Origin of the sequence: Psychrobacter sp. S1-30-MNA-CIBAN-0213, from assembly GCF_040309845.1 — a bacterium.
Taxonomy (GTDB): domain Bacteria; phylum Pseudomonadota; class Gammaproteobacteria; order Pseudomonadales; family Moraxellaceae; genus Psychrobacter.
Map to the genome: position 1 here is coordinate 1 of NZ_JBEOPE010000014.1, position 57,671 is coordinate 57,671.

At 41.8% G+C, this 57,671-nt stretch carries 49 protein-coding genes (1 of these 49 running past the window's edge); 26 read left to right on the forward strand and 23 right to left on the reverse strand.

The genetic code is table 11. The features are described from left to right. Positions 1-417 precede the first annotated feature (417 nt). From AAEY87_RS11805 to AAEY87_RS11825, 5 genes are all read left to right on the forward strand, one after another. Positions 418-1,476, forward strand: a complete 1,059-nt coding sequence (locus tag AAEY87_RS11805; protein ID WP_068038177.1) for a TRAP transporter substrate-binding protein — start codon at positions 418-420, stop codon at positions 1,474-1,476. A gap of 21 nt (positions 1,477-1,497) precedes the next feature. Beyond that, positions 1,498-2,025, forward strand: a complete 528-nt coding sequence (locus AAEY87_RS11810) for a TRAP transporter small permease (RefSeq protein ID WP_068038174.1) — start codon at positions 1,498-1,500, stop codon at positions 2,023-2,025. After that, positions 2,022-3,311: a TRAP transporter large permease gene (locus AAEY87_RS11815; RefSeq protein ID WP_350657337.1), complete on the forward strand. Its 1,290-nt coding sequence runs from the start codon at positions 2,022-2,024 to the stop codon at positions 3,309-3,311. Before AAEY87_RS11810 ends, AAEY87_RS11815 begins: the two co-directional genes overlap by 4 nt. A 322-nt stretch (positions 3,312-3,633) precedes the next feature. Continuing rightward, positions 3,634-4,680 carry a 5'-nucleotidase gene (locus AAEY87_RS11820; RefSeq protein ID WP_068038170.1) on the forward strand — a complete coding sequence of 349 codons (1,047 nt, stop codon included), beginning with the start codon at positions 3,634-3,636 and terminating at the stop codon, positions 4,678-4,680. A gap of 51 nt (positions 4,681-4,731) precedes the next feature. Next, a complete protein-coding gene (locus tag AAEY87_RS11825) occupies positions 4,732-5,337 on the forward strand; it encodes a rhomboid family intramembrane serine protease (protein WP_068038167.1) in 606 nt (201 codons plus the stop codon). On the opposite strand, the gene AAEY87_RS11830 is transcribed toward AAEY87_RS11825, so the two are convergent. The 3 genes from AAEY87_RS11830 to AAEY87_RS11840 all read right to left on the reverse strand — a co-directional run bounded on the left by AAEY87_RS11830 (position 5,334) and on the right by AAEY87_RS11840 (position 8,188). Continuing rightward, positions 5,334-5,879, reverse strand: a complete 546-nt coding sequence (locus AAEY87_RS11830; RefSeq protein ID WP_350657338.1) for a hypothetical protein — start codon at positions 5,877-5,879, stop codon at positions 5,334-5,336. The two genes, AAEY87_RS11825 and AAEY87_RS11830, sit on opposite strands and share 4 nt — an antisense overlap. A gap of 176 nt (positions 5,880-6,055) precedes the next feature. After that, entirely contained in the window at positions 6,056-7,924 is a 1,869-nt protein-coding gene (locus tag AAEY87_RS11835; protein ID WP_068038161.1) for a sodium:solute symporter family protein, read from the reverse strand. 3 nt (positions 7,925-7,927) lie between these two features. Beyond that, positions 7,928-8,188 (reverse strand): DUF4212 domain-containing protein, encoded by a 261-nt coding sequence (locus tag AAEY87_RS11840; protein ID WP_068038159.1) that lies wholly within the window; start codon positions 8,186-8,188, stop codon positions 7,928-7,930. A 1,263-nt stretch (positions 8,189-9,451) separates the two neighbouring features. Between AAEY87_RS11840 and AAEY87_RS11845 the strand changes: the two genes are divergently transcribed. Then, positions 9,452-10,948 (forward strand): alanine/glycine:cation symporter family protein, encoded by a 1,497-nt coding sequence (locus AAEY87_RS11845; RefSeq protein ID WP_068038156.1) that lies wholly within the window; start codon positions 9,452-9,454, stop codon positions 10,946-10,948. Between the two features lie 101 nt (positions 10,949-11,049). Here AAEY87_RS11845 and AAEY87_RS11850 read toward each other — a convergent pair whose 3' ends face one another. Further along, positions 11,050-12,972 (reverse strand): electron transfer flavoprotein-ubiquinone oxidoreductase, encoded by a 1,923-nt coding sequence (locus AAEY87_RS11850; RefSeq protein ID WP_502945475.1) that lies wholly within the window; start codon positions 12,970-12,972, stop codon positions 11,050-11,052. A gap of 394 nt (positions 12,973-13,366) precedes the next feature. On the opposite strand from AAEY87_RS11850, the gene AAEY87_RS11855 reads away from it, so the two are divergent. The 4 genes from AAEY87_RS11855 (at position 13,367) to AAEY87_RS11870 (ending at position 17,110) form a co-directional block, all read left to right on the forward strand. Further along, complete coding sequence (locus tag AAEY87_RS11855) at positions 13,367-14,068, forward strand: DUF1285 domain-containing protein (protein WP_068329588.1); 702 nt, start codon at positions 13,367-13,369, stop codon at positions 14,066-14,068. Between the two features lie 185 nt (positions 14,069-14,253). Then, positions 14,254-15,222, forward strand: a complete 969-nt coding sequence (murI, locus tag AAEY87_RS11860; protein WP_350657339.1) for a glutamate racemase — start codon at positions 14,254-14,256, stop codon at positions 15,220-15,222. 166 nt (positions 15,223-15,388) lie between these two features. Next, positions 15,389-16,450, forward strand: coding sequence for a DUF4062 domain-containing protein (locus tag AAEY87_RS11865; protein ID WP_350657340.1), 1,062 nt, complete (start codon positions 15,389-15,391; stop codon positions 16,448-16,450). A gap of 360 nt (positions 16,451-16,810) precedes the next feature. Further along, a complete protein-coding gene (locus tag AAEY87_RS11870) occupies positions 16,811-17,110 on the forward strand; it encodes a hypothetical protein (protein WP_068038150.1) in 300 nt (99 codons plus the stop codon). Between the two features lie 153 nt (positions 17,111-17,263). Here the strand turns inward: AAEY87_RS11870 and AAEY87_RS11875 are convergent, their stop codons facing one another. The 4 genes from AAEY87_RS11875 to msrA form a co-directional block, all read right to left on the reverse strand. After that, a complete protein-coding gene (locus tag AAEY87_RS11875) occupies positions 17,264-18,706 on the reverse strand; it encodes a lytic murein transglycosylase (protein ID WP_350657341.1) in 1,443 nt (480 codons plus the stop codon). 255 nt (positions 18,707-18,961) lie between these two features. Further along, positions 18,962-19,675, reverse strand: coding sequence for a DUF1499 domain-containing protein (locus AAEY87_RS11880; RefSeq protein WP_350657342.1), 714 nt, complete (start codon positions 19,673-19,675; stop codon positions 18,962-18,964). Positions 19,676-19,743: 68 nt separating this feature from the next. Continuing rightward, positions 19,744-20,409 (reverse strand): thiopurine S-methyltransferase, encoded by a 666-nt coding sequence (gene tmpT / locus AAEY87_RS11885; protein WP_350657343.1) that lies wholly within the window; start codon positions 20,407-20,409, stop codon positions 19,744-19,746. A gap of 175 nt (positions 20,410-20,584) precedes the next feature. Further along, positions 20,585-21,106 (reverse strand): peptide-methionine (S)-S-oxide reductase MsrA, encoded by a 522-nt coding sequence (msrA, locus tag AAEY87_RS11890; RefSeq protein WP_350657344.1) that lies wholly within the window; start codon positions 21,104-21,106, stop codon positions 20,585-20,587. A gap of 431 nt (positions 21,107-21,537) precedes the next feature. Between msrA and cmoA the strand changes: the two genes are divergently transcribed. The 3 genes from cmoA to benE all read left to right on the forward strand — a co-directional run bounded on the left by cmoA (position 21,538) and on the right by benE (position 24,720). Continuing rightward, positions 21,538-22,311: a carboxy-S-adenosyl-L-methionine synthase CmoA gene (cmoA, locus tag AAEY87_RS11895; RefSeq protein ID WP_068329580.1), complete on the forward strand. Its 774-nt coding sequence runs from the start codon at positions 21,538-21,540 to the stop codon at positions 22,309-22,311. 62 nt (positions 22,312-22,373) lie between these two features. After that, positions 22,374-23,420 (forward strand): tRNA 5-methoxyuridine(34)/uridine 5-oxyacetic acid(34) synthase CmoB, encoded by a 1,047-nt coding sequence (gene cmoB, locus AAEY87_RS11900; RefSeq protein WP_350657346.1) that lies wholly within the window; start codon positions 22,374-22,376, stop codon positions 23,418-23,420. Between the two features lie 100 nt (positions 23,421-23,520). Beyond that, positions 23,521-24,720 carry a benzoate/H(+) symporter BenE gene (benE, locus tag AAEY87_RS11905; protein WP_350657347.1) on the forward strand — a complete coding sequence of 400 codons (1,200 nt, stop codon included), beginning with the start codon at positions 23,521-23,523 and terminating at the stop codon, positions 24,718-24,720. Here benE and AAEY87_RS11910 read toward each other — a convergent pair. Next, entirely contained in the window at positions 24,717-24,935 is a 219-nt protein-coding gene (locus AAEY87_RS11910; RefSeq protein WP_068038123.1) for a DUF2788 domain-containing protein, read from the reverse strand. The two genes, benE and AAEY87_RS11910, sit on opposite strands and share 4 nt — an antisense overlap. A gap of 664 nt (positions 24,936-25,599) precedes the next feature. Between AAEY87_RS11910 and argS the strand changes: the two genes are divergently transcribed. The 3 genes from argS (at position 25,600) to AAEY87_RS11925 (ending at position 29,544) form a co-directional block, all read left to right on the forward strand. Further along, entirely contained in the window at positions 25,600-27,429 is a 1,830-nt protein-coding gene (gene argS, locus AAEY87_RS11915; RefSeq protein WP_350657348.1) for an arginine--tRNA ligase, read from the forward strand. Positions 27,430-27,498: 69 nt separating this feature from the next. Beyond that, positions 27,499-28,314, forward strand: a complete 816-nt coding sequence (locus tag AAEY87_RS11920) for an SPOR domain-containing protein (RefSeq protein ID WP_350657349.1) — start codon at positions 27,499-27,501, stop codon at positions 28,312-28,314. Between the two features lie 135 nt (positions 28,315-28,449). Next, the gene (locus tag AAEY87_RS11925) at positions 28,450-29,544 is read left to right on the forward strand and encodes a PTS sugar transporter subunit IIC (protein ID WP_350657350.1); all 1,095 of its coding nucleotides are present in this window, start codon (positions 28,450-28,452) and stop codon (positions 29,542-29,544) included. Between the two features lie 109 nt (positions 29,545-29,653). Here AAEY87_RS11925 and AAEY87_RS11930 read toward each other — a convergent pair whose 3' ends face one another. From AAEY87_RS11930 to rdgB, 6 genes are all read right to left on the reverse strand, one after another. Continuing rightward, on the reverse strand, positions 29,654-30,616 hold the full coding sequence (locus AAEY87_RS11930; RefSeq protein ID WP_068329567.1) for a c-type cytochrome: 963 nt from the start codon (positions 30,614-30,616) through the stop codon (positions 29,654-29,656). 317 nt (positions 30,617-30,933) lie between these two features. Beyond that, positions 30,934-31,947 (reverse strand): SDR family NAD(P)-dependent oxidoreductase, encoded by a 1,014-nt coding sequence (locus tag AAEY87_RS11935; protein WP_350657351.1) that lies wholly within the window; start codon positions 31,945-31,947, stop codon positions 30,934-30,936. Between the two features lie 434 nt (positions 31,948-32,381). Further along, positions 32,382-33,656: an ATP-dependent protease ATP-binding subunit ClpX gene (clpX, locus tag AAEY87_RS11940; protein ID WP_068038108.1), complete on the reverse strand. Its 1,275-nt coding sequence runs from the start codon at positions 33,654-33,656 to the stop codon at positions 32,382-32,384. A gap of 190 nt (positions 33,657-33,846) precedes the next feature. Next, entirely contained in the window at positions 33,847-34,530 is a 684-nt protein-coding gene (clpP, locus tag AAEY87_RS11945; RefSeq protein WP_082785723.1) for an ATP-dependent Clp endopeptidase proteolytic subunit ClpP, read from the reverse strand. 454 nt (positions 34,531-34,984) lie between these two features. Then, positions 34,985-36,328 carry a trigger factor gene (gene tig, locus AAEY87_RS11950; RefSeq protein WP_068038105.1) on the reverse strand — a complete coding sequence of 448 codons (1,344 nt, stop codon included), beginning with the start codon at positions 36,326-36,328 and terminating at the stop codon, positions 34,985-34,987. A gap of 411 nt (positions 36,329-36,739) precedes the next feature. Further along, a complete protein-coding gene (gene rdgB, locus AAEY87_RS11955) occupies positions 36,740-37,345 on the reverse strand; it encodes an RdgB/HAM1 family non-canonical purine NTP pyrophosphatase (protein ID WP_350657373.1) in 606 nt (201 codons plus the stop codon). Positions 37,346-37,901: 556 nt separating this feature from the next. On the opposite strand from rdgB, the gene sodB reads away from it, so the two are divergent. Then, positions 37,902-38,531 (forward strand): superoxide dismutase SodB, encoded by a 630-nt coding sequence (gene sodB, locus AAEY87_RS11960; protein ID WP_068038098.1) that lies wholly within the window; start codon positions 37,902-37,904, stop codon positions 38,529-38,531. Positions 38,532-38,602: 71 nt separating this feature from the next. Here the strand turns inward: sodB and AAEY87_RS11965 are convergent, their stop codons facing one another. From AAEY87_RS11965 to AAEY87_RS11980, 4 genes are all read right to left on the reverse strand, one after another. Beyond that, entirely contained in the window at positions 38,603-40,195 is a 1,593-nt protein-coding gene (locus AAEY87_RS11965; protein ID WP_350657352.1) for an ORC-CDC6 family AAA ATPase, read from the reverse strand. A 13-nt stretch (positions 40,196-40,208) separates the two neighbouring features. Continuing rightward, positions 40,209-40,916 (reverse strand): hypothetical protein, encoded by a 708-nt coding sequence (locus tag AAEY87_RS11970; RefSeq protein WP_350657353.1) that lies wholly within the window; start codon positions 40,914-40,916, stop codon positions 40,209-40,211. A 60-nt stretch (positions 40,917-40,976) separates the two neighbouring features. After that, the gene (locus AAEY87_RS11975; protein ID WP_350657354.1) at positions 40,977-41,795 is read right to left on the reverse strand and encodes a DUF72 domain-containing protein; all 819 of its coding nucleotides are present in this window, start codon (positions 41,793-41,795) and stop codon (positions 40,977-40,979) included. A 200-nt stretch (positions 41,796-41,995) separates the two neighbouring features. Then, the gene (locus tag AAEY87_RS11980) at positions 41,996-43,060 is read right to left on the reverse strand and encodes a polyprenyl synthetase family protein (RefSeq protein WP_350657355.1); all 1,065 of its coding nucleotides are present in this window, start codon (positions 43,058-43,060) and stop codon (positions 41,996-41,998) included. 698 nt (positions 43,061-43,758) lie between these two features. Here AAEY87_RS11980 and fadB point away from each other — a divergent pair. From fadB to AAEY87_RS12000, 4 genes are all read left to right on the forward strand, one after another. After that, positions 43,759-45,918, forward strand: coding sequence for a fatty acid oxidation complex subunit alpha FadB (gene fadB / locus AAEY87_RS11985; RefSeq protein ID WP_350657356.1), 2,160 nt, complete (start codon positions 43,759-43,761; stop codon positions 45,916-45,918). Between the two features lie 227 nt (positions 45,919-46,145). Further along, positions 46,146-47,318: an acetyl-CoA C-acyltransferase FadA gene (gene fadA, locus AAEY87_RS11990; RefSeq protein ID WP_350657357.1), complete on the forward strand. Its 1,173-nt coding sequence runs from the start codon at positions 46,146-46,148 to the stop codon at positions 47,316-47,318. Between the two features lie 251 nt (positions 47,319-47,569). Then, positions 47,570-48,145 (forward strand): isochorismatase family protein, encoded by a 576-nt coding sequence (locus AAEY87_RS11995; protein WP_350657358.1) that lies wholly within the window; start codon positions 47,570-47,572, stop codon positions 48,143-48,145. Positions 48,146-48,244: 99 nt separating this feature from the next. Beyond that, entirely contained in the window at positions 48,245-48,847 is a 603-nt protein-coding gene (locus tag AAEY87_RS12000) for a DUF1287 domain-containing protein (protein WP_228138867.1), read from the forward strand. A gap of 115 nt (positions 48,848-48,962) precedes the next feature. On the opposite strand, the gene asd is transcribed toward AAEY87_RS12000, so the two are convergent. Next, positions 48,963-49,802 (reverse strand): archaetidylserine decarboxylase, encoded by an 840-nt coding sequence (gene asd / locus AAEY87_RS12005; RefSeq protein ID WP_350657359.1) that lies wholly within the window; start codon positions 49,800-49,802, stop codon positions 48,963-48,965. A 121-nt stretch (positions 49,803-49,923) separates the two neighbouring features. Here asd and dtd point away from each other — a divergent pair, with 121 nt between their 5' ends. From dtd to phoR, 3 genes are all read left to right on the forward strand, one after another. Continuing rightward, positions 49,924-50,379: a D-aminoacyl-tRNA deacylase gene (gene dtd, locus AAEY87_RS12010; RefSeq protein ID WP_350657360.1), complete on the forward strand. Its 456-nt coding sequence runs from the start codon at positions 49,924-49,926 to the stop codon at positions 50,377-50,379. A 199-nt stretch (positions 50,380-50,578) separates the two neighbouring features. Continuing rightward, positions 50,579-51,283: a phosphate regulon transcriptional regulator PhoB gene (gene phoB, locus AAEY87_RS12015; protein WP_068329539.1), complete on the forward strand. Its 705-nt coding sequence runs from the start codon at positions 50,579-50,581 to the stop codon at positions 51,281-51,283. Positions 51,284-51,345: 62 nt separating this feature from the next. Next, positions 51,346-52,446 (forward strand): phosphate regulon sensor histidine kinase PhoR, encoded by a 1,101-nt coding sequence (phoR, locus tag AAEY87_RS12020; RefSeq protein WP_068329537.1) that lies wholly within the window; start codon positions 51,346-51,348, stop codon positions 52,444-52,446. Positions 52,447-52,514: 68 nt separating this feature from the next. On the opposite strand, the gene AAEY87_RS12025 is transcribed toward phoR, so the two are convergent. Next, complete coding sequence (locus AAEY87_RS12025) at positions 52,515-53,105, reverse strand: M23 family metallopeptidase (RefSeq protein ID WP_350657361.1); 591 nt, start codon at positions 53,103-53,105, stop codon at positions 52,515-52,517. 216 nt (positions 53,106-53,321) lie between these two features. Between AAEY87_RS12025 and AAEY87_RS12030 the strand changes: the two genes are divergently transcribed. After that, positions 53,322-54,008 (forward strand): putative quorum-sensing-regulated virulence factor, encoded by a 687-nt coding sequence (locus AAEY87_RS12030; RefSeq protein ID WP_350657362.1) that lies wholly within the window; start codon positions 53,322-53,324, stop codon positions 54,006-54,008. A 2-nt stretch (positions 54,009-54,010) separates the two neighbouring features. Here the strand turns inward: AAEY87_RS12030 and AAEY87_RS12035 are convergent, their stop codons facing one another. Next, positions 54,011-54,856, reverse strand: a complete 846-nt coding sequence (locus AAEY87_RS12035) for an alpha/beta hydrolase family protein (RefSeq protein WP_350657374.1) — start codon at positions 54,854-54,856, stop codon at positions 54,011-54,013. A gap of 568 nt (positions 54,857-55,424) precedes the next feature. On the opposite strand from AAEY87_RS12035, the gene AAEY87_RS12040 reads away from it, so the two are divergent. After that, complete coding sequence (locus AAEY87_RS12040) at positions 55,425-56,117, forward strand: LOG family protein (RefSeq protein ID WP_068038053.1); 693 nt, start codon at positions 55,425-55,427, stop codon at positions 56,115-56,117. Positions 56,118-56,259: 142 nt separating this feature from the next. Here the strand turns inward: AAEY87_RS12040 and AAEY87_RS12045 are convergent, their stop codons facing one another. Then, positions 56,260-57,671, reverse strand: partial view of an FAD-dependent oxidoreductase gene (locus tag AAEY87_RS12045; protein ID WP_068329532.1) — the 3' portion only. 184 nt of this gene lie beyond the right edge of the window; only the last 1,412 of its 1,596 coding nucleotides appear in the window; its start codon lies off the right edge, out of view — the gene reads right to left on this strand; it ends in the stop codon at positions 56,260-56,262.

Here is a 57,671-nt window from a genome sequence, read left to right on the forward strand (position 1 = left end):
CCATGTGAGAGTAGGTCATCGTCAGCTCTCTATACCCTGAAAACCCCCCAACGTTAATTCGTTGGGGGGTTTTCTTTGTCTGGCTTATTAATAGCTTCTATTATTTAAAAACCTCATTATATCCAATGATTACATATCGAGTTTAAAAAAATAAACTGATTATGTCTATTTAATTTTATGGGATACTTCGATTATTCAGCTAAAATGATTTGACTTATATCATTATAACTGATAATTTTAAAGAGTATTTTTATTTATAAGCTATAACAAGTATCTCGTAACGTTATAGGAAAGTATTGTTTATGTAATGGATTTCGAATAAACTCTTAATAGTGTTACAAACAGAGTTTTATAATTAATTGGTTATTAAATATAAAGTCTTACTCCCTTTCACGTGATTATCAAAAGGAATTGATAATGAAGTTAGCTCCTCTTTTTTCAATAGGTGCATTGGCAGCCATGAGTCTTATTGGTTGTTCTAATCAAACGTCTGATAATGCTGATACTTCATCAGCTGCTTCTGAAGAAACTACTGTTCTGCGTTTTTCACATTTTTGGCCAGCTACATCTTCTATTAGTACAGAAGTATTTGAGCCTTGGGCCAAACAAATAGAAACAGATTCTAATGGCCGTCTAAAAGTTGAGTTGTATCCATCAGCTGGTCTTGCTAAAGCCGATGTGACTTATGAATCTGCTGCCAAAGGTACGATAGACATTGGTTCGCAAGCACATGGCTATACTAATGGTCGTTTCCCTCTAACTCAGATTACTGAGCTTCCTGGTTTATCTAATTCAGCTACTCAAATGGGCTGTATGTTACAAACCTTATATGATGATGGGACGCTTGCTGGTGAATATGAAGATTCGCATCTATTATTTATGTATGGTGCTGGACCTGGCTCTCTGCATACTACAGACAAGTTGATTCGTACACCAGCAGATATGAAGGGTATGCGTATCCGTCGTCCTTCTGCAGTTGCTGGTGACATTATTGAAAGTGCTGGCGCTTCACCTGTAGGGTTACCTGCTAATGACATGTATACCTCTTTACAACGTGGTGTTGTTGATGGTTTGAGTTTCCCTTGGGAGGCAGTCACAGCTTTCAAAATTGATGAAATAACGAAGTATCATACTAATATTCCTTTTTATAGTTCAGCTCTTATGGTCACTATGAATAAGGACAAATATGAAAGTCTGCCAGATGATTTGAAAAAGGTTCTTGATAAAAACTCAGGTATGGCACTTGCCAATAAAGTCGGTGAAGTATTTGACAAGCATGATCAGATGGCAATACAAGCGGCTAGAGATAAAGGTGATGAAATTGTCGAAATCCCTGATCCACTTAACGATCCTGACTGGAAAGGTCCGCTTGAAAAAGGAACACAGAAATATCTTGCTGATGTCAATGCTTTAGGCTTGGATGCCGATGGTGTTTATGAAAAAGCCAAAGCCGCCAGTGCCGCCTGCAAAGTTTAACCCATTAAAGGCAGTCCCCTTATGGCATTTTTAATCAAAATCAGCACCCTCATCTCCAGACTGTGCCAGTTTATTGGTGGCGTCAGTCTGGTCATCATCGTCTTAACCACCATGCTAGACGTCATTGCCCGCTATGTCTTTAAGCTTACGGGCGGTGAGTTTGGCTTTACCGTCAAAGGCAGCGTCGAGATCGTCTCCTACTTCATGTTGTTTGCGCTCCTTGGCGCCTTTGCCGCCTTTGTCGAACGCTCACAAATCATCGTCGACGTCTTTACCCAAAAAATGTCCCAAGCCATGAAAGGCTACATGATGGGCACCTTTATGATGGGCTTCTTTATTATCGGCATCGTCTTCACTTGGGGACTGTATGAAAGTGCCATTGACGCCATAGAATACGGCAAAGTCACCCAAGACCTGCGCATCTCCATGATGCCCATCTACGCCATCAGCGCCTTCTTAAGTCTACTGCTGGCCATACGCTCACTAATCGAATCCATCAACATCTTTAAAACGGGCGAGTTCTTTGACGCCGAGGAGACAGGCGCATGAGTCCAGAAACTATCGGAGCCATTGGCTTACTTGTCATGATCCTACTGGTCGTGGTTCGTGTCCCCGTGGCACTTGCCATGCTTGGTGTCGGCTTGGTCGGCTTTGGCGCCGTCACCTCCACAGGTGGCGCTTTGCAGATGCTCAAAGACATCCCCGTCGACGTCTTAGCAAAGTACGACTTTAGTGCCATTCCGCTGTTTATCTTAATGGGAGTGTTTGCCACCCATTCTGGGATGGCCGGCAAACTGTTTGAAGCCACCCGTACCATCTTTGGCGGCGTTAGAGGCAGCCTAGGTATTGCCGGTATTGGCTCCTCCGGCATCTTTGCCTCCATCTCAGGATCATCCCTAGCTACCGCCTCTACCATGACCAAAGTGGCCCTGCCGCAAATGGAGAAGTACGGCTATCAGCCAGGCTTTGCCTGCGGCATCTTAGCGGCGGGTGGTACCCTCGGTATCATGATTCCGCCCAGTATCGCCTTACTGGTCTATGCCATCCTAACCCAGCAGTCAGTCGGCGACATGTTTATCGCCGGCTTTTTGCCCGGCATGCTTGGCATGGTCATGTACTCGCTCACTGTCATGATCATGGTACGCTGGAAACCGCATTTAGCCCGTCGCGGAGAGCCAACCTCTTGGAAAGCCAAACTGTTATCACTGACAGGTTTGATCCCCTTTAGCTTTATCTTTATCGTCATTATTGCCGGTATCTTCTTTGGTCTGTTTACCCCAACCGAAGGGGCAGCAGTCGGCGCCTTTGTCTCTTGGGCCTATGCTGCAGCCAAAGGCATGCGTATGCAGGGGCTCAAGCAGTCATTGATTGAAACCTTAGCACTGTCTGCAGTGGTGTTCTTTATGCTGCTCGGGGCAGAAGCACTCGGCTACTTTGTCTCAGTCTCGCGCCTGTCTTATTCGTTAGCGACGTGGATCGGGGGACTGGCAGTTAGTCCAATGATTGTTCTTATTTGCATCCTATTTATGTATTTCTTGCTTGGGCTGTTTATGGATGCCCTAGCGATGCTGGTGATTACCATTCCGGTGGTGTTCCCGATCATTTTAGCGCTCGGCTATGATCCAGTCTGGTTCGGTATCATTGCGGTATTGACGGTGGAGCTTGGTCTCATTACGCCACCGATGGGAATGAATATCTTTGTGATTAAGGCGATGGCGCCACATATTAAGCTGTCTGATATGTTTCGTGGGGTGGCGCCCTTCATTGTCTCTGATGTGATTCGATTGGTGATTTTAGTCGCGTTCCCAGCTATCTCTTTGGTGTTGTTGAATTAAAGATTAATGACGCAGATAGACTGAGTAGATAAGTATAAGTAGGTAAGTATAAGTCTTTAGAATCAAATTGTGTTTTTCGGCCATATTGTTGCAATAACAATATGGCTTTTTTGTGGATTCACTATAAAGTCATTTACTCAGCTGATGCCACATAAGATTGAAATAAACGTTAGAGCAGATAGTTAATCGTATTTATTACTTTAAACTTACTAACTACATTGTATTGCCGTATCAGTTCTTATGATTATAAGAACATAGAAGATGTAGTAAACTGGATACTTGGAGTTTTGAATGTATAAAAACATTATAAGTAGAGACACTCATGGCAGTTGATTTTAGTAATACTCTGATAGTTGCAATCTCTGCAACCGCGTTATTTGATCTATCAGAATCAGAAACTCATTTATTACAATTATTGCAGCAGCGACCTAATACTGCTGTTAAAGAATTTCGTGATTATATGGCAGCACGTGAGAACGACGATTTAAGTATTGGTGCAGGATATCCGCTCATTAAGGCATTGCTTAATCTAAACCAATATAGTCGTCAGCACACAGATTTAGACATCGAAGCACCTCTAGTTGAAGTAGTTATTGTCTCTAAAAGTAGCCCTGATACTGGTATTCAAGTATTAAACGCTATTCGTGAATATAAATTAAATATATCGCGCTCAGCTTTTATTTCGGGTAGTCCAGTCGCCCCCTATATTGCTGATTTCAACGTTGATTTGTTTTTGACAACCAATCGTGATGATGCCCAGCAAGTTGCAGATGCCAATATCTGTGCTTGTGCAATACTTGATGCGACTCCTGTAAATACCTATGAGCTTGACACTGAACAGCTGCGTATTGCTTTTGATGGTGACGCAGTGCTGTTTGATGATTCAGGGGAGTTACTATATAAGCAAAAAGGGTTACGTGCTTTTCATGAACGTGAAGCACAAATGCATGATTTGCCTATTGAGAAAGGCCCATATGCTGAGTTGTTAATTAAGCTCTCAAGCTTACAAGAACGACTACCAGCACGACTACATCATTGTCCGATAAAGATTGCACTAGTCACTGCACGTAATGCACCTGCCGACTTGCGAGCTATCAAGACGCTACGTGAGTGGGGAGTAGATGTCGATATGGCATTTTTTTTAGGAGGGCTTGAAAAGACAGCAGTACTCAAAACCTTTGCGCCCCATATCTTTTTTGATGATTCTATTCAGCATATCGATGCTGCGCGTAGCTTTGTGCCTACAGCATTGGTGCCTTATCATTCAGAGTCGTTATTACACGCTAACAGCTATTTAACGGCCAGTAAAGATGCTTCATCGCTGTCTTTTACACCTGTGCAGCATCCTTCTTCTTTAGTAGACCAATAATATGAAAATGTTTCAATCTAGAGCAATAAAGACTAAAGGAAAAGGTAAGAGATGAATTGGCGACAATTATTAACGTTGGTTATGGTTCGGCTTAAGCAGGTTGTTGGTTTATATGCGTTTGTACTAGTGCCGATGTGGGGCATGTTTTTTTTGAATAAAGTTGCCCTATTTGGTATGTGGAACATTTTCGGTATCGTGCCACGTGCATTAGATATAGGCAGTATGATCGGTGTATTTGCCTCATGGACAATGCACGGAAATTTCGCCCATCTATTAGGCAATACGTTAACGTTATTACAGATTTTGTTTTTGTTTGGTCTATTTGAAAATAATGCCTATCGCACGGTTCTAAAGCTGATCGTCGCTTCGGGGTTAGTGACTTGGATCATTGGCTCACCATTATCCATTCATATTGGCGCATCAGGGCTTTGTTTCGCTATGCTTGGTTACATGATAGGAGGGGCAGTATTTGCTCGGCGTTGGGGATATTTGCTTGCATGCATTATCATGGGAACAGGCTATTGGCTCACTATCAAGCAAGGCTTAATGCCACAATCTGGTATCTCATTTGCGGCGCACTTCGGTGGTTTATGCGCCGGTTTACTGCTAGGAGCGAACTCAAAGCATGCTTATACAAGTATGAGTGATCGTTATTAGACTTTATTTGAGCACAAACTAATAAATAACGGATCATCTGTCGCCAATTCTCGCCATGCAGTAGTCTTTTTTACATGCTCATCAATTGTAAGCTTGCTACCTTTCTCTGGTAGCACATAATCTGCACGTGCAGGAGTGTTGCAGTCTACGACTTGTGCAATCTTTTGCACACTTCTACGTCTTTCAAACAGATATAAATTAACCAAATATACATTTGGATTATCTACTTGTACGCTGGCATTACCAGTATCTGCTGCTATAAAGCGTAATATCTGTGGTTTAGCATAAGACCATGGACGGAACCATTCTGTACTTTCAGCTGTTTTGACAACGTTCACACCTGCAGGTAGCTTACTCACTTGTTGATCGTACCAGTTATACTCTTGATGTATTTGAAAGCCAAAAATACCAATAGCGGCAAATAAAGGAATCAGCCATTTTGGTGCGCGTTTGCCAGCCAGTTTACTGAGATGAGTTATAACTAGTGCTAATCCAGCCATACCAAATGCAGCAGCGATGGTAGCGATAAACTCAAAAAGCATAAAATCTTCCTTAATGCGATAGGCACGTTTAATTAAACACGTTTAATAAATTAAAAACCTAAAATTATTTATTATAAATATGAGATAAAAAAATCACTCACAAGCAGCTGCTGCCTGTGAGTGATAGATATAACTATAAACGATATGTCTAGCAGCTAAGATTATTAATTAATCAATTAGTGATCAACAGCACCGCCAGCGCCACGTGGAGAACGTACGCTCTCAACCAACTCTTGGATATGGGCTGGTGGTGGCGCAGTAGCGTAAGATACAGCGAACGCTACGATAAAGTTAAGTAAGGCGCCAACCGCACCAAATGATAATGGTGAAATACCAAACAACCAATACTCTTCAGTATCAGGGAAGTTAGCAGTACCACTAATGAAGAACCAACCTTTAAAGACAAAGATATACACTAAGATAGTAATTAAGCCTGTCAACATACCAGCGATAGCGCCTAGATTGTTAATACGCTTAGAGAAAATACCCATCATTAGTACAGGGAATAGTGATGCGCCTGCAATACCAAAGGCTAGTGCCACCACCTGTGCGGCAAACCCTGGTGGATTAATACCCAGATAAGTAGCTACTACGATCGCTACACCCATGGTGATACGAGCATATTTTAGCTCTTGTGCATCAGTGATATTTGGGTTTAGGTTACGTTTGATCAAGTCATGACTAATCGCTGATGAAATAGCAAGTAGTAGTCCAGCTGCTGTTGATAGTGCTGCTGCTAGACCACCTGCAGCGATAAGACCGATAACCCATGGTGGAAGATTCGCGATTTCTGGGTTAGCGAGTACTAAGATATCAGCATTTACATCAAGCTCGTTACCAGCCCAACCTGCATTTGCAAAGCGACCATCGACTTCTAGATCATGTGCTGCTTGTGCTTCTGCAACGGCTGTAGTTGCTGCTGCAACATCGCCACCCTCAGCTTCGGCAGTGTTCAATGCTAGTTGAGCTGCACCAAGTCCACTATCGCTATATAGCTGGATACGACCGTCATTGTTCAGATCGTTGTATTTAATGAGACCCGTATCTTCCCACGTTCTCATCCAATCTGGACGTTGATCATATTCTAAAGGCGCTTCAGCCACACCTTGTGGATAAACTGTATCGATCAAATTTAGACGTGCCATAGCACCTACTGCTGGAGCAGTAAAGTACAATAACGAGATGAATACTAGTGTCCAACCTGCTGTCCAACGTGCATCAGCCACTTTAGGTACAGTGAAAAAGCGAATGATAACGTGTGGTAGACCTGCTGTACCTATCATTAGAGATAAAGTAAACAGTACCATATTCAATTTGTTAGGAACATCAGCCGTATAAGAGGCAAATCCTAAGTCGGTAACGACTTGGTTAAGCTTAGTCAAAATAGGGATGCCTGATTCGACATGGTTTGAGAACAAACCAAGGCCTGGAATCGGGTTACCCGTCAATTCAAGTGAGATAAACACCGCAGGGATGGTATAAGCAATCATTAGAACCACATATTGCGCAACCTGCGTGTATGTAATCCCTTTCATACCACCTAATACGGCATAGAAGAATACAACGATTGCCGCAATGATCAGACCAGTTGTGTTTTCAACTTCTAAGAAGCGTGAGAAAGCAACGCCAGCACCAGTCATCTGACCAATAACGTAAGTGGTTGATGCGACAATCAAGCAAACGACTGCAATCATAGCAGCAGTCTTCGAATAAAAGCGGTCACCGATGAAGTCAGGGACGGTAAATTTACCGAACTTACGTAGATAAGGTGCTAAGAGCATGGCCAATAGAACGTAACCACCTGTCCAACCCATCAAATAGGTAGAAGCGCCATAACCACTAGCAGCAATAAGACCTGCCATTGAAATGAATGACGCAGCACTCATCCAGTCAGCAGCTGTTGCCATACCGTTAACGACCGGATGTACGCCACCGCCAGCAACATAAAATTCACTAGTTGAACCTGCGCGCGCCCAGATAGCAATACCGAAGTATAAAGCGAAGGATAGACCTACAAAAATAATATTAATCGTAAATTGACTCATGCTCTATTCCTCGTCTACGCCATATTGTTTATCTAACTTATTCATACGCCAAGCGTAAAAGAAAATTAAGATGATAAATACCCCAATAGACCCCTGTTGAGCGAACCAAAAGCCTAAATCAGTACCACCAATTTTGATACCTGCTAAGAGAGGACGTAAAAGAATAGCAAAACCATAAGAACATAGTGCCCAAATAAACAGGCTACCTAAGATAAGACGAATATTGGCGCGCCAATAACCGGATGGATCGTTGTGGTTCTCCATAGGACAACTCCTTTTGCCTGACATAAATACAAGATTATTGATTGGAGCCTAACAAGTCACTTTGGTTTAGCGTATACCATCTAAGGCAGTATTGTTTATATCGTAATTATAAAGCCATACGGCATAAACAACTAAAACAGAATGATCAACTAGTATCAATAATCAAAAGTTACTAACAACATGAGCAAGTTTTACACTATCTTTTATAAGACTAAAGACTTGTAAGAAATAATAGCAACTGGCTCGATACCACTGAAAATAGATTGTAAGGTACTAAATTTAATATTGTAGATACTGAGTAACATTATAAATAAGTTGGTTGTATTCATAGAGGAAGGTATATGTGGTATAACGTTCCGCTGTTTTCTTTATCTCGTCTTCCTGACGACGTTATTTGTAAGAAATCTTTCAATCTAAGTCTAAAATATCTAAAGATAAGAATTCAAACTAAGTTCTATAGGGGTTTATTGCCCTAAGATAAATATTGTTTTTATTGTTAACTTTAATTATTAAATCTAATCATTTGAGCCAATTAAATTTTGTATGTGCAGTTAATGTTTATTACAATAAGTGGATATGTATATACGAATTATCTTAAATAAATAAGGGTATTATATTGGCTATACCAGTCAAACAAACATAGACGTTGACCTAGTACTAAACTGGATAGTCATAAACTTATTAGGAATATATACAAAATTTGTGTAATTAACAATAAGTAAATTTAAATTACTTATTGTAACTAAATGTTTATTTAACAGAAATTTAACTCAATCTACACCAAAAATAACGCTGATAGTGATTATCAATCTATCGTTTTAGGTTAAAAGTCTTAAAATTCCATAAATATATTAATGATTATATTCATTATATGCCATTTATATTATAAATAAAAAATTGAGAAATATAATACAGATTGATAGTAGGCCTTTAAACACTGACAATCTAAAGAAATTCATTGAATAGCTAAGAAATCTTATTCTAGTTTAGATCCGTCATCTTTTGGCTGAACAGAGTAAAAGAGCTAAAACCATCATAGTAAGTTAAAATACAAATACAGAAGTGCTATGTGCAGTTATTGTGTATGTAAGGATATGAGACGCTTTGAAAAGTGATCGAAAATAACCTTCGTATTACTGGTTGTTCATGTAGTTGCTCTATAGATTTTGGTGTGGAAATAATAAGTACAGAATTAGTAGGTAGAAAATACAAGTTTACGATGTGATTCAAAGCATCACTAATATATGAAATGAAGGTGAAAAAATGGGTGAAGGGATAGCAGGTCTGTTTAATAGCATCGTAAATTATGGTGTTAGTATAATTTGGGGTAACAATGATTGGTTGATTGTTAATAACCCTTGGTATGGGCTGTTAATGTTCGTACTAATTGGTGCTGGTCTTTATTTTACTATTGCCACACGCTTTATTCAGTTTCGACACTTTGGACACATGTGGAAGTTGTTACGTGTCTCTAACCAAGGACGCAAAGATGGTGGTATCAGCTCCTTTGAGGCCTTAATGACGTCTCTTGCAGCGCGTGTTGGTACTGGTAACTTGGCAGGGGTAGCGATTGCTATCTATCTTGGTGGGCCAGGGGCTGTGTTTTGGATGTGGATGACTGCGATCGTCGGGATGTCGACCAGCTTCATCGAGTCAACCCTAGCGCAAGCATATAAAGTACCACATAATGACAATGTTTATCGCGGTGGACCCGCTTATTATATTGAGAAAGGCTTAGGTAAGCGCTGGCTGGCGATATTTTTCTCGTTATGTTTGCTAGTCGCCTTCGGTTTAGCTTTTAATGGTGTGCAGTCAAACACCATCGCACAGGCAACTAATGAAGCTTTCGGTATTCCAACGTGGATGACGGGTATCGTATTGGTAGTATTGGTAGCACCAGTAGTATTCGGTGGCTTACGTTCGGTTGCGCGTATCGCGGGTAAAATCGTACCAGTAATGGCTATCTTGTATATCTTATTAGCACTATTTATTATCGTTACTAACTTTAGCCAATTCCCAGCAGCGATTGCCTTGATTGTGAAGTCAGCATTTGGTTTTGAGCAAGCAGCAGGTGGGGTGATTGGTTATGGTATTGCTCAGGCTATGATTAACGGTATCAAGCGTGGTTTGTTCTCTAACGAAGCAGGTATGGGTTCAGCACCTAACGCTGCGGCGACTGCGAAAAGTCATCCTGACCATCCAGCAGTACAAGGGTTTATGCAAATGTTGGGTGTCTTTATGGACACGTTAATAATTTGTACTGCAACTGCGTCAATCATTATCCTATCTGGCGTGGTCGATCCTAATGTTGAGCAAGAAGGTATCCAGCTGACTCAGTTGGCACTATCTCAGTATGTTGGTGATTTGGGTGTTATATTCGTCGCGATTGCTATTTTCTTTTTCTCATTTACGTCAATTATCGCCAATTATAGCTACGGCGAGTCAAATCTTGAATTCATCTCTGGCGCCAAAAATGCCAAAGTGATGATTATGATATTCCGCTTCATGGTCTTAGGTATGGTGTTCGTTGGTGCAATTGCTAGCCTACCAGCGATATGGAATTTTGCTGACTTATCAATGGGTCTTATGGCCTTGACCAACTTAATAGCTATTCTAATTTTGTCACCTGTGGCACTAAGAATATTGCGCGACTATGAGCGTCAAGTCAAAGAAGGCAAAACGGGTGATCAGATCAAATTCAATCCTGATGACTTTGTGAAGTTAAAAGACGAAGCTAATCGCGATGCTTGGACTGATTAGCTTTTGCTATTAAGTTATCAAATGAATGTATGAGCATTAAAAAAACCGCCCTTATTATTAAGAGCGGTTTTTTATTAAGCTATATCTATATCAATAATGGTTTACATGTTTGGATAGTTAGGACCGCCGCCGCCTTCTGGCGTTACCCATGTGATGTTTTGTGAAGGATCTTTAATATCGCAAGTTTTACAATGCACGCAGTTTTGCGCATTGATGACAAACTTAGCGCCTTCAGCATCTTTTACCACTTCATAGACACCAGCTGGACAGTATAAACGCGCTGGCTCAGCATACAAAGGTAGATTAATAGAAACAGGTACAGTAGGATCCGTTAACTTTAAATGCGTTGGCTGGTTCTCTGCATGGTTAGTGTTAGAGATAAATACTGACGATAATTTATCAAACACCAGCTTACCATCAGGCTTAGGATAAACTGGCTGATAGGCATGGGCCGCACGCTCTAGCTGATCGTAATCCTTTAAGTTATCATGAATAGTCAATGGCATCTTGCCACGTAGAATATTTTGGTCGATAAAGTTAAAGGCCCCACCCATCCATTGACCCATACGGTGCATGGCAGGAGCAAAGTTACGTGCTTCATAGTTATCTTGATACAGCCATGACTCTCTATACATAGTGCTGTAGGCGACTACATCATCATGCTGACGGTCGGCCTTTAATGCTTCGAAAATAGCTTCAGCAGCGAGCATGCCTGACTTCATAGAGGTATGTGTACCTTTAATCTTCGCAGGATTCAAGAAGCCAGCATCATCACCGACAAGTACACCACCTGGGAAAGTGAATTTCGGTAAAGAGTTAAGGCCACCTTTGGTTAAAGCGCGTGCCCCATAAGAGATACGCTTACCACCTTCTAAAACGTTGCGAATGAGCGGATGCAGTTTGAGGCGCTGCATTTCATCAAACGGTGACATATATGGGTTGGAGTAGGACAGATCGATGACCATACCAAAGCTGACTTGGTTGTTTTCATCAAAGTACAACCACCAGCCGCCAGTAGAACCAGTATCAGTTAATGGCCAACCTGAGCCATGCATGACCACACCTTGCTCATGCTTATCTGGCGTAACTTCCCATAGCTCTTTTAGACCAATACCATAATGCTGTGGATCAGAATCTTTATCAAGACCAAATCGGCTGATTAAGCGCTTACCAAGGTGACCACGGCAGCCTTCAGCAAAAATAGTATATTTGGCCAGTAACTCATAGCCAGGCTCAAAACTAGACTTGGCTTCACCATCAGCTGCAACGCCCATATCGCCCGTCAATATGCCTTTTACTGAGCCATCATCATTATATAAGATGTCAGAAGCAGGGAAGCCTGGGAACATCATAACTTCTAGCTCCTCGGCCTGCTCAGCGAGCCAGCGTACGACATTAGCTAGCGAGACGATATAGTTGCCTTCATTGTGCATACTAGCTGGGATGATTGAATCCATAAGTTTGGTACTTTTGGTCGCAGAACCAAGCATATAGACACGATCTTCAATCGCTGGCACATTTAAAGGCGCGCCTTTGGCTTTCCAGTCAGGTATTAACTCATCCAAGGCGCGTGGCTCAATAACAGCACCAGATAAAATATGCGCACCAAACTCAGAGCCTTTTTCGACGACACATACCATAAACTCATCGTTGCCCGCTTCGATAGCCAACTGCTTTAAACGAATAGCCGCTGATAGACCAGAAGGTCCGCCACCTACGACAATTACGTCAAACTCCATTGATTCGCGCTCAATTTCAGGCTCTACTGGAGCAGGCTCAGGGGCTGTTTCAGCAGGTGCTTTGTCAACTGGGTTGTGTTCAACGGCTTCTTCAGCTACAACAGTTTCGGCTGGAATCTCTTCAGCGGGAGTATTTTCAACAACTTCTTGAGTCGCTTCTGTGGACTCTGGTTTTGTCATATCTGAATTCGATGTATCTGGTTCGGTCGTGTCTACAGTTGCTGGCGTGTCAGTATTGACGATATCAGCATCAACGACTGGCGTTTGTTTATCTTGCTCTTGCATACCTACTCCTAAACTCTATAGTGGCTTGTCTATGGGTATCATTGGGGGCGCAATTAAATAATATGGCTTGCGACACGGTTACCTCTCAGACATGTGGCTGCCCGATAAAAACTGTCTTTGCGGCATTAATCGACAATATCGTCATTGAGATCATATTAATGAACAACATAGTAAGGGATGATTAAAACGACATACCTATCATCATTTTAATAAAAAATCGTTACTCATTATAAAAGAAAAGTCCTACAAACACGATACGCATTTATAGATATCGGTGTTAAGGTAAGACTAATACGATGAGCATACAAAGTCTAATCGTTTTATCATACCCGAAACTAAAATTAATAGTAATGCTGTCGTTGCCAAACTCTGACTAATATTAGGAAATAACGCTATGAGTAGTAATATAAATGATGGTGTTGAAACTGGCAATTTAGCAAGTAGTTCTATAGCTGACAACGTAAATAATAGTGGAACCACCCAAGATTTGAGCAATTTAGATTCCCTTAGTAACTACTTAAAGTCTTCAGCCGGTACGCGTCAAGGACGTTCTATACCACCTCTTGATGAGTGGCATCCAGAGCAGGTTGCTGATATGGATTTGGTCATTAAGGCCAATGGCGAATGGTGGCACGAAGGTGGCTTGGTGACCCGTCAGTCATTAGTGAGTTTATTTGCGACTATTCTGTGGAAAGAAGAGAGTAATGGTACTTGTGAGTATTTTTTAAAGACTCCAGTGCAAAAGCTGCGCATTCAAGTTGAAGATGTACCGCTATTGATTAATGATGTGGGCATTGTCACTGAGAATGGAGTAAGCTGGTTAGAGTTTACAACCACGACTGGTGATGTGGTACGTCTAGATAACGAGCACCCTATTGAACTACGCTCTTATAAGCCAACCGTAGCTCAAGAAGATATTGCAAAAGAGCAAGTGCGTCCTTATATGCTTGTTCGTAACGACTTAACGGCCCTCATCGGTCGTAATACGTTTTATCACTTAACAGAAATTGGTAAGTTGACAGAGCAGAACGATGAAGTGATACTCACTTTAGAAAGTGGTGGCAAGTCTTATCAACTATTAATGCCTGATAGTTAATTCTTCACTTTTTGTAGCATGAATTAATGTACAAAACTGTGTGCTAAACGCTAGCATGTTTTAAAATAGGTATGTTTTATAGTCCTCCTTTACTAAATTGCATGGCAATACACTGTGAACCAATATATCCAGCCTACTAGGCAATATCTCAATTATAAAATATACCATAATGGCAGTACTATCCTATGAGTACTGCCGATTCCGTCTCGCCTTCAATAACGTATAGACTCTCTGCTAATGATAGAGCATTTATCAATAAACCCTTTGTTGATGACAGTCTTTTGGTTAGCAAAGGCAGGTCAGCGAATATAGCTAACAGTAAAACTAGCTCGGCACCGATTGGTCTATTTGACTCAGGGATAGGTGGTCTTTCTGTTTATCTGCATTTAGCACAGCAGCTGCCTGCTGAACGTTATATTTATTATGCTGATACTCTGCACGTACCGTATGGCAATCGTGATAGCCAAGATATTGAAAAACTGACACTAGTAGCAGTAGAATGGCTATACCAAAGAGGCTGTAAACTCATCGTTATTGCTTGTAACAGTGCTTCTGCTCATGGGCTAGAAGCGGCACGTCGCCATTATCCAAACCTTCCTATTGTTGGTTTAGTACCAGCACTCAAGCCTGCTGTAATAGCTAGCAATAGTGGTCATGTGGCAGTACTGGCTACCAAAGCTACTTTAGATGGAACATTGCTCAATCAAGTTATTACTAATATTGCGATGCCCAATGGTACTCAAGTAACCAAATACTTTGATCCGCAGCTGGTGCCGTGGGTAGAGTCTGGAATGCCAGAGACATCTGAGGTCGCGCAACGTTTACGACAACAAGTACAATGTTTTGCGCATGTTGGGGTCGATTACCTAGTGTTAGGGTGTACTCATTATCCTTTTTTTAAAGAGTTTTTGATTAATGAGATTAAAGCGCAGCAATTAGCCATACAAGTGGTAGACTCAGGACAGGCCATCGCCGCACGTGTACAGTCTTTGCTTGCTGAAAAAAACCTATTAGCTCAAGCCAAGGTTTCAGTAACGACTCATAATAACGAAAGACCGCCACTGATTTTTTATGCAACTAAACATGATGATAAGCTGGATAGGCTGATAACGCGTCTTTTAGGGGTGCAAACACAAATCCAGTATATGCTTTGATTGTTAGGCTGAGTCTTCGTACATTAATTTATAGCAGTTCACCATACTATCATTATCAGAATAATTCACTATTAGAATAATTGACATAAAGCACTCACAAACTGCCTGTATTTTGCTAAGATTGTGCTAGGTTAAAGTTTGTAAAAAATAAGTTGTTTAGGCGCTTTTGACTGTCATTACTATCATTGTCGTTGTAGAGGTTATATTGCAAAGTCGTCGCTATCACGTTCATATAATATGCGTAGCCCATGAGCAGCCGTTAATATTAGACGGTTTGGCAGTGTTTTTTCAATCGCGCGCGTTTTTAACTTATGATATTTCGCCTAGACTGCCGCAAGCCTCTTTATATGGGCGGCAATGTATTGACTCTTGCGATCATACGGTCGTTATTGTAGGTGACAGCTATGGCACGACACAGAATTTAGGGGTCAGCCAAATGCATCTGAGCTATTTGAGTTCTAAAGCGAAGCTCAAACCCATGCTCATTTTTATTAAATCTCAAAGTCACGATATTGACACGGGGCGTCAACTGCATGATTTTACCCGTCTGGTCGAGCAACAAGTAGAAGATGTCTATTATTATGATGACAATACTAATATCGATGAGCTTCTCAAGACCGCTTATAACAATGTAGCTGCTAAATGGAATCTGAGACCAAGCTGGGTAAAAGCAGATGATATTAAAGAGCCTCTCATACAGAGTAATTTAACTCAGCAAGGCTCTACGCTAGAAACGGGTACTCCTACTGACGTAATTCGTAAATCCTATAATCCTACCGACAATCTCATTAGCCCGCCAACTGAAAGCGATGATGTGACGGATAACGTAACGCAATCAATTAATCTATTAGAAAAATTCGATATGAAGTACAGTGCTCAAGCTTATGAGGGTGGTAACTTAAGCGATATTACAATGACAACGAGTCTGACTTGGGAACAAGTGTTACATGCGCTGGTACGAATGCCTGGGGCTTTTTCCAGCCACGGTTTACAAGGCTGTCTAAATCGCTTAATCGCTGTTAAGGCAGATAAAGATATCAAAAAAAAGATGCCCAATGTTCATGCAGTCTCGCGCTGTCAAATTGCTCAAGATGACTTAAACAAATTACAGAACCTATTAATTGCTGCGAATTGGATTCAATTGACAGCTTCAGGTGCAAGAACGTCGCAAGAATTATGGAAGCTAACTTTCTATGCCAAAAAGCTATTTGAAGAGAACCAACAGTAAGTAAATCTACTAATCTACTCTGTACGTTAAATTATTCATATAAATGCATTATTGATGTTTACCTTTCATAGTATTTAGCCGACAAAATCAGTAAGTGCTATCGTTGTCTATGATAGACAATGACAGACTACGTTTTGTAATACAAAGCATACGTGTCAGCGGTTGTTAATCTATTATACACTGGCGATAATAGGGTAGTAGATAAGGTTAGTCTGTTAGCAAACAGATTGATCGACGCGAATAACCTTTATAAATAAAGCAAACTTATAAAAAAGCGTTTTTATAATATATCTATAAAAAATGATTTTGTGGAATTTTGCATATTGAACCAAATATTTTAAACTATTAAAGGAGAGCGTAATGACTAACTCTAAACATGATGAGCTAAATCATGAAATTGATGGCCTAGAAAAAGCTATGCATGATGCCGATCAGTTTCGTACATTAGAAGAGCAAGTGGCAGACATGAAACGTCGCGGCATTGATCCTAGTCAAGCCTATAAGGACTTGGATAGGAAAGAGGAAGATAATGATTGGGGCGATGCAACTTGGAAAGAAAATGGTAAGTGGGAGCCAAAAACGCCTGCTGACTTAGATGAAAAAGCTCGCGACAACTGGGATGGCGACAACGGCAAACCGAATCCACCACCTATCGTTTAAACGTTGCTTAAGTATCAACATTATTAGGTAGGTATCTTTGCACAAGTCTCCTAGCAACCAAAAAATATAAAAAAGCCACGCTATCATTAGCGTGGCTTTTTTGTGACTAAACTGAATAATTAAACGAAAATAATATTAATCTACTATTTGCAATTATGAGCCTTCATCGACTCTGACTAAGCGCGTTACGCCATCAATACCGACTACACGACGATAGCGGACATTACTTGAGGTTGCAGGCTGGCTCGGTGATGCATATGAAGGATTACTTGGGGTAATCGTCGTCTGCTGTTGAATCAGCTGACCCATACGATCAGCGGGTGCTGGCATAGAAGGTCGAGAGCTTCCTGGTTGAACATGACCTTGCATGATTTGGCGATGGAACTTTTGCCCTGCACGTCCGTCAGCTGGGAAAATACCACGGCTAGATTGATACTGCTGTATAGCGGTACGAGTATTATCCCCAATGATGCCGTCGACACCGCCAATATCATAACCAGCATTTAATAAGGCTTGTTGGATATCTTTAGCTTGCTGGCGGCTGATACCTGGGTCATCCGTTGGCCATGCCGTTATAAAGTCAGTCTTACTGCTATTTTCGCTAGCAATCAAATCAGATAGATGGGCAATGGCAAGCGCGTAGTTTTCTGAAGCATTATACGAATAAAAAGTATCGAAGTTTTTACCGACTAAAAACGCAGGACCCTCAATACCAGCAGGAAGTAACAAACCTGCACTGCTAAGATCAGAAGGTAACGAATTGCCATTAGCCAGCGTTAAACCTTGATCGCGCCAGTGGCTCATCGATTTTTTATCTTTACGATTGGAGGCTGCCCAAAATCCGTTAGGCAATTTGACTTCGTAGCCCCAAGGCTCACCGGTACGGTAGCCGCGGTTATCTAAGAAATTCGCGGTAGAAGCTAGCGCATCAGGCACGTTATTGACTAAGTCGCGACGACCATCACCATCAAAATCGACGGCCAACTCTAAAAAGGTGCTTGGCATAAACTGCGTCTGCCCAAAAGCACCTGCCCACGAGCCAGTCATGTCGTTTGGTGCGATATCACCATTTTGTACGATTTTGAGCGCGTTGGCATATTCACCTTGAAAGTAGCTTTGACGACGATCAAAACAAGATAAGGTAGCCAACGATTCAAACAATGGTTTTTTGCCTAATGTCTGCCCAAAGTTCGACTCTACGCCCCATACACCCAGTACGTGTTCTGCTTTAACACCATAACGTAATTCAATACTACGCAAAGTATCTGCCCATTGGCGCTTGGCACGAATACCATCTTCTACGCGCTCTTTATCTACCAATACTGATAGATAATCCCAGACGTCCTTTTGAAACTCTGGTTGATAGTTTAACGACTGAATGACACTAGGGTCAGGCTGAGTGGGACGATAATTATCAAAGGTAGAGCTATTAACACCGCGGAATTTACTCGAGTTTTTTAAGCCATCTAGACATTGCTGAAATTCAGCATTGGATAAATTTGGTGCTTCTGGTCGAGCGGCTTGGGCAGTACTGGCTAGACTAAAGCCAATAGCAGCAGCCAATAAAGATAGGGTGGACAATGGAGTCAAACGCATGAAAATATCCTATAAACGTAAAGTGTGACAGACTAAGTAAAGTGCTCAAAAATATAGTATGACAATAGTGCTTTAGAGTAACCAATATTAACGATAAAGAAAAGGTATCGAAGTACTAAGGCTATAAATAATTACTATAGATTGATATAGGTGTGAGATTAGGAGAAGGTTTTGGATAGAGCACAGTTATAGTTTTTGACATCAACCCCAAACATAGTTTGGAGTCAATAAAATGCTATTCATATTTAAAACCAACTACTTTCCCAAAACTACATTCAACTCTTCAATAAAGGTACGAATGCGCTCAGCATTTTTGCCCAAATCGCTACCGCCAACCCGTGATTTACTGCGAATATCGACCAGACGTTCGCTACCTTCATCAGTTACACGTATGACGACATCATCTTGAAAGCCAAACCATGTCGTAGTATCTGTGGCCTCAATGATACCTGCGCTCGCATCATTATTTACGAGCTCCCAGCCCAAATTATTGACGGCTTTTTCGGTAGCTTCCATTAGTTCAGACTTTGGTTGCGTATAGGTTAGTGTTTGCAGTTCAGGATAGGCATCACGTTGTTGCTCTGCAGTCTCAATGCCATCGTACGCGGCAGGATTTGGTGCGTCAGCGCGTAGTGGGGCAATAGCCACAAATTCAGGTGGGTTAATTAAATCGGTCGAAATATCATGGATAGGCGGTACACTTTTAGCAGTATTCATCATGCTAAGTGGAATAATGATAGCAATCGCAGAAAGTACCACTGCTGTCAATGCGCTACTAAGCCTGACTGTATCACGCTTAAATAACACTTGTATACCCAGCAGTACAAGTGCAGCGATACCAGCAAACACGCCAAATTTGAACCCTGTAAATGCAGTACCTAAGTCAAGAATACCAAATTTATAAAGCGGACCTGGTAATGCGACCAGCAAAAAGGCGATTAAGCTGACGAGACTAACTAGAATTTTCATTAGATTTCTCCGTTATGATTGAATCACTGCTTAACCATTATTTGATTATTGCTTAGTCATGGCGCTAATTAATCTCGTTTATTATTCAACAGCCAAATATGCTCTGTCACTGCCAACTTTGGCGCTGAATGTAAACTTGCGACGACGCTTTCAAGCTCAGTAATTTGATAATGGCTACCGTAATATTGCTGCACTTGTGGGCCATTAATTGAAAATGGCGGTCCATCCTTTTTACTTTGATCATAATTTAACGTTAGTAAAATTTGTGAAGTATTGCGACTTAGCTGCCGTACTTGCTCACTATACGATGGACGCATATCGGCTGGCAAAGCAATTAATGCGGCTTTGTCATACACTGCATCAACATTACCGATATCTTCAGCAGTCAACGCAAAAATATCAGCGACCCATAGCGTGACTGTCTGTTCTGCAAGCGGACCCTGATAATATTTAACGGCTGGATTACCCGCATGCTGATGGACGGTAGGGGTGATATTCTGCTCAGCAAAAAACTCTTGTACGGCTGTTTCAACCAATTCAACGCCAACCACGTCATAGCCCTGTGCTGCTAGCCAAACCATATCAATCGACTTACCACATAAAGGCACATAAATTCGGCTACCAGCAGGCAAGTCTAAATGGTTAAAGTGCTTTATTAATAACGGATTAACCTCAGACTGATTAAAACCGATTCGTTTTTCCTGCCAGCGTGTTTGCCAAAATTCAGGGTTCATACGTTCGCCTTTATTCGTTAAGGTTTATATTATTATTTGTTTTTATAATAACCTTTTAAGTGATAATGCTAAAGGTATTAAAAAGCCAAACACTTATATAATAAGCATTTGGCCTTAATTAAATACTACGCTAGAAATTTATTACGAATGAATAACTTTTTATTTAAACTGCCGTTTAGCTCACCATGTATTTACTAAATTCTTTACGTAATTTGGCAAGCTTTGGTGGTATCGCAAAGTTGCAATAAGCTTGTCCTGGGTTTCTGTTAAAGAAGTCTTGATGGGTTTCTTCTGCTTGATAGAATTCAACAGCAGGATGTACTTCTGTGACCACATTGACGCCCATATCGCGCAATTTATTGATGGTACGGTCAACGGTTGGTTTTTGATCTTCGTCAGTGTAAAACACCACGCTACGGTACTGACTACCAACATCATTGCCTTGACGATCCATCGTGGTGGGATCATGGGTGGCAAAAAACACATCGAGTATTACCTCTAACGGTACGATGGATTCATCAAACTCAACATTGATAACTTCAACATGTCCGGTGTTGCCACTGCAGACCGCTTCATAGTTAGCAGATACCGCGTCGCCACCCATGTAACCTGAGACAACAGATTGCACACCTTTTACTGATAAAAATACTGATTCGGTGCACCAAAAACAGCCACCGCCTAATATAATGGTTTGCATAGTTTTTCCTATTATTATTGCTATAAAGGTGAGCTAAGGTCTTTATTTGATTGCAATGTTTTCACTTTTCAATGACTTATTGCTTTCAATAATTTATTACCCTTAGCTCTACTTAATCAGCTTAACAGGCGAGCCAAACGCGATAAGTAACAAACAGTAATGTTATAATGGGCTTTTGCTACGTTAGTCTGCTCTGGGCTAATGCTATTAGTCACATATAGTCAGTGAGATATAAAATCTATCCGTTAACAGCCACGTGCTACTGGTATAAATTTTCCTTGCGTGCTGCGTTCCCAGAGGCTGCGAAAAATTCATCTCAGTAGCACTTTCTCGGTTTTAAAGAGAATCGACTATAGCATTAAACAAATTTGCTGAATAATCCCCAACCAAAGTTCCATTATGGAAACCAAAAATCAAAAACGAGTCGCACCATGAGCCAAGCCAAGCCTGCTATCAAACATGACACCTTATTCACTACGCCACTGGATAAAGCCGCACGCTTTTCTTTCGATGAGCAGGTGGTGGCTTGTTTCCCTGATATGATTCGCCGCAGTGTCCCTGGTTATGGTCAAGTGTTGGCGATGCTGCCTATATTTGCCCGTCGTCATTGTAAGTATCGTCAACAAGATGATAGCGGTCAGCGTGTCAGTCGTATTTATGATTTGGGCTGCTCACTTGGTGCAGCAAGCATGACGTTGGCAGGCGAGTTTGAGCCGCAAGATTTGCAGATTAAAGCGATTGATATCTCACCAGCGATGACGACTGAAGCGACTACTTTACTGAGTGATAATTATCCTGAGCACGACATTGAAGTCATCACTGCTGACATTCGTGATGTCAAGCTTGAACCATGTGATATGGTCATCTTAAACTTAACCTTACAGTTTTTACCAGCTGCTGATAGGGTGGCGGTATTAGAGAATATCTATAACGCCTTGAGCGAGGGCGGCATATTGGTGCTGACTGAAAAGACCCATGCTTTTGATGAACAATACGATGCGTGGTTGGTTGAGCGTTATTATGATTTTAAACGCGCCAATGGCTATACTGAAATGGAAATCAGCGGCAAGCGTAATGCGCTAGAAAACGTCCTTATTACCGATACCTTAGACGAGCATCATGCGCGTTTAACACAGGTTGGTTTTGAGCGTCATCTTACGTGGTTTCAGTTCTTAAACTTTGTCTCTATTGTGGCGTTTAAATAAAAACTATTCTTGGCAATATAGTCTTTTATAATATCCTTCGATCAACATGGTAATCCGCTTTTATGCTTAACGACACTATTCTCCACGCCGAACGTGAACTGTATTTAACCTTGCTCGCATTAGCGCAGCAGCAGCCAAGCGCTTATGAGTGGCTGGCGCAATTGCCGAAATGGCTAGGTGATATAAAAGACAAAGCCAACTATGCGCATGCGCCTGCTTACCAAGCGTCGGTGGCGCGTTTGCCAGAACTAACCGTTAATACTGTCGATCTCAACAGCGATACGTTAACGATTGAGGCAAGTCTTAATGAGTCTCAGCGCAAACAAACGACAGCACTGCTCAAGCAGCTAATGCCGTGGCGTAAAGGGCCGTTTCAAATTGGTGGTAAGTTTGGCGATGATGAGTCAGGTATTAAGATCGATACCGAATGGCATAGTGATTGGAAATGGCAGCGAGTCGCACCGCATTTGGGCACATTAAAAGGTCGGCGTGTACTCGATGTGGGTGGCGGCTCTGGTTATCATGGTTGGCGTATGGCAGGGGCAGGCGCGGATACGGTTATCATCATAGATCCGTCATGTCTGTTTTACCATCAGTTTATGGCGATTCGTCATTTCGTTGGTACTGCCGATGCCCATGAGACAGGCCGCTATCGTACTCATTACATTCCTGTACCGCTTGAAGCCTTGCCTGAGCACAGTCAGTTATTTGATACGGTATTTAGCATGGGTGTGCTGTATCATCGTCAGTCACCGTTTGAGCATTTGCAACAGCTCAAAGGGCAACTGGTAAAAGGCGGTGAGTTGGTGCTTGAGACCTTAGTCATTGAAGGCGATGCTAATACCGTACTGGTGCCGCATGACCGTTATGCGCAGATGAATAACGTATATTTCTTACCGTCGGTGGCGGCATTAATCGGTTGGTTAGAAAAAGCAGGGTTCACTGACGTCCGTTGCGTCGATGTGGCAATGACCTCGACTGAGGAGCAGCGCAAAACCGAATGGATGACTTATCATTCATTAGCAGATTTCTTAGATCCCAATGATGCTACAAAGACCTTGGAAGGTTATCCTGCACCGATGCGCGCGACCATCATTGCCAACAAGTAACTTCGATTAGAAAACGCTGCTAATTAATTGCTGACCATCAAGGTCATATGCTTTTTTATAAACATACTGACTGATTACTGCTGAGTTGCAAGGACGCAATATGGCAAGTTTAATAAAAACCCTAAAACAAGACTGGTCATTGTCCGCCTCGGTAGCCGGTTTTTTAGCCGTGCTTATCGCTTATGCTGGGCCGTTGGTTATATTTTTTCAGGCGGCGCAAGCAGCGCAAGTATCCGATGCAATGATGGCGTCTTGGATTTGGGGCATCTCTATCGGTGCTGCCATACCCGGTATTTATTTATCTATCAAATATAAAACACCTATCGTGGCTGGTTGGTCGGCGCCTGGTACAGCGTTACTTGTCACTTTATTTCCGCAGATGAGCATCAATGAAGCGGTTGCTGCTTATATTGTCTCTGCCATTGCCATTTTTTTAGTCGGTATCACCGGATCATTTGATAAGATCCTAAAGTGGATTCCAAACGGTATTGCCGCTGGCATGATGGCGGGTATTTTATTTCAGTTTGGTTTGGATCTGTTTGTGGCGATGGATACCATGCCTGTCATCGTCTTTAGTATGTTGGCGTGCTATTTATTGGCCAAACGCTTCTCACCACGATATACCATGATTTGGGTGTTGTCATGCGGCGTTATATTAAGTGTTTTATTTGGCAAAATGAATCCTGTCGATATTAACTTGGCAATAACCATACCTAAATTTATATCGCCAGAATGGACGTGGCGCTCGGTATTCAACCTTGCGCTTCCGCTCATTCTTGTCAGCTTAAGCGGACAGTTTTTGCCCGGTATGGCTATCCTGAGGTTGAGTGGTTATGACACGCCAGCGAAACCTATTGTAAGTGTTTTTAGCGTTGCTTCTATCGCAGTCGCTTGCGTCGGTGGCATTACCATTGCGTTGGGCGCTATTACTGCCGCTCTATGTACCGGAAAAGATGCACATGAATGTAAAGACAGGCGCTATATTGCTGGTATCGCCAACGGTATCTTTTATATCTTAGGAGGCTTGTTCGCTGGTAGTATTGTGGCGGTATTTAGCCTGCTACCTAAAGAGTTGATTGCAGCGCTGGCAGGACTTGCACTAATTAGCGCTATTTCAGCTAATATTCATATTGCGATGAAAAATGACAGTCAAAGAGAGTCGGCCTTGATTACTTTTTTAGCCACTGCATCTGGTATGCAGTTTCTAGGGTTGAGCTCGGTATTTTGGGGTGTGCTTATCGGTATGATTGCCTATTATGTATTAGAGCGTATTATGCATTCGTCAACGATAAAGGCTTAGATCAGCCACTTTTTAAAGGCGACTTCTAATAGCAGCTTGAGCAAGAAGCCCACAAAACCTGCTCCCAAAGCTAAAAATATCCAAAAAGTACCAGCACGACCGGCTTCGGATTTTTTAGAAATATCCCAAACAATAAAGAATAGAAACGCAATAAATATGGGTAGCAATACGTACAGTCCCCAACTGGTAACGGTACTAGCAGCAATAGCAAACATGGCATAATCCTATAAAGTAGTAACGTGTCCTCTATTTATATCTATTATTCTATAGCTTCTTTTCGTAACAATCGCCCTAACAAAGAAAGCGGGTCACCACTTATAAAATAAGCAGTGATAAATAAAATAAACGAGCAGTAAATAGAGGAGTACAATACAAACCGTCATTATAACGCGGAAGTGAGTTGGTATAAACTGTCGCTATTAGTGGGGCAACAGGAACGCTACAATTAGCATGGCAAATTTATCATCGCCAATTAGCAATATCATCCTATTCATACCGTATTAAATTGGCCTAAATTAAATTAAAAGGCTGACAAGTCTGTTATCTATATTAATTATCAGTGCCAGCTATCATAACAGTAAGATTTTAGCGCTAATTTTGGTGCAAATAGTGCAATAAAGCGCAAAGATTGTTATATTTACAGGTTACTTATCTTTTTACACTAATTTCTCCCCTACAAAGTCAGTCGCTATAGTCAATCCACTATAAAAGAGTTACAGCATTAACCTCGCTTGAAGTATTACTTATACATCTGCACTCGGTTGCCTTGACCCTCTTTTAAATTGAATCAACTATATTATAATAAGCAGTTATCGACTGCGCGCATTCACTACATTTCATACTGTTTTTTGTTGTTTATTTAATTGAGTTCAAATCCCTATGTCACAAGCCCAAATTGATACGCTAGCATCCCTATTTAATGATGCTATTCGCACCCTACAAGCTGATGGTGAGCTACCAGCTGATTGGCAGAATAATAGCCAAATTACTCGTACTAAAGACCTTAGTCATGGTGATTTTGCTAGTAATATCGCGCTCACGGCTGCCAAAGCAGCTAAGACCAACCCACGTCAGCTTGCTGAAAAGATTGTCAGCGCGTTACCTGAAAACCAAAATATTCGCCAAGTAGAAATCGCAGGCCCGGGGTTCATTAATGTATTCTTAAATGCCGAAGCTAAATTTGCCGTATTGGACGATATTTTTAAGTTGCAGGAGCGTTTTGGTTTAAGCGATCAGTTTGAAGGACAAAAAGTACAAGTTGAGTTCGTTTCTGCCAATCCAACGTCTAGCCTACATGTTGGTCACGGACGCGGTGCCGCATTCGGTATGAGCGTGGCAAACCTGCTTGAAGCAATCGGTTATGACGTTACGCGTGAGTATTATGTCAACGATGCCGGTCGTCAAATGGATATCTTGGCGACCAGTACTTATTTACGTTATCTAGAGACCAATGGTGAGCAAATAGTATTCCCAGTCAATGGTTATCAAGGTGACTATGTCAGTGATATTGCCCAGACATTAAAAATGCAACATGGTAATAGCTATGTACATAGCTTTGCAGAAATTGCTAAAGATGTGCCAGAAGATGCTCAGTTTGAGATAAACGCTGATGGCGAAAAGACATTGCTGTCAGGCGATAAAGAAGCGCACATCGATGGGCTTATTTTCAACAGCAAAGCCTTGCTTGGCGATAGCTATGAGCTGTTTTTAAATGCGGCATTAAGTAGTATTTTAGCCGATATCAAAGACGACTTAAACGACTTTGGCGTACGCTATGAATGCTGGTTCAGTGAAAGATCTATTGATAGCGAGATTGAACCTGCCCTGCAAGTGTTAGATGAAAAAGGCTATCTATACGAAAAAGACGGTAATATTTGGTTCAAATCGACTGATTTCGGTGACGAAAAAGATCGTGTTGTACGCCGTGCTAACGGTCAGACGACCTATTTTGCTTCTGATATTGCTTATCATAAAAACAAGTTTGATCGCGGTTTTGATAAAGTCATTAACGTCTGGGGCGCAGACCATCATGGTTATGTACCACGGGTAAAAGCGGCACTATTAGCGCTTGGTATCGATGCTGAACGTCTTGATGTGGTATTGGTACAGTTTGTGGCATTATGGCGCGGTAGTGAAAAAGTGCAAATGTCGTCACGTTCGGGCAAGTTTGTCACCTTACGTGAGCTGCGTCACGAAGTGGGTAATGATGCGGCGCGTTTCTATTATGTGGCACGCAAACCTGAAGTACATGTTGATTTTGATTTAGAGCTTGCCAAATCACAAAGTAAAGATAACCAAGTTTATTATATCCAGTACGCACATGCGCGTGTTTGCCGAGTGTTAGAAAAGCTGCAAAAAAGCGGTCTTGTTGTGAACGATGCGATTGGTCTTGAGCATCAAAACTTGCTCACTGCCCCTAATGAAGATGAGCTGATTAAACTACTAGCAGGTTATCCGGCGACATTACTACGAGCCGCGACAGGTTACGAGCCGCATGTATTGACCAATTATCTAAAAGATTTAGCCGCGTTATTTCATGGTTGGTATGACACCAATCGTATTTTGCCTGTAAGCTTGACCTCAGGTGAGACGCCAAGTCAGGAAGAAGTTGATTTGATGCAAGCGCGTCTACGTTTGTCTAAAGCCGTACGTCAAGTATTGGCCAACGGGCTTAGTTTATTAGGGTTGTCTGCACCGTCTAGCATGTAGTACAGATACAGGCGACTGATAGCAATAATTTGATTATGATAGATAGATTCAGTAGGGAGAAAGAGATCCATGCTAGCCAAAAAACCTAAAGGTGCGACTGAAAAGCGCAAATCAAGTAGCGTATCAGGCTTATTATGGATGTTTGTCGGGGCCATATTAACCCTTATGATCGGGGTATTTTTATACCTCTCACCATTATTTAACTTTAGTCCTGCTGATAGCACTGCTGGGACAGACCCTGATCGTCAGGTACAACAACGTGTTGAGACCGATACTGATAATAGCGATTATGAGTTCTATGATATTTTGCCCAATCAAGAAATGGCCACTATTCCTGATGAAGATATTGGTGAGACAGGTGACGGTCAAGTAGGTGATATGGGTGCTTTTGAGCCAGATGTGGTTGTCACTCAGCCTAAAAATAACTCTGCCAGTCGCAATGATGATACAGGTAACTTCGGTATCTCTGAAAGCACCGTTATTGAGCCTAATCGTGGTAATAGTGCGGCAACTAACAATAGTGGCGATGATATTGTTATTGTCGAAGAAGATGCAACCTATGATGGGTCAGCGCCTGCTGGAAATACGGCAAACCGAGCAAATAACACAGGTGCGGGTACTGCAAGCATCCAACAAGCTAAACCTGCTGCCACTTATATTTTGCAAATCAATAGCTTCGGTGATGCGGATGAAGCCGATCGCCGCCGTGCGCAAGTACTGATGGCTGGTGTAGACGCTAGAGTTGTGAAAAATACGACGGGTAATGGTTTGCCAATTTATCAAGTCATTTCGCGCCCGATGAATAGCCGTCAAGCAGTGACCACTGCACAGCAGCGCTTACAAAATAATGGGATCGACTCTATTATCGTTGAGCAGCGTCGTTAGTTTTAACTATCTATAATAGTTTTAGTCATCTGTTCATGATAAAAAAAGCGTCGTAATGACGTTTTTTTTATCTCTTATTTTTACTCAGCTGTTTTATTGTACCTTGCTTATCAAACATCCACGAAGAGTATAGCTATGACTGTATCTAACTCCGCAACAGCATCTACTGGCATGATTAAAACATTTTTTCAAAAGTATTTTATCGATGCCTTTACAGGTATGGCTCTAGGTCTGTTTGTCACCCTGATTGCTGGTCTTATCATCTCACAAATCGGTGGCTGGTTAGACTTGCCCGCATTGGTCGCTGTCGGCAAGCTGGCTTCGATTTTGATGGGCGCTGGTATCGGAGTGGGTATTGCTTATTACCTTAAAGCACCAACGTTAGTCATGCTCAGTTGCTTGGTAGCAGGCATGCTTGGGGCACATTCTGAAGCACTAATGGCAGGGACGCTTTTCACGTCGCAAGTGGGCGGACCTGCAACCTTTGTGGCTTTACCTGGTAATCCGATAGGGGCGTATCTGGCCTCAGTATTCGCCTATCGCGCTGGTACTTGGGTCGCGGGTAAGACTAAGCTCGATATTTTGTTGGTGCCGTTATTAGTATGTGGTGTTGCTCTATTGGTCTGTGCGCTACTTAATCCACCTATCGTCGCTGCTGTCGATGCCATTGGACAAGGTATCCAAGCGGCCACTGAGCTACAACCATTATTAATGGGTATTGTCATTGCAGTGGTGGTTGGTATTTTATTGACACTGCCAACTTCAAGCGCGGCGATTTGTATTGCCATTGGGCTTGGTGGTTTGGCTGGTGGGGCAGCTGTCGTTGGCTGCGCAGCACATATGATTGGCTTTGCCGTTGCCAGTTTCAAAGATAACGGTGTGAGTGGTGTAGTATCTCAAGGTCTCGGCACGAGTATGCTACAAATTCCTAATGTATTAAGAAAGCCGCTAATACTATTACCAGCAGTTATCGCTAGCGCCATCGTCGGTCCTATCGCGACGGTAGGCTTTGGACTAGCCTGTACGGCTACAGGCGCTGGTATGGGAACTGCGGGACTGGTCGGCGTGTTTGGCGTTATTGAAGCGTCGCAAGGTATTATGAGCACAACGGAGTTATGGACAGCGATTATTTTATTAATGTTTATATTACCAGCTGTGATTGCTGGAACAGTCGCTTATGTGATGCGCCGTATGGGCTGGTTAGTTGCTGGTGATATGAAGCTGCCTTAAGCTTTATAAGTTTGAATATCTTTAATGATTTCTAAAATAGAAAAGCCCAGCTATCTAAATTAACTGGGCTTTTTATACGGGAAATTTTGGCTATATCTTAAGCGCCTTTTTAACGACGAACATCTTTGGGGGCATCACCGTTTGGCCAATCTTTATCTTTATTAGCTTTTACAGGGCGTGGTAAATGAGTAAAGTAGCCAGCAATATCGACCGCTTCTTGATCACTTAGCGAGTTGCCTTGCCCAAATGGCATTTTACCTTTGATAAAGGATGCAGCGGTATAAGTTCGTGCCATACCTGCGCCATCGTTAAAGGACTTGTCTCCGGCAACAGCTGGATAAACATAGGTGCCATCATCGTTATACTGACCTTCTCCATTCTCTCCATGACAAACGCTACATTTTTCAGCAAATAGTTTTTTGCCATTATCACTGTTTGGCTCTAAGGTTTTATCTACCTTAACAAAGCCACGGCCTTCAGGTGAGACGCCGTAAGGTAAGTCTTGCGACAACCAGCTCATATAAGACACCATTGCGTTCATATCATCTGAACCTAAATCAAGCGCCTTGCCATTCATTGAGCGCTCAAAACAACCATTGATCCTCTCTTGAATGGTATTGACACGACCAGCACGTGTGCGATAAATAGGATAAATACCTGGCATACCGTTCCAAGGTGCAGCGTAGGCTTCTGAACCGTTGCCCAAGTGACAGCTGGTACAGTTAAGCTGGTTGCCCACGTTATCTGGCAATTCTTTATAAGTATGATTGGCAATTTGTAGGCCACGGCGTACCGCTGCGCCAAATTCATCATTTGGAATAGTAGACTCATCTGGCATGCTAATGGTTAGTTTGGCACTTGGCTTTGCGATCATGTCCTCTCTAATTTCTGCTGCACGTGCTTCAAGTGATTTTACTCGTGCTAAGGCTTCAGCTTCTTCGACACGGTCAACAGCTTTGGTATCAGTTTCACTACAAGCTGTCATGCTCGCAGTACCAATAGTAAGGATAGCAGCCATGAGGATGGAAAGGGAAGGCTTGACCCTTAAGTTGGTTCGTAAAATTATTTTCATTGGAATATCCTTATTATAAAAAATAATATGTAAATCCGTATTTTCGTGATAACTTAATCTGCATGATGACAATAATAAACTTAATTTTCGTGGAAACGATTGAATAAGTAATCAATCTGTGAGTTGCCAGTAACATTATTGTATCAAATATAAATATGTAAAGTATATAAAAACGTAAAGTGTTTTTATATTTAAGATAAATGTTAATTTAATTTTATTAAATATAAGAACCTTTCTATTATTCTATTGATAAAAAAAGCGCTTAAACATTGCTAGTGTTTAAGCGCTTTTTTACGAGTAATAACTTCTAGAATAGATTATTTGTCCATGCTTGGTTTTTTATTGCGACGCGGTTTTAGCTTGCGAGACAACTTATTAACATCGTTTAACACTTGACTATAACTCGCTGGAAATACGCGCTGTACAGCATCTATCATCTTGGCATCATTACCAATCAAACAGCGTGGCTGATTGGTCGCGGTAGCATGCAAGATAATCCAAGCGGCCTCGCTGGCATCAAATTTCAAAAACTTATTAAAACTTCTAATAGCTTTGGGGCCAGTACGCATGCCAATGTCGTTTATGCTGTCATTACCGCGTGCACTGTTGGCGATATTGGTTTTGATACCACCTGGATGGATACAAGTTGCTGACACGCCGCAGCGCTGGATATCTAACTCTTGGCGCAGGCTTTCGGTAAAGCCGCGTACAGCGAATTTGCTGGCGTTATAAGCAGATTGTGAAGGCTGAGCAGTCAAACCAAATAAGCTTGAGATATTTACGATATGACCATGCTCATTAAACTGGCGTGATTTGCTTTTTTTGCCATTACTGTAATCAATTTCGCTTTGTTTCACACTGTTTTTAATCAGTGGCAAAAACGCCTTAGTGCCATAAACCACACCCCAAAAGTTGATATCCATTACCCATTCAAGCTCGCTAATGCTACTGCCCTCTACGGTAGAGTAGAGTGCCACGCCTGCATTATTAAAGATAAAATTTACTTTGCCATGATTGCTCATGACCTCATCTGCCCAAGCTTCAACCGCTTTATTGTCTGAGACATCGAGTATTGTGGTGGTCACTTTTATATCGTAACCAACGAGTAAATCCTTGGTTTGTGTCAACTGCTCAGCATTGATATCGGATAGCGCGACATGACAGCCCATTTGCGCTAAATGAATGGCAATCTCGCGCCCCATGCCAGAGCCGGCACCAGTGATAGCCCCGACATGATCGCGATAATAGGGAGCAATGTCATGGTCTTGATTGGATGAAAAAGGCAAGTGTTGGCGTAATGAGCTCGCCATAGAGGTCAGGTTACGAAGCATAATATACAGTCCTTTGTATCATAGGTGTAGTCAGTTCGAAATAAAATCGATACGTCAATATTGTCGTGCTACTGGTATAAATTTTACTTGCTTGCTGTGTCTACGCTGACAGAGGCTGCGCAAAATATATCCCAGCAGCACTGTATCGGTTCTAAAGCGAATCGACTATAGTAGGTATTCAAACGTGCAATTTACGCTAGAATACATAAGCTAAATATAAGAATTTAAACAGAACATCTACCTTAGCATGATTTTAATTTTATCTACTTATCATTAATAGACGCAGCTGTCATTTTCGGTGTAATGGACATTTTGAGGATTCAGTGAAGACAAATAAACAGACATAAAAAAAGCGTCTTAGCACGATATGCTAGACGCTTTTTCTACAGTGATAGCCAGTTAATGATAATTAACTGTCTTAACTGAACAATAAATTAAGCAATTTTAGGTGTTTTACCTTCGTTGATAACCTGCTCATCAACCATTACTGTTTTGGCGTTCTTCATTGATGGTAGCTCATACATCGTTTCAAGTAAGGCATTTTCAACGATAGAGCGCAGACCACGGGCACCCGTTTTACGCTCCATAGCTTTTTTGGCGATAGCAGCAAGCGCTTCATCGGTAAAGCTAATATCAGCACCTTCCATATCGAACAGATATTTGTACTGCTTAACTAGAGCATTCTTAGGCTCTGTCAAAATCTGTTTAAGGGCTTCTTCATCAAGCTCTTGTAATGCAGCGAGAACGGGTAGACGACCAATCAGCTCAGGAATAAGACCAAACTTGATTAAATCTTCTGGCTCAACTTGTTGTAGTAAGTCTGAGCTGCGACGGCTATCATCTTTTGAGCTCACATCAGCATTAAAGCCAATACCGCCTTTTTCAGTGCGCTGCTGAATCACTTGATCAAGACCTGCAAATGCACCACCAACGATGATGAGGATATTGCTGGTATCTACTTGAATCAGCTCTTGCTGTGGATGCTTACGTCCACCGTGTGGCGGGATAGCAGCTACCGTACCTTCGATGAGCTTTAGCAAGGCTTGTTGTACGCCTTCGCCTGACACATCACGAGTGATAGACGGGTTATCGCCTTTTTTACTGATTTTATCAATCTCATCAATATAGATGATACCTTGCTCAGCTTTACTCACATCATAGTCAGACGCTTGCAATAGCTTTTGTACGATGTTTTCAACGTCTTCACCGACATAACCTGCTTCGGTCAAAGTAGTAGCATCAGCCATCGCAAAAGGTACATCTAGCAGACGCGCCAATGTTTGCGCCAGTAAAGTCTTACCAGAGCCAGTTGGACCAATTAGCAAGATGTTACTCTTAGCCAACTCAACCATTGCATCGTCAGCGCCAATTTTAGATTTTTTACTGTCATTAGCTAAGGTTTGGCTGACTTTTAGACGCTTATAATGGTTATAAACGGCAACAGCTAACGCCTTTTTAGCAGCGTCTTGACCGATAACGTACTCATCAAGCTTGGCACGCAACTCTTTAGGCGTTGGCAATTTTTTATTGACCCATGAGGTATCGATATCGCCATCAGAGTCATCATCGGTAGCACTATCAGCGATTAAATCAGTACATAATTCAATGCATTCGTTACAGATATTGGCATCATCAGCAGCAATTAGTTGCTTAACTTCGCTTTTGGCTTTACCACAAAACGAGCAATGTGGGTTGTTATCTTCTGCCATATACAGGCACTCCTAAAATTTAAAACTCATACCATTCCCAAAAAACAAGCAAACACACAGTCATTAAACTGGTCAGACTCGCGAAGTCTACAGGCGTAGTACTTACGCTCATCTTCCGCGTTAAATTTAGTTTTTGGAAAAGGTATTATCGTTAACTTCATATTATATAGCTGCAAAGCAAATGCTTCTATTACAACGAAGCAGGGCGGCGTTCTAATACTTCATCAACCAGACCGTATTCTTTTGCTTCTTTGGCATCTAACCAAAAGTCACGCTCAACGTCTTTTTCGATTTTTTCTACTGGTTGACCAGTACGCTCAGCCAAAATCTCGTTTAAGCGCGCACGAGTTTTTAGAATTTCACGAGCATTAATTTCGATATCTGTTGCCTGACCTTGAGCACCGCCTGAAGGCTGGTGAATCATGACGCGAGAATTGGCTAGTGCATAACGTTTGCCTTTTTGACCAGCGGCCAACAGGAAAGAACCCATGCTATAAGCACCGCCCATACAAATGGTAGATACTTCAGGCTTGATAAAGTTCATGGTATCAAAGATAGCCAAACCGGCACTGACTGAGCCGCCTGGTGAATTGATATATAAATGAATGTCTTTATCAGGGTTTTCAGCTTCTAAGAATAATAGCTGCGCTACGATAAGGTTAGCCATATGGTCTTCGACTTGACCGGTCAAAAAGATAACGCGCTCACGTAATAGACGCGAGAAAATATCAAAAGAGCGTTCACCGCGTGACGATTGCTCAACGACCATCGGTACTAAAGCACCTTGAGTATTTTGAGCGCTTTGCACATTAGTGTGTGCACTCATTAGCATATCGAAATGAGGGTTAGCAGTGATGCGTTCATAATCTGTCATAAAATGTCCTATAGATAAATAATTGCATAAAATAGTTATATAGAATGAGCTAAGGATTTTGCAATGATACGGTGTAATAGCTGTACGTTAAATAGCGTATCGAATAATAATCGTGTTTAAGTGTTATAAAATATTAAACTCTGCTCAACATGAATTTGCTGTAATCAACAATAATTATGATTCATTGCAAAAACTGGAACTATGATAACTGGTTTAATTATTGGGCTGTATCTAATTTCAGTTAACTTTAATAATAATGCTCAATAACTGTGCTTTCATAATAGCTACGTTCACAATAACCACTTAAACCACTATATGAAGAATTGTCCCCTATTGATAGGGTGTCTGTGCACAATTATCAAGGGGCTAGCACATAAACTACGAATAAAAATGCCCCAACAAATTGTTAGGGCATTCATATTACATTCTAGACCAATAGCGCTAAAACGCTAAATTACATAGCTTGTTGCTGTTGTTGCTGAGCAGCAAGTAGGTCTTGATAGCTAACTTCTTTGTCAGTTACTTTACCTTGCTCGATTAGATAATCAACCACTTGGTCTTCTAAAACAACAGACTCAATGTTTGCACGTTGTTGCTTATCAGTCGTGTAGTACTCGATTACTTCTGCTGGATCTTCGTAGTTTTCTGCTGCTTCTTTAATGAAGGTTTCAACGCGATCTTGATCTACTTCTATTTTTTGCGTATCGATAACACGGGCAACGATGATACCAAGACGGGCAGCACGTAGCGCTTGCTCTTCAAACAGCTCGTTTGGCAGCATGTCTTTATCAAAGCTCTCAGCATTCGCACCGAACTGCTGAGAAAAACGTTGCATCATCATGTTGCGTTGACGTTCGATTTCTTGCTCTAGCATAGCGTTTGGTACGTCAAACTCGTTCTTTTCTAACAATGCATCAAAAGTCGCTTGCTTAACTTGGCTACGGGCAGCGTTTTTGATTTCGCGTTCCATGTTTTTGCGCACGTCAGCTTTTAGCTTCTCAACACCGCCTTCTTTTACGCCGAATAGCTCAAGGAACTCTTCATTGATTTCTGGTAGCTTAGACTTTTCAACCAATTTTACGTTGATTTTGAACTGTGCTTCTTTACCAGCCAAGTTTTCAGCTTGGTAATCTTCTGGGAAAGTTACGTCGATCGTTTTTTCTTCGCCAGCTTTCATGCCTTTGATGCCAGCTTCAAAACCTGGAATCATTTGGTTGCTACCGATGACTAGTTTGAAGTCTTCAGCAGAGCCGCCTTCGAATTTTTCGCCGTCGATTGAGCCTTCAAAGTCAAAAGTAACCTGATTGCCTTTATCGGCTTTACCTTTTTTCTCAACGAACTCTTCACGCTGCTTTTGCAAGTTTTCGATCATGGTGTCAACGTCTTCCTCTTTAACAGACGCAGAATGACGCTCAACTTCGATCTCATTAATACCTTGGACGTCAACTTCTGGGAAGATCTCAACAGTCGCTTGATAAACTAAGAAGTCGTCTTCAAGTTTTACATCGTCAATATTAGGCATGCCTACGGCACGGATATCTTCAGATTTGATCGCTTCAAATACAGTATCACGGATGACATCGTTGATGACTTCTTGCTGAATACCAGCACCATACTGAGAGCGGATATGTGACATAGGGACGTTACCTTTACGGAAACCGTCAATCTTGGCAGTTTTCGCCACTTGGCGAATACGACCTTCGACTTTGTTTTGAATTTTTTCGACAGGAACTTTCACAGTCAGCTGAGTTTCTTTTTCTGACAGCTTGTTGGTTGTGACTTGTAAATCTGTAGCCATGTTGATTACACCTTTATGATTAAAATAACAGGCAATCGCACCTCAAAATACGTACGGGTTATGTCGATTGCCATTGGAATGAATAGGGTTTTCGATACTTATATCTCGATAATCAGATAGAGCAAATAACCATATCTGATATCCAATATCGAGAGTGAATCACCAGCGTTCTCTACCTAATGCGCTTCAATCACCATTGCTCTTTCATAAATGGTAGAGATAACCGGATTCTTTCGATAAAATTTTAAAAGTAGAACAGTATAATCTATCTGTTAATTAAAGTAAAAGCTATCTGTCACGATAGGCGGTAGGCAAAATCGCTAATAAACTTATACTAAAAATTAATACTGAGAAACTTATATTAATAAAAACTACTAATTGTACTGACTATCAATGGTTATAACTAAATAGTTACAACTGTTGTAATAGCTGCCGAATGGCTTGACCACGATGGCTGATGCTATTTTTATCAGTGGCGCTTAAGCTTGCCGCTGTCGCTCGTATATCTGCCAACCAAAACAGTGGATCATAACCAAACCCACCATCACCATGCGGTGCATCTAAGATTTCACCGTGCCACAAGCCTTGTGCGATAATCGGTAGCGGATCGTCAGCATGGCGTACCATTGCCAATACGCAAACAAACATGCCTTTAATAGGCGTATCCGGCTGCTCATCACGGACAGGGCGCAAGTCAGTGACGAGCTTGGCGTTGTTTTTGGCATCATTGCCGTGCTCACCTGCATAGCGAGCCGAGTAGATGCCCGGTGCATTATCCAATACGGGAACGCATAAGCCTGAGTCATCGGCAATAGCAGGTAGTCCACTGACTCGGCTAGCGTGACGCGCCTTAATAATGGCATTTTCAACGAAGCTTAAGCCGTCCTCGACAGCGTCATCAATGTTTAACTGCCCTTGTGGTACGATAGTAACGTCTAAGTTGGCTTCAGCGAACAGTCTTTTAAATTCTGCGAGCTTGCCTTTATTATTACTGGCGAGTACCCATTTTTTTGGCATGTGATTTTGAGTAGATTCGGGTGATGATGAAGCATAGCTCATAAGATACGTCCGTTATTGTTTGATGAAACTGACTAGGTTTCAGAAAGTTTAAAGGCTCTAATATGCTGACTATATTATCGCATAACCTTTTTCGCTCAAAATAGTTGCGTTATTCATACTGAAAATTAATAATAAGAGTTAACGGAAAATAGTTACCTTTATCCGCAGTATTTAGCGTTTAAAGCCTTATAAATAGGGACTATAACATTCGGTAACTGATATTGTCCTAATGTGTTGCTATAATAGCTGGCAAGCTACAGTGAATTATAGCTTATAGCTTGTGAATTTAAAGTTAATAATAGCTTTTAAGTCAATCACTTGGCTTTTGAGTGAATAACAATGCTTACGCTAATTTGTTTAAATTAGCCTTTAGATTCATCCTGATGGGACTAGCTCATCAAGCAATAACGTTCATTCATTAACAATAAACCCAGCCAATTTAGCTCGGTGTTTTGTGTATTGTCTTTAAGATAAACAAAATACGAGTGGCCAAATAAGCAAGGATAAAATAACTATGTCAAAGATTACTTTACCAGACCTACCTTATGCAAAAGACGCACTTGAGCCGCATATAAGCGCTGAGACGCTAGAATATCATCATGATAAGCATCATGCTGCCTATGTAAACAAGTTAAACGATTTGCTACCAGGTTCTGGTCTAGAAGACAAAACATTGCCAGAAATCATCGAAGCGACGTCAAAAGATGATAGCAAGCAAGGTATGTTTAACCAAGCAGCGCAAGTATGGAATCACACGTTCTATTGGAACTGCATGACGCCAGACAATGGTGGTGGTGAGCCAACAGGCGATCTAAAAGCCAAAATCGAAGAAGATTTTGGTAGCTATGATAAGTTCCGTGAAGAGTTTAAAAATGCAGCGTTAACACAGTTCGGTTCTGGTTGGGCATGGTTAGTTGCTGATAAAGAAGGCGGCAAACTGTCTATCGCTAAAACTGCCAACGCTGATACGCCACTGGCACATGGTCAAGTAGCGGTATTGACTTGTGACGTATGGGAACATGCTTACTACATCGATTATCGTAACCGTCGTCCTGACTATGTTGACACGTTTCTAGACAAGCTAGTGAACTGGGACTATGCAAATGCGAAATATAAAGGTCAAGATGCTGGCGTTGAAGAGTAATCTTTAGCCACTAAGTATTTGATTTGAAAAAAGGACGCTGAGAGGCGTCCTTTTTTATTGAGTTTTTTATGTTAGCCCGATAAGTATTCGAATACGGCAGATGTCGCTTCGTTTTTTATATATCTAGATCTAACTTTACCAACATAGTAGGCTTCTTGTATTTTCTCTTCATCAGCATTAAGAACATCTCTTATTTGGTTTAATCCAAGGCCTTCTAAAGCTCCAATTAACCAGTTTGGCAGATCTAGAAAGCTAACTGATTTCGATAATTGTTTATCAAGTGCTTGATTGATTACAGAGTCATCAAAGTCTGTGACTTCAGGACTCAAACTATCATATACAGAGTGATTAGCGCCAAACTCTGACATTCTCTTAATAGTAGCGTTTTTAATTATAGGCAAACCTGTTTGTACAGGAATGTTTTCTAATGAAAGTAAACAACCTGCATTTACGCTATACCTTGTTCCTATCTCACTTCGTGTGGCTTTCACTGCTTCTGTATGAAGTGAAATTATTCCAGTATAACAAAGTAAGTTCAGTGCTTTTTTAACTGTTTCTGGAGCGTCTCTATGAATCCAAAAGAAACGACTCGTTTTTTTGTCTTCAGCAGTATAGTTATCGTTTTTACCTTTGATTTCTGGTAATACATAATCCTCAACAAAGTTTCTACCCCAGTCAATGAAGCTAGTAAAGCCTGAGTATTTTTCTGATAAAAGCGTATGTTCTTCCCATATGTCACTTTTGTAAAATGATTTAATAACTGTATTTACTTCTTTTGAATTGACTGAAGATGCTAAGATAAGTGTCTTTAGTAGAACTCTAGGATTACCATTTGCGGCGTAAGATAAAATTGAAAAATTAGCCATATTTTTCGCAATTTTCCCAAGAAGATTACTATCTGCTTGCTTTTCAACAATCTTCCTCATGTATTCTACATATCCAGCATTTGCTACATCTCTTTCCAGATAAACAAATGTAGCATCATGAATAGGTTGGAAATTATCACCAAAGGATGTTACACCAGGATATACAGCTGCATTACAATTAATATAAGGGCTATTTATATCACGATATAAGTTGAAAAACTGGCGCTGTTGACTTGGGCGTAATATATGAGCAGCTTCATCTATGAAAAAATTGATTGATTCAATGCCTGCTGTTTCACATATGTCTTCTATAGCTTCTTTGAAGTCATCTATAGAAGGCAAGTCGGTAGTATCTATTACTCTTGAGTTGCTCTTCCATGTTTGTTCGAACTCAGAGACTAACCTATCAAGATAACTCTCTCCCTCATCGCTAGATCTTTCTCCTAATAAAGAGGCTGGCATAGAAATTCCAAGCTTTTTTATGCTTCTTAAAAAAGCAGAGCACATTTTCGCAAGCATCCATTGATAAAAATCATGTTCCTCATTCAACTGCAAAACCGATCCTTGAGTAAAGGAAAGGTATACGGGGACTACATTTTTTTCAGCAATATCTCTTTTCAGCTCTGCTTCAGCTACTCTTAGTAAAAAAGATTTGCCAACACCTCGACTTCCTACCAATACTATGGGTACATCTGATTTCAAACGTTCTACTATTAGACGATCATCTTTATTTTCTACAAAGTATTCTAAAATTTTGGCAGGTTTAATTGTTTCTGTACGTATCTTAAAATTTGACATTATCTTTTCCTATTTATTCAAAAAGAATGTTAAATTCTTCTATTCCGCCAAGCTCATCCCTAACCATATTTTCAATCAAGTTAAGCTCTGAGCTATTAAGTTCTTTAGAAAATCTAACTGAAAGTAAAAAAACAGTTATAAATTTATTTGTCTCTACAAGCTCTAACCATTTATTAAGCAATGTGTCATCAAAGCCTATTCTTGAAGGCATGCTAGATACTTTGCTAAAGTTCCCATGAATAAATTCAGAAGTTTCTCTGTATAGTTTTGAAGTAAGGCTAATCATATGCTTACCTTCTTCTTCTACTTCATCATAAAATGCACGGATGAATATTTTTGAAAATATTCCATCCTGTTCATCTATCAAACTGCTCCATGAAATATCTCTAATTCCTAGTTTCCAATGCCTAAGATGCAATTCATTTGTAGACAAATAAACAAATCGGCATATTTGCTCCAAAAAATATCTCTGTGCAGCATATGCATATCTATACTGTCCATTTAGCGCAGCTTGAAAACCAAATTCGTACTCTTTGATTGCACTTAGTAAAATTGTTGTATCTTCTTTATTTTCAAGTAATTCATACCAAATATTCAGGTCATCTATAAATTGAAATAACTCTGTTATTTTGACTGATTTTTCAGAAGAAAAAGACTGTTCAATGACATTAGAAAACGCTTGATTTAACGTCGAGAAGTGCGTTTTACAACCTTGCTCCATAAAATACTCCTAGGTTAAATTATCAGATTACATCCAAAGTGTTAATATATTTACTGAATCTCACAAAATCTCAAACCCAAACTTACTCAACGCTTCCCTTAACATCGCAATATTATAATAAGCATGCGCATTAACGGTGTTTTGAAAGAAGATATATAACGTATCAAAATGCTGACGCTGATTGGCAATCGCTTGCGCCCAGTCGTTCATCTCAATCTGGCTATAGCGATAATCATGGCGATCGCTGGCGCTCATCGCATCCCACCAGTTTAGATTATTACCATGCATACGCAGGTAGCCCGTGCGCTCGGTAAATATCAGCCGTGACGGTGGTAGACCGCTGACTTTGGGATAATCGACGCTACACCAAATCAAGCCTTGCTCAGTAAAGCTATCGACCACTTGCGGAGTATGCCAGCCGTTATGACGAAACTCGACTGCCAGCGGATAATCCTTAAACCAACTAACGAGGTTTGCTAGATAAAGCCGATGTTCGCGAGTGCGATCAAAACCATGTGGGAATTGCAGTAACAATGGTGCTAGACAATCGGCTTCGATAAGTGGCGTTAGCGCAGTTATAAAGGCTTGGGCGTGTTCGGCAGTGCCTTTACGTGCATGAGTAAAGTCTTGATGGAGCTTGACGGCAAACTTTAACTGACTGTCTGCTTGCACATACGCTTTATTGACCATACCAGCAAAGGCTTTTTGTCCAATAGGTGCATAAAAAGTGCTATTAATTTCTACCGCGCCGTATTGCTTAGCATACTCACGTAAGAAGTCTGCCTTCTTAGTGCCTGTTGGATAAAGCGTGCCTAATAAGTCAGTATCGCTATAACCACCAGTGCCGAGGTAAATAGTAGGAGTAGGGGTACTGTCCATGTTGACCACTCTTAGCTGTTTTTGATGATTAAAGTTTTAACGGAGTTTTTAATCTGTAGTCAAGATCAAATAAAACAGATACATGGTTTTATGACGTGCGACTGGTATGAGTTTTTCTAGCTTGCTGTGCCTACGCCGACAGAGGCTACAAAAAATTCATACCAGTCACGCTGTATCGTTTCTACATTGAGTTGACTGTATTATTTTTTACGCGACCACAACCATTCTATCAATGCCAATAACGCATTATTGTCTTCATTATCACCAAGCTCGCGACTGCTCAATTCACGAATGATGGCTGCACGGCCATCATCAAATAAAGACTGTGCGTAACTTTTTGCAGCATCCACACCCATTAATTTTACATAGGTAGATTTATCCAACTTCTCATCGCTACCAGCAGGCTTGCCTAAAGTGTCGGTGGAGGTCGTCACGTCTAAAATATCGTCTTGGACTTGAAAAGCTAGACCAATATGCTGCGCGCATTCTTGTAATGCCATACGCTGCGGAGCGGTCGCACCAGCACAAATTCCGCCCATCAGCATAGCCGCTTCAATTAACGCGCCAGTTTTGTCACGGTGGATAGCCTCTAAGTCTTCTTGTAAAATATTAGCGCTGGCTTCAGCATTAAGATCAAGCATTTGACCAGATACCATACGCCTAGCGCGCGGAGCAAATACTGCTAATAACTGGCTGGCAATGTTTGAATCAAAAGGTGCAAAGGTTGGAAGTTCGGCAGTCAACACTTCAAAAGCGAGTGTTTGCAGCACGTCACCAGCCAGTAAAGCGGTGGCTTCGTCAAACACAATATGACAAGTCGGCTGACCACGGCGCAGTTCATCATCGTCCATGCATGGTAGATCATCATGTACCAGTGAGTAAGTATGCAGCAGCTCTACCGCCAATGCAGCACGGCGGCACATATCATAATCTGAGTCGTTTTCTAACAACGACTCTAAATCAGCACTTATCAAGTGGTCTGTCAGATTTGTAGGGTCAGATGAGGGATTGCCTACATCGACACTTATATCAATATCTGTACTAATACTCGCATCGATGCTAACAAAGCTACTGGCTACCAATAAAGGCCGCACCAATTTGCCTTGCCCCGTCATTACATAGCGACAAGCATCATTGAGTAGATTTGGTAAGCTTGCATAGGCAAACAGTACTTCGATATCTTGCGCTAATTGCGCGCGCAACGTGCTATGGAATTGCTCGAAATTGGTAAAAGGAACAAAACGAGGCGCAGAAGAAACAGACATAACTCAACCAACCACCATGTGAATAGAAATAAAAAAGACGTGAATAAAAACGAATAACGAGCTAGTGTAGCATGATAGCTGATACGGCTTGTACGTACACGCTAAGCGCTGTTTTATTTTGGTTACGTATTGGTGATTTAACTTGTAGGTTGAATGTGTTTTTATAAAGTGTTGACTGTGGTGTTGATTAACGATGTTAACCGTATGAATAACCTATAAGCTGACTGATATATAAAACAGGCTTGTCATAAGGAAAATGTCTGCTATTGATTTAACTGTTAATAATTTAATAGTGACTTGTGAGTCTGGCATTAGCTTGTGACAGTCGGGGGCATAATCCCCTACACTAAATGACGTCAAAATGGTCTAATGGTATAAAAGACCCGTAGTTAAGTTACTATTATGGATTGAACCTGCTACGGATTAAACCTGCGTCTAAATTTACGTTTGATTGAATATATTTATCATTAGACTTATATCGAAGCAAAAAATTAGGATAATAACGATGCGCCATGTCAATGAGCGCGGGATAATAAAGACATCATCACTGCTTAATTTAGCAAAGCATTAGCTTGCAAGTTGACAGTATTTTTACTCGTTTTATTAACAGCAACGAGCTATTCATTTTAATTCTAAAACGTAGCTTTTATGATTTGATTTTTATCAAATAGTTTTTATTACATAGCAAGGAGTTTGAAATGGTATATCAAGGAAATCGCATCACGGTGACAATGCTAGAGGATGGCATCGCCAATATGCAGTACAACGCCGAAAATGAGAGCGTGAATAAGTTTGATGCTGAGACCAATAAGCAGTTTACTGAAGCGGTCAGTGCACTTGAAAAGTCTGATGACGTCAAAGGTTTAATCGTCACTTCAAGCAAAGGCGTCTTTATCGCTGGTGCTGACATCACTGAATTCGTCGGCTCATTTAAGAAGCCAGAAAGTGAGATTAAAGAGTGGGTCGTTGGTATTAACGATACTTTTAATCGCTTTGAAGACTTACCGTTCCCGAAAGTAGCTGCTATCAATGGCGCGGCGCTTGGCGGTGGTTGTGAGATGACCTTAGTTTGCGAATATCGCGTCATGAGTGACAAAGCGATTATCGGTTTACCAGAAACTCAACTGGGTATCTTCCCAGGTTTTGGTGGTACGGTTCGTAGTACACGTGTGATTGGTATCGATAATGCTCTTGAATTGATTGCAACTGGTGCACCTAAAAAAGCGCTTGATGCACTAAAATTAGGCCTAGTTGATGCGACCGTACCTGCTGATGACTTACAAGATGCGGCGATTGACCTAGTCAAAAAATGTATCTCAGGTGAGCTTGATTGGAAAGCGAAGCGTGAAGAGAAACTGGTGCCTGTTAAATTAAATCAGCTTGAGCAAGCGATGGCGTTTAACAGTGCAAAAGGTATGATCTTTGCCAAAGCCAATCCTAAGCAATATCCGGCGCCTGCGCTTGCTATTGAAGCGATTGAAAAGCATGTAAATCTGCCACGTGATAAAGCAATCGAAGTCGAAGCGACTTACTTTGCTAAAGCGGCGAAAACGCCACAAGCAGAAAGCTTAGTTGGTCTATTCTTAAATGATCAATTGGTTAAAAAATTAGCGAAGCAGCACAGCAAGCAAGCACATGACATCAATGAAGCGGCTGTATTGGGCGCTGGTATCATGGGCGGCGGTATCGCTTATCAGGCAGCGAGCAAGGGCTTGCCAATTATTATGAAAGATATCAAGTCTGAGCAATTAGATCTTGGTATGGGCGAAGCCAGCAAGCTACTAGGCAAGATGGTTGATCGCGGTAAAATGACCCCAACCAAAATGGGTGAAACCTTGAGCCGTATCCGTCCAACGCTTAACTATGGTGACTTTGCTGAAACTGACATCGTTATCGAAGCGGTAGTAGAAAATCCAAACGTTAAGCGTGCGGTACTAAAAGAAGTAGAAGGCCTAGTAAAAGACGATTGTATCCTAGCGTCAAACACCTCGACTATTTCTATTACTTTCCTAGCGGAAGCACTTGAGCGTCCAGAAAACTTCGTCGGTATGCACTTCTTTAACCCTGTGAGTCGTATGCCATTGGTCGAGGTCATTCGTGGTGAAAAGTCTTCAGAAGAAGCTATTTCTACTACTGTTGCTTTAGCCTCTAAGATGGGTAAAGTGCCAGTTGTGGTGAATGATTGCCCAGGTTTCTTAGTGAACCGTGTATTGTTCCCATACTTTGGCGCATTTGACTTATTACTTAAGCAAGGCGCTGACTTCGTTCATGTCGATAAAGTTATGGAAAAATTTGGCTGGCCGATGGGTCCTGCTTACCTAATCGACGTCGTCGGTTTAGATACTGGTGTCCATGGTGCAGAAGTCATGGCAGATGGGTATCCTGACCGCATGAAGCCTGATTATAAAGGTGCGATTCAGCATTTATATGAGAACGAGCGTTTAGGTCAGAAAAACGGCGTTGGTTTCTATAAGTATGAAACGGACAAGCGTGGTAAGCCAAAGAAAGTGGCTGACGAAGCGACTTATGAGCTATTAAAAGCGACGACTGATAACGACAAGCAAACGTTTGAGGATCAAGCGATAATCGACCGCACCATGCTGGCTTTCTGTAATGAGACCGTACGCTGCCTAGAAGATAACATCGTTAGCACGCCATCTGAAGCGGATATGGCGATGATTATGGGCGTTGGTTTCCCGCCATTCCGCGGTGGTCCTTGCCGTTATATCGACCAAATGGGTCTAGATAACTACTTGGCACTGTGTGAAAAGTACGCATACCTTGGCAAAGCCTATGAAGCCCCGCAAAAGATTCGCGACATGGCAGAAGCAGGCGAAACTTTTTACGCAACAGCGTAATAGGCAGTCATTACTAGGATGAAGTGCAGTACGTTTGCTGGCGAAGCGGATAGCAATGGCTATATCGATAGCTTTGACCGCAAACGTACCGTTTTAGTCGGTTCAATGAAAGTTTAATACAGTCAGATTGCATACCAAGATACACATCGTACTGGTAGCGAGATTGACGAGTATAGAGCCAGATTGGATCGACAACACTGACAATAAAAATTGAAAAGGAAGATAGTATGACAACTTTAAGTCCAAAAGACGTGGTCATCGTAGATGGTGTACGCTCAGCGATGGGTAAAACTAAAAACGGAATGTTCCGTCACGTCCGCGCTGATAGCATATCTGCTGAGCTAGTACGTGCATTGGTTGAGCGTAACGACTTTGACCCACGTGACGTTGAAGACATCATTTGGGGCTGTGTCAACCAAACCCTAGAGCAAGGTTTGAATATCGGTCGTAACATCGGTCTGCTGGCTGGTATTCCAAAAACAGCGGGCGGCCAAACAGTCAACCGTCTATGTGGTTCTTCTATGCAGGCGCTACACACTGCTGCAGCTCAAATCATGACCAACCAAGGTGAGGTTTTCATCATCGGTGGTGTTGAACATATGGGCCATGTCGGCATGATGCATGGTGTTGATCTAAACCCTGAAGCGTCAAAGCATTATGCAAAAGCCTCAAACATGATGGGCTTGACTGCCGAGATGCTTGGTCGTATGAACAATATCACCCGTGAAGAGCAAGATGCCTTTGGTCTTGAGTCTCATCGCCGTGCATGGGCTGCGACCACTGAAGGTCGTTTTGACAATGAAATCATCGGTATCGAAGGTCATGATGCGACTGGTCGTCTGCAACTATGTACCGTTGATGAAGTAATTCGCCCAGATGCGACGATGGAGCAAATGCAAAAGCTACGTCCAGCTTTTGATCCTAAAGGCGGTACAGTGACTGCTGCTACCTCATCTGCATTATCTGATGGTGCATCAGCAATGCTAGTAATGAGCGCACAAAAAGCCAAAGATTTAGGTCTGAAGCCTCGTGCTCGTATTCGTAGCATGGCAGTCGCTGGTTGTGATGCGGCTATCATGGGTTACGGTCCTGTACCTGCCACGAACAAAGCACTTAAGCGTGCTGGCATGAGCATCGATGATATGCAAACCATCGAGCTAAACGAAGCATTCGCAGCGCAAGGCTTGTCAGTCCTTAAAGCCTTGAACTTGACGGACAAGCAAGACATCGTCAATATCAACGGTGGCGCAATTGCACTAGGTCATCCACTAGGCTGTTCGGGTGCTCGTATCACGGTTACCTTACTAAACGCTATGGAGCAGTCTGATACAGAAATTGGTCTAGCGACGATGTGTATCGGTCTTGGTCAAGGTATTGCTACTATCATTGAGCGTGTTTAATTTTCTAAACTTGTAGTAGCTTTGCAAGATTTCAGCATTTTAGAAGGAGCCTCCAGTCAGATGATTGGAGGCTTTTTTATTGGTAAATAATAATGAAGCCTCTATGACACAACGTTCGTAAGTTGTTAATAAAGAGGATGGTCATTGACGCATTGAACGAAATATGACTAAATAAGAGTATATCTAATAATTATAAACTAACAATTTAGTCTGCAGCGACCTGCTGCAAGCGTACAAGGAGTGTACCTAACATGGCCACTATGATTACCGATCGTACCTACCGCATTGCCCGCGAAAACACGCAAGCAATGCTTATTGATGTACAAGAGCGTCTAACGCCACATATCTACGATTACGAGAACATCGTCAAAAAAATATCGACACTAATTAAAGGTCTACAGGCTCTTGGTATTCCTATTATGCTCAACGAGCAATATAAAAAAGGGCTTGGTGATACGTTGCCTGAGATTTTTGAGCTTTTAGAAGGTGATAATGCTAAAAGTTTTGAAAAAGTTACGTTTAGTGCTTGCGACAACGATGATTCATGGCATTATTTAGCACAGCAAAATCGTAGTATCGTTCTACTATTTGGCGTTGAGACGCATGTGTGTGTCATGCAGACGGCGTTAGATTTACTAGATAATGGTATGCAACCAGTAATTGTCGGCGATGCTGTAGGGTCGCGCTTTCCGTACGATAAAAAACAAGCCATACGGCGTATTCGCCGCGCAGGTGGGGTCATTACTACTGTTGAGACTGTCTTGTTTGAGCTATGTCGCACTAGTAAAGATCCGGCCTTTAAGACCATTAGTAATCTGATTAAGTAGCTAATTATTATTAAAGATAACTATTATTAAATGAGCTATATAATGAATTGCCTAATCAGATGTTATTCAACACAAAATAAATAATACAAGGCACAAAGGATGAATAGGCTAACGCAGTACGGTTTAAAACCTCTCTTAGCAGTTGTATTCTCAGTGATGATGATACAGCCGGTGATGGCTGCCAGCCCTATTAGTAGTGGAAATAAGCTGGCGCTGGATGCAAAAAAACAGATCGGAGTGACAGTTAGCTATGATCCTGCCTATCGTCAAATGGACTTTCCACGCGGCGATGTGCCAATGGATACGGGCATAAGTACCGATGTAATTGTGCGCGCGTATCGTTTACAAAATATAGATTTACAGCAGCTAGTTAATCACGACATGAAGTCAAATTGGTCGGAATATCCAAAGACTTGGGGCCTAAAATCACCAGATAAAAACATCGATCATCGCCGTGTGCCCAACCTTGAAGTGTTTTTTGAGCGTCATGGTAAATCACTATCTATCACTGATAAAGACAGCTTTTTGGCAGGAGATATTGTGACTTGGCGACTACCAGACGGTAATTTACCACATATTGGGATCGTCTCAGATAAGAAGGCCGCCGATGGTACGCCGCTAATTATTCATAACATCGGAAGCGGTACTCAAGAAGAGAACATACTCTTTGCTTATCCTATTACTAAGCACTTTCGTTATTAACGTAGACGATAACTTTAGTATGACGTTCTCGGAAAGCACAGTAAATCTATAAGCAAAATAAAACCCAGTCAATAGCAATAAATACTTGCTACTAACTGGGTTTTTTAGTGGTATTTTATTCGTCAGTATTGGCCATACCTAACAACTGACCCATTTGTACCAAACTATTAGCCACCATGTTATCTTGCCAGTCAGCTTTTGCAGCTTTAGGCAATATGACAATAGCGGTTGAACCTAAATAAAAACGGCCAAGTTCATCGCCTTTTTCAAGTTTCATGTCATGATCAGCTTCTTGAATATCATCAGTACGCGTAATTTTGCCTGTTGCAACGGTTTCAATACCGGCGACAATCATGGCTCCAACCATTACGACTGCCGCTTTACCGTATGCCGTATCGAACATACAAACCAAGCGCTCATTACGTGCAAACAAGTCAGGAATATTGGCGGCAGTGGTAGTATTGACTGAAAACAGTGTGCCAGGCACATAGCGAGTTTTAGTCAAAGTTCCCGCAAATGGCATGTGTACGCGGTGATAGTTGCTAGGAGCTAGATAGACAGTAGCAAAGCTACCATCAGCGAAATAGCTGCCATCTTCACTATCGGCAAGTAGCTGTCCGATGTCGTAGTATCGACCCTTAGCCTGTAGCATTTTGTGGTCTTCTATCTGACCGAGCTGGGAAATTATGCCATCAGCAGGGCTTGCGATGCCATGAATGGTAGTATCAACAGCACGAGCATCATCTTTGAGTTCACGAGTAAAAAAATCATTAAAGCTTTCGTAAGCGTTGAGGCTCTGTCGTTCATATTCATCCAGCTTTACGTTATAAGCTTTGGCAAAGCTACGAATAAAGGCGCGTTTAACTATAGGATGACGACTGGCGGCTAAACGTCCGGCCACTTTGCTGATCTTTTGCTGCGGTACAAACTGCTGGATAGTGGTAAATAAAGTCATAACGGGTTACCAGAATAATAATTAAGATGAGAAGATAGAGCTGGAAAATAATAAGAAGTGTTTGTATTTTATCATGGTCAGCACTCAATCGTATGACCATAATTGTTTAAGGAGGTAATCTATGAAAGCACTTATTCAGCGGGTAAATCGTGCTAGTGTTACAGTTGATGAATGTTGTATAGGCTCAATTGAGCACGGAATACTGGCATATATTGGCTTAGGGCATGACGATAACTTGCAGAATGCAAAGCGGATGATCGATAAAATCCTCACTTATCGTATTTTTGATAATCATGATGATCCAGCTAAGTATGGCAAGCTAGATTTAAACGTGCAGCAGGTAGGCGGCGGGTTGTTGTTGGTACCGCAGTTTACTTTGATGGCGAAGACAGACAAAGGCCGTCGCCCTGATTTTGGCGGCGCGATGGCGCCTGATGCAGCACAAGTACTGTTTGAGCAATTAGTCGCTTATGCTAAGACCCAACACCCTGATGTTGCAACTGGTGAGTTTGCTGCTGATATGCAGGTCGAAAGTATCAATGATGGGCCGCTAAACTTTTTATTAGAAATAGTATAAGGTATTAAAGCGTGTACTCATTTTTATTACCATTTTTAAAATGAGGACACGCCCTAGAAGTTTAAAACGCGAATGTCATCAAACTGTCATAATTAATCCGTTTAATAAGCAGACATTAGTGAATGTTTATCGCCTTTTTTGCACCCTGAATTTTCCGTACCATATAGCTTTTACCAATGCTTAATAATAAGGTTGTCGTATGTATAATGAGCAGATTTTGATTGTCGAAGATGAACCAGCGATTCGTGAGATGGTTGTGATGACATTGGAGATGGCCGGATTTGATAGTTTGCAGGCAGCTGATGTCTCAGAAGCGCATCAACAAGTGGTGGATCATCGTCCTGCGCTGATCTTATTAGACTGGATGTTACCCGGAGATAAAAGCGGCATTGATTTTTGTCGCATGCTCAAAAGTGATGAATTGCTCGCTGAGATACCGGTCATTATGTTGACGGCCAAAAGTGAAGAGGATAGTAAGGTTCATGGCCTTGATGCTGGTGCTGATGACTATATGACCAAGCCCTTTTCAACACGTGAATTAATCTCAAGAATTAAAGCGGTATTGCGTCGTAGTAGTGCGCTGAGTGCTGATAAGCCTATCGAAATAGGTAAACTGAGCCTAGACCCCAAAGGCCAACGCGTTACAGCTAATGATAAGATCGTTGATATCGGTCCAACAGAATATAGGCTGTTGGCGTTTTTTATGAGCCATCCAGAGCGTGCTTATACGCGGACACAATTGCTAGATCAGGTTTGGGGCGGTAATGTCTATATTGAAGATCGGACCATTGATGTACACATCAGGCGTTTACGTAAATTATTGAAGCCCCACGACTGCGATACTTTAATTCAAACCGTTCGTGGTACGGGTTATCGGTTCTCTAGTCTCATTGAAAAAGTATAACCATTTTAAAAAACGGCACGTGAATCATAACGCAGTAGATAGTCGTAAGGATAATGAATTATATGATAACGCCTACGGAAAACGAGCAACAAAGTAAGCAAGAAAAGGGAAAGCAAGAGCAAGTTGCTCAGCAAGAAGTGCTGGGTCAACTTAAGAAAATCAGAAGCTCACTACGGGCACTACAAGATGCAGTAATTTTGCTGAATGATGATGATAGTCTGGAGTGGTGGAATCAGGCCGCAGAGGATTTGCTATTACTGCAAGCAGCCGATCAGGGCAAGAGCATTTTTGACTTCATTACCGTACCTGAATTTCGTCAGTACTATCAGACGATGACGACACCTAACGATGGGGTTCATATGGCGTCATGGCGAGACCCTAAGCGTTATTTGAAATGTGAGCTCACGCCTTTTGGTGACGAGAAGTTATTGATTATTTATGATGTGACTCGCTTGCATCATTTAGAGGAGATGCGCCGCGATTTTGTGGCAAATGTCTCGCATGAGCTCAGAACACCACTAACAGTGCTCATGGGCTATCTCGAAAACTTTTCAGATCAGCCCGACATGCCATCGCAGTGGCGGCGCGGTTTTGAGCTGATGACCCAGCAGACTGCACGGATGAATAGAATTGTTAATGACTTATTGCTGCTCTCTCGAATCGAAATCGAAGAAACCCATGAGCTGAATTATATCGATATGACCAAGCTACTGACTCATATCTATGATGACGCGCAGGCCTATAACCAAGAATATAATCATAGCATTCACCTGCAGATAGACACCTATGATGGATTGTATGGGTCAGAGATGTACTTAAATAGTGCCTTATCTAACTTGGTGATTAACGCCATTAAGTACACGCCAAAAGGTGGCAATATAGCCATTAGCTGGACTAGAACCTCAGACGGCTGCCGCTTCGCCGTCGAAGATAATGGCATTGGTATAGCGCCGCAGCATATTACGCGCTTGACGGAGCGCTTCTATCGCATTGATAGTGGTCGCAGTCGTGCCACAGGCGGGACCGGGTTGGGACTAGCGATTGTGAAACACGTCTTGTATCAATATGATGCCAACTTGCAAATTGAGTCGATGGAAGGCAAAGGCTCGACTTTTAGTGCAGTATTCCCAGCTGCCCATGTTCGGTCAGCGCCTACGGACTGATACTACAGTCGATCTCTACCATGTGTAAGCAGCCGTTAGTATTGGCCAGTTTTACACACCTATGCGCGCTAATCTTTTTGCAAAAATGGGTAGGGGTTAACTGCGCTACCATTGATATAAATACCGTAATGCACATGTGGCGGTGTGCCTTTTGCATTGCCACTGTCGCCGACATAGCCAATGATATCGCCAGCATCAACCCATTCATTAGGCGAGATATCGGCATAATCTTCTAAATGCGCATAATAATGTCCTGCGCCGCCAGGACCTACGATGACGACTACTTTCCCACCTAAATTATTTTCACCAACTTTTCTGACAATACCTTGCGTCGTTGCCTGTATTGGCGTGCCTCGCGGTGCAAAGATATCTATACCTTCATGCGTGCGGCCTTGGCTACGCGCAGCGCCCCACGTATCAGTTAGGTGCTGTTTTGGTAGCGGACTGGGTAGGCTGTTTTCTGTCGGCAACTCTTGTTGTAATAAACTAAGTTGTTGCCATTTCGCTACTACAAACGACTGTGTTTGTTGGCTGATGCTCGGTAGTAGTTTGTCTAATACAAACAATAGCACCAATAAAACAGCAGCTCTAATTAATACGCTTAATGCACGGCGCAAAAACTTTGGCTTGGGTGGCTGTTGATTTAGATTCGCTGGCATCGACATCTCTTGGGTTTTATATTAAGTTTTTGCATTCATTTCAATTGATATTATAAGAGTCTCGCTCTATAACGTTTGTATCGCATTGTTATGCCTAGTTGTTATATTTGGCTTTTAGCCCCATAAACATAACGTTTCTTTTAAAATCTTATGTAAAACATCACGTAGATAAAATACCATGTAAAAATAAATGCTGCTATTTATGGCTAAATCTCTATGACTGATATTGCACTTATTATAGATACTGAAACCGATCAAGGTCGAGATCCACGACCTATCCAAGTTGCGACTATTAACGTGGCGACTGGATTTGAGTGGATGAAATACTTTAACAGCGGTCGTCCTATATCACCAGTTGTAATTAAAGTTCATGGTATTACCGATGACGATGTCGCTGGGCTTGAGCGTTTTGAGTTGGATGAATTTGACTTGCCGCAGTACCTGATTGGTCATAATGTGCGTTTTGATTGGCGAGTGATTGGCAGTCCAGCAGCTAAGCTAATCTGTACGGTTCGGATGGCACGCGTGGCTTTTCCAGAATGGAGCGCCTATGGTCAGTCCAAATGTATCGAGCAACTACTAGGAAAAGGCGAGGCGAGTAGAATGACGGTTGCTGCTCACGATGCGCTAGGTGATGCACGTATGTGTTATTTGCTCTATCAAGCCTGCTGCGAGCGCTTAGAAATTGCGCCGACTGACTTTGCCGCGGCTCATGCTATTTCCAATAAAGCCAATCCTGTGAGTAAGATGCCGTTTGGGAAACATAAAGGCAAGCTGATTAAAGACGTGCCAATCAACTATGTGAAATGGATGCTGGGTAATATTCATAATATGCAGCCGTCGCTCTATTCTGCTTTGACTAAGCGGGTCAAGGCAGAAGCCGTAAAAAATATAAAAGACTAAATTTATTGCTGCTTATGTAGCCAATCAACAGCCATTTGCCACAGCTCAGGGGCTTTAGCGTTGGTTCTACTACTAAAATAGCGCATGTGTCCGATACTGCTTAGCCCCAAGTCTTTCGGCTCAAAAAAGCGTTTTTCGACTGGCATTTTGGTAAATACGCGAATCATGTCATCCATATTTTTACTATTGGCAATTTCATCATCGCTAAAGCCGAGCCATAATGCAGGCATGCTCAGCTCATCATAAAAATGGGTGTGTACGCTTTTGCCAAAGGCTGTCTTGATATAACCTGCGCCATTACACCACTCGCGCCACTGCCTAGCTACGCCGCGCGGTAGCGGTTCGCCCATGCCGATTTTATCTGATGGGGTGTAGCCTAACGTCAAGTTAGTGAGTGGAATAAAGGCATCCATAAAGCCCATTGCCTTAAGTTTATAAGGCATATCCATGTTTTTGATACGGCCTGATGAACAAGCAACGTTGAATACGGACGCGATAGCCTTATAGTTTGGCATTAAACCCATTAGCTGACCGCCCGCGCTGTGACCAATTAAGTGATGAGTAGCATCGGTAAACTCATCTTGCAGGGCATCAAGTACGGCTGGCATATCGTGACGTCCCCAACTGATAAGAGATGCATCGCACTTAGCCAAATCGGTTGTAAGCGATTCGCCGATACCTTCATTATCAAAGGTCAGTACCCCAAAGCCATGCTCTGCTAAAAAGTTAGCGAAATTATGGTAAAACTGGCGTTTAATACCAGTAGCTGGCGCTATCATGACCGCTGTTTTTACTGCTTGTTTAGGACGATAAACAGTGGCTGCTAGCGCTCGATTACGATCAGTCATTATGGTCAGTGAATAAGTATCAATATTAGTATTGGGCTGATCGTTCGTTGCAGTATCAACATGAATAGCAGTAGTACTGTCTTGTTGATTTGAAGAGAATGGTACTTGGTTGTTGTGCATCGTTATACCTTAATGAACTTGTTATTTTATTAGTCAGTAGTAATTACTGATAAACAGTACGCTATTAGCGTGAGTTTACTCATCAGTACTTACAAAAAATTTGGCAATTGCGTCATAGTCATAAATCGTTGCTACTATTAGGTAGCATGGCTTATGTTAAGATAAATACTGACGAATAGGAATGAAACAAAAGATACTTAATAGTCTCATTGTTGGCCAGAGTTATTTTTTATCAAATATATATCCAGAAAACTGAAAATAGACGTGAACTTCATTTATGTTTATTATGCGTAATCAATATACCGCTAGCAACGCTCTGAACATAACGAAATAATGTAGAGAGATTTGAACTAAGGCATAAGCAAAATAATGATCTAAATCAATAAATCAGCAAAAATAATTTAACACAATAATCCACGTAGAATTTACGCAAAGTTAGGGGCATTATATGCAAATGAAAATTAACAACGACACTTATGAAGTACTAACCAGTCAAGATATTGCTCATATTGAAAAAGCAGTAGATAAATCAGCGTTAGCTATGCCATTGGTTGCCGTCTATTGTGGCTCACGTTTGGGCAATAGTGATGTCTATGAGCAAGCAGCACGCGAGCTTGGTCGTGCTTTGGCAGACAATGGTATGGGCTTGGTTTATGGCGGCGCAAGCATCGGTCTTATGGGTGCAGTAGCTGACGAAGTTATAAAAGGCGGGGCGCAGGCTGTCGGTGTGATTCCGACCTTTATGCTTAAACATGAAATCGCTCATGAGCAGCTAACACGTCTGCATTTGACTGACACGATGCATACGCGCAAAACAGTTATGGCAGAGTACGCTGATGCTTTTATCACTTTACCGGGCGGACTTGGAACGCTGGAAGAGATAATGGAAATCGCCACATGGCGTCAACTATATCAACATGAAAAACCGATGATCATTCTTAATATCAATGGCTTCTATGATCGTATGATTGACCACCTAAAATATACTACTGAGCAAGGTTTTATGAAGCAGCAGGATCTCGATCGTTTGGTGGTTTGCAATACCATTAACGAAGCGATTGACTTGTTACAGACATTAGTAACGATAGACGATGCGGTTGATACAGAAAAAATGGCAGGAACCGAGAGCCAAGTTCTATAAAACTAACTGAGTAGAACGCTATAATATTAATAGCGATGCTATCAGTAATTATGATAAAAAATAAAAGGGAGCAGGTGACCAAAGACTGGTTATCTGCTCCCTTTTTTATGCCTTTCCCAAAGTTACAAGCTAATGATAAATACTATATTTTAACAGCGGACAAATCAGCTGAAGTTGCTTCACAAATACTACGATTAACGCCAGCCATTGCCTGTGGAAACCCACGTTCTTCGGCCAATATACGCGCAACCTTGTCAATCGCTAAGCTATCGTTGTGCAAAAGATAAGACCATTTATGGGCGTAGCGGCTACGATTTGCAGCTGTATCATTATCTACTAAACCAAGCTCTGTCAGCTCATCAACGATCTGATCAGCAGCAATCAAAGTTGAGGATGCTTTGACATTCTCTGCGCGCGCATAGCGTATATTAGAATACAGACTTACATCAGCCACCCGCAGCGTGTCATCCTGCCCCGGAATTTGCTGCCCACCATATAAGGCATTACCGACCGTACGTGCGCTATGGAACGTCGGTACAAACTCAGCCACATATTCAATCGCTTGCTGGCTACGCGCTTGTAGCGGCGCTTTATCCCAACCATCTTCAATATAATGTACATATTGCTGCGGTAGCTTAGGCTGCGCGCTACCTTTATTAGAGGCGACTAAACCATCACTAAATAAGGTAATCGCTTTACTCATACCGTGAATCTGAAAGTAGCCACCCGGATAGGGGGTGAGCTGCGCCATACCTTCTGGCGTACCGCGACTACCATAGATAATAATCTCTGGTATCTGTCCGCCAGCATCATCCCAGTGCGTAATATAAGAGGACTTAAACTCAACCATACGCGTGACTTTGACACCGACCATATCGTCGATAACGCCGGTACGAAAGCCGCAAGCATTAACTAGATAATCAACTTCGATAGACTCGGTTTGCGGCTCGCTCGCTTGTTGGTAGTCAATACGCCACTTAGTGACATGGTGATCAGCGTTCGAACAATTCTCGCAATCTACAGGCATTACTTGCTTGATTTGGGTATCCGTAAACACATGCGCATGGTCATATTCTGCTAACGCTAGCTGTGCAGAGGCCGCTAAACGAAAAATATTCCAACCGTATTCTTGTACGACAATCAGCGGAAATTTGACTTTGTTTAAGTCCAAATACTTGGCAACCGGTATCATCCATTCATCGACCGTACTAGGCACTGCGACTTGCTCACGTTCAGACAGCTCTAGCACTTGCTCGTGACTATAGAGCTGATAGTAATTTTCAGGCTCGCCCAATACTTTATTATTCGCATCTTTTGCAATAAGCTCACGATAAGCGTCCGTTAAAATATCAAGTCGCGGTAGCAAATCTTCGGGCAACCCTTCATCGCGAGTCGGCACTGCAAATACCGTTGGACGTACATCAATCGTATAAGGATAAAGGCGCAAGATGTCGATACATTGTTTGAGAAGTGCGACGCAGTCTTCATCAGGGATTTCACGATACAGATTGCCACCAGCATGCAAATGACACATTGGCGGCCCATCGATAAGCG

Coding starts and splice junctions, on each gene's coding strand:
- AAEY87_RS11805 (WP_068038177.1), top strand. CDS start 418: ATGAAGTTAGCTCCTCTTTTTTCAATAGGTGCATTGGCAGCCATGAGT.
- AAEY87_RS11810 (WP_068038174.1), top strand. CDS start 1,498: ATGGCATTTTTAATCAAAATCAGCACCCTCATCTCCAGACTGTGCCAG.
- AAEY87_RS11815 (WP_350657337.1), top strand. CDS start 2,022: ATGAGTCCAGAAACTATCGGAGCCATTGGCTTACTTGTCATGATCCTA.
- AAEY87_RS11820 (WP_068038170.1), top strand. CDS start 3,634: ATGGCAGTTGATTTTAGTAATACTCTGATAGTTGCAATCTCTGCAACC.
- AAEY87_RS11825 (WP_068038167.1), top strand. CDS start 4,732: ATGAATTGGCGACAATTATTAACGTTGGTTATGGTTCGGCTTAAGCAG.
- AAEY87_RS11830 (WP_350657338.1), bottom strand. CDS start 5,879: ATGCTTTTTGAGTTTATCGCTACCATCGCTGCTGCATTTGGTATGGCT.
- AAEY87_RS11835 (WP_068038161.1), bottom strand. CDS start 7,924: ATGAGTCAATTTACGATTAATATTATTTTTGTAGGTCTATCCTTCGCT.
- AAEY87_RS11840 (WP_068038159.1), bottom strand. CDS start 8,188: ATGGAGAACCACAACGATCCATCCGGTTATTGGCGCGCCAATATTCGT.
- AAEY87_RS11845 (WP_068038156.1), top strand. CDS start 9,452: ATGGGTGAAGGGATAGCAGGTCTGTTTAATAGCATCGTAAATTATGGT.
- AAEY87_RS11850 (WP_502945475.1), bottom strand. CDS start 12,972: ATGCAAGAGCAAGATAAACAAACGCCAGTCGTTGATGCTGATATCGTC.
- AAEY87_RS11855 (WP_068329588.1), top strand. CDS start 13,367: ATGAGTAGTAATATAAATGATGGTGTTGAAACTGGCAATTTAGCAAGT.
- murI (WP_350657339.1), top strand. CDS start 14,254: ATGAGTACTGCCGATTCCGTCTCGCCTTCAATAACGTATAGACTCTCT.
- AAEY87_RS11870 (WP_068038150.1), top strand. CDS start 16,811: ATGACTAACTCTAAACATGATGAGCTAAATCATGAAATTGATGGCCTA.
- AAEY87_RS11875 (WP_350657341.1), bottom strand. CDS start 18,706: ATGCGTTTGACTCCATTGTCCACCCTATCTTTATTGGCTGCTGCTATT.
- AAEY87_RS11880 (WP_350657342.1), bottom strand. CDS start 19,675: ATGAAAATTCTAGTTAGTCTCGTCAGCTTAATCGCCTTTTTGCTGGTC.
- tmpT (WP_350657343.1), bottom strand. CDS start 20,409: ATGAACCCTGAATTTTGGCAAACACGCTGGCAGGAAAAACGAATCGGT.
- msrA (WP_350657344.1), bottom strand. CDS start 21,106: ATGCAAACCATTATATTAGGCGGTGGCTGTTTTTGGTGCACCGAATCA.
- cmoA (WP_068329580.1), top strand. CDS start 21,538: ATGAGCCAAGCCAAGCCTGCTATCAAACATGACACCTTATTCACTACG.
- cmoB (WP_350657346.1), top strand. CDS start 22,374: ATGCTTAACGACACTATTCTCCACGCCGAACGTGAACTGTATTTAACC.
- benE (WP_350657347.1), top strand. CDS start 23,521: ATGGCAAGTTTAATAAAAACCCTAAAACAAGACTGGTCATTGTCCGCC.
- AAEY87_RS11910 (WP_068038123.1), bottom strand. CDS start 24,935: ATGTTTGCTATTGCTGCTAGTACCGTTACCAGTTGGGGACTGTACGTA.
- argS (WP_350657348.1), top strand. CDS start 25,600: ATGTCACAAGCCCAAATTGATACGCTAGCATCCCTATTTAATGATGCT.
- AAEY87_RS11920 (WP_350657349.1), top strand. CDS start 27,499: ATGCTAGCCAAAAAACCTAAAGGTGCGACTGAAAAGCGCAAATCAAGT.
- AAEY87_RS11925 (WP_350657350.1), top strand. CDS start 28,450: ATGACTGTATCTAACTCCGCAACAGCATCTACTGGCATGATTAAAACA.
- AAEY87_RS11930 (WP_068329567.1), bottom strand. CDS start 30,616: ATGAAAATAATTTTACGAACCAACTTAAGGGTCAAGCCTTCCCTTTCC.
- AAEY87_RS11935 (WP_350657351.1), bottom strand. CDS start 31,947: ATGCTTCGTAACCTGACCTCTATGGCGAGCTCATTACGCCAACACTTG.
- clpX (WP_068038108.1), bottom strand. CDS start 33,656: ATGGCAGAAGATAACAACCCACATTGCTCGTTTTGTGGTAAAGCCAAA.
- clpP (WP_082785723.1), bottom strand. CDS start 34,530: ATGACAGATTATGAACGCATCACTGCTAACCCTCATTTCGATATGCTA.
- tig (WP_068038105.1), bottom strand. CDS start 36,328: ATGGCTACAGATTTACAAGTCACAACCAACAAGCTGTCAGAAAAAGAA.
- rdgB (WP_350657373.1), bottom strand. CDS start 37,345: ATGCCAAAAAAATGGGTACTCGCCAGTAATAATAAAGGCAAGCTCGCA.
- sodB (WP_068038098.1), top strand. CDS start 37,902: ATGTCAAAGATTACTTTACCAGACCTACCTTATGCAAAAGACGCACTT.
- AAEY87_RS11965 (WP_350657352.1), bottom strand. CDS start 40,195: ATGTCAAATTTTAAGATACGTACAGAAACAATTAAACCTGCCAAAATT.
- AAEY87_RS11970 (WP_350657353.1), bottom strand. CDS start 40,916: ATGGAGCAAGGTTGTAAAACGCACTTCTCGACGTTAAATCAAGCGTTT.
- AAEY87_RS11975 (WP_350657354.1), bottom strand. CDS start 41,795: ATGGACAGTACCCCTACTCCTACTATTTACCTCGGCACTGGTGGTTAT.
- AAEY87_RS11980 (WP_350657355.1), bottom strand. CDS start 43,060: ATGTCTGTTTCTTCTGCGCCTCGTTTTGTTCCTTTTACCAATTTCGAG.
- fadB (WP_350657356.1), top strand. CDS start 43,759: ATGGTATATCAAGGAAATCGCATCACGGTGACAATGCTAGAGGATGGC.
- fadA (WP_350657357.1), top strand. CDS start 46,146: ATGACAACTTTAAGTCCAAAAGACGTGGTCATCGTAGATGGTGTACGC.
- AAEY87_RS11995 (WP_350657358.1), top strand. CDS start 47,570: ATGGCCACTATGATTACCGATCGTACCTACCGCATTGCCCGCGAAAAC.
- AAEY87_RS12000 (WP_228138867.1), top strand. CDS start 48,245: ATGAATAGGCTAACGCAGTACGGTTTAAAACCTCTCTTAGCAGTTGTA.
- asd (WP_350657359.1), bottom strand. CDS start 49,802: ATGACTTTATTTACCACTATCCAGCAGTTTGTACCGCAGCAAAAGATC.
- dtd (WP_350657360.1), top strand. CDS start 49,924: ATGAAAGCACTTATTCAGCGGGTAAATCGTGCTAGTGTTACAGTTGAT.
- phoB (WP_068329539.1), top strand. CDS start 50,579: ATGTATAATGAGCAGATTTTGATTGTCGAAGATGAACCAGCGATTCGT.
- phoR (WP_068329537.1), top strand. CDS start 51,346: ATGATAACGCCTACGGAAAACGAGCAACAAAGTAAGCAAGAAAAGGGA.
- AAEY87_RS12025 (WP_350657361.1), bottom strand. CDS start 53,105: ATGCCAGCGAATCTAAATCAACAGCCACCCAAGCCAAAGTTTTTGCGC.
- AAEY87_RS12030 (WP_350657362.1), top strand. CDS start 53,322: ATGACTGATATTGCACTTATTATAGATACTGAAACCGATCAAGGTCGA.
- AAEY87_RS12035 (WP_350657374.1), bottom strand. CDS start 54,856: ATGACTGATCGTAATCGAGCGCTAGCAGCCACTGTTTATCGTCCTAAA.
- AAEY87_RS12040 (WP_068038053.1), top strand. CDS start 55,425: ATGCAAATGAAAATTAACAACGACACTTATGAAGTACTAACCAGTCAA.